We start from the raw sequence: 56797 nt of genomic DNA on the forward strand, positions 1-56797 counted from the left end.
TTTACGGTCAAGCGCCCGCAGCAGCGCCGGGCGCTCGGCCTGTGCCACATTGGCTTCTTCCAGCAGAGCCGGAATAAAGGAGGGCATGGTAAGGTCGAAAGACACGCCTTTAACACCAAGGCGCGAGAGCGCTTCCGCTCCAATGGACATAACCTCGGCATCGGCTTCGGGGGAATCGGGGCCGATCAGTTCGATCCCCGCCTGCATGATCTGGCGCCCGCTTTCTTCAGCCGCGATAGGCGCCACCACCACACATTCGCCCGCGTAAGACACTCGCAGCGGACGCGGCACACCGCTCAGGCGTGTACCCGCCATGCGGGCCACCTGCGGAGTAATATCAGGCCGCAGCACCATCATGCGCCGGGTATCGGGGTCCATGACGCGGAAACCCTGCTCCGCCAGAGCCGCCCCGGCCCCCGCCAGATACGTGTCCTCAAACTCCATAAGCGGAGGCCGCACGGGGTCATACCCATGCGAGGTGAACACATCCATAAGGGCTGCGACACCCTGCGCCTGTGTCCGGGCGTCAGGCGTCAGCAGATCGACAAAGCCAGCGGGCAGCAGGGCCGGGCTAAAGGGCGGGTTTTCCGTCATGTCTCGGCCTATAGCACTCCCTGCCCCACCCGTCATGCCCGCAAATGACACGCATAACACGCTGGTGCGTTCACCCTTCCGCAACGCCCGGCAGGGTTTCCCAGCCTGCGCCAATAAACGCCAGCACCCGCCGCCCCGCACCCGCAGGCCGCAGAACAATCAGGTTACGGTCTTCCAGCCAGCCCAGCAGACGGCGTGCCCGCCCGGTGGACACGGTGCCATAGACACGGGCGATTTCGCTATCCTGCGGGCAGGGCTGCTGCTCAATGGCCGCGCGCGCCAGAAACAGGAACACGCCCTGCAGGTCTTCGGGCAGTTCGGCTGCCATGGATTCGGCCTGCCGCCAGTCCTCCGAGGCTGAAATATCCTCGCTGACACCACTGCGCGCCACCGCCAGCAGGCGGTTGAAACGCCGCATGTCCAGCGCATTGCGGCCAAGCCCCGCAATACGACAGCGCACCAGAAAGTCCTGATACAGAACGGGAGCAGGACGAAAGGCCGCGTCGTCATCTTCCAGCATATCACGCAGGATGGCGGTCATGCGGGACTCGCGCTCGGCATCGGTTTCAGGCGTGGGAGGGGCGGATTCGGGCTCCTGCTCGGCCTGCGCCTGCCCGTGGGCGGCAAGCTGGCTGAGCAGGTCTGGCACGGGGGCGGGCGGCGCACGGCGCACGCGGGCGGGCATGTCCATAACCGGCACAGGGGCCAGAATCAGCTCATGCACCGGCGCTGAAGGCGGCTCGAACGGGGCCAGAACCGGCCCGGCCGAACGGCTCTGGGTTTCCACCGTGCCAATGCGCACCATGGCAGGGCGGCGGCACAGCGCCGGGCCGAGGGCGAGAAAAGTCCCCCGATCCAGATCACGGAACGATTCGGCCTGCCGTCGCTCCATACCCAGCAGGTCGGCCGCACGAGCCATGTCGATATCCAGAAACGTGCGGCCCATCAGAAAGTTGGAGGCTTCCGCCGCTACGTTCTTGGCCAGCTTGGCCAGACGTTGGGTGGCAATAACCCCGGCCAGCCCCCGCTTGCGGCCACGGCACATCAGGTTGGTCATGGCGCCAAGAGAAACCCGGCGCGCCTCGTCCGATACATCACCCGCAGCGGCAGGGGCGAAAAGCTGGGCTTCGTCCACCACCACCAGCACAGGGTACCAGAACGTGCGCGGCACCTCGAACATACCGCCCAGAAAAGCCGCGGCCCAGCGCATCTGCTGATCCGCATCCAGCCCTTCGAGGTTAAGCACCACGGACGCCCGATGCTCACGCATGCGCTCACCCGCCGCGTGCATGGCCATTTCGGAATGATCCGCCGCTTCGATCACCAGATGGCCAAACCGATCCGCCAGACTGACAAAGTCCCCCTCCGGGTCGATAATCGCCTGCTGCACCATACGGGCGGACTGTTCTAGAAGCCGCCGCAGCAGATGCGACTTACCAGAGCCTGAATTGCCCTGAACAAGCAGGCGTGTCGCCAGCAGTTCGCCCAGATCCATGCGCGCCGGGCCACCCCCCGGCACTTCACCCATCGTAATCATGTTATTCATAACGAAACGGGATACCGCTCCCCACCCTGCTTTCGCAACCAGTCCAGCGCCCCATTGGCAGCGGCCCGACCGGTAGCAAGACACGCATGCAGCAGGTAGCCGCCTGTCGGGGCCTCCCAGTCCAGCATTTCTCCCGCGACAAACACGCCCGGTAGTGCCCTCAGCATGAACTGCTCCGTGCAGGCAGCCCATGGCACACCCCCGGCCGTTGAAATGGCACGCGCCAGCGGCTGCGGGGCATCAAGCCGGATAGGCACAGCCTTTATCCGCTCCGCAAGTCCTCCGGGAGTCGTGGGTACGGCCCCGCTTTCGCGCAGCAGGCCAATAGCCGCCGCAGATAAATTCAACCCCTTACGCAAACGGTTGGACAGGCTCTCGCGCGCACGCACGCGGGCCAGCCGGGCTGTGACATCCGCAAGGCTCATATCCGGCCGCAGGTCGCACAGAACCGTTGCATGCCCCTGCGCCAGCACCCGCTCACGCAAGGCAGAGGCCAACGCGTAAACCGCGCCGCCTTCAAGCCCGCTGGCGGTCAGCACGACCTCACCGCGCACGGCACGGCCTTCAAAACTCAGGGCCACCGGTTTGAGGGGCGCTCCGGCGAAACGCTGCGCAAACAGCTCAGACCATGCAACGCAAAAACCGCAATTGGCAGGCTGGAAAGGGGCCAGCGCCACACCGCGTGCGGCCAGAATGTCCGCCCAGTGCCCGTTACTGCCCAGCCGGGGCCAGCTTGCCCCGCCCAGTGCCAGCACCAGAGCATCGGTTTTTTCCGCCTCCGGGGCCGCAGTCTCCGGGCCAGCCAGCAGCAGGTTGCCCTGTGCATCCCACCCCTGCCAGCACGTGCGGGGGCGCAGGCTCACACCCTGTGCACGTAAACGCGCCAGCCAGTTCCTGAGCAGGGGCGAAGCTTTCATGGCTTTGGGGAACACCCGCCCTGATGAACCCACAAAACTGTCCTGATCCAGACCGCTCATCCAGTCGCGGATATTCTGCGTTGTCCAGTTAGCCAGAGCTGCATGCAGGCAGGGCGCTGCGGCCCCATAACGGCTTTCAAGCGCCTCATGCGGTTCGGAATGCGTGATGTTAAGCCCACCCCGCCCGGCCATGAGAAACTTGCGCCCCAAGCTGGGCATGGCGTCCAGCACCTGCACCACGCAACCCGCCGCAGACAGAACCTCTGCCGCAGCAAGCCCCGCCGGGCCGCCCCCCACAACCGTAACGCGAAACGGCTCTGTCATGTCGTGCGCCAGAACCGGTTCATGCTCATGCCGTCTGACGGCCCGCGGCCCGCACCGCCGTTGCCAACGCGCCAATCTGCTCCAGTACGCTGGGGAGAGTCCGGTCGGTTGCGCGGCCCTGCTCATCCAGCGTTCCGGCCAGTGTCTGCAACAGGGCCGAGGCCACTACGGCGCCATCGGCTATGCTGGCGGCCTGCGCCGCCTGTTCGGGCGTGCGCACACCAAAACCAACGGCGACCGGCAGCGTGGTAGCAGCCCGCACGCGCGGAATAGCCGCCCGCAAATCGCCCGCGCTGGCGGTGCGTGTGCCCGTTATCCCGGCAATACTGACATAATAAACAAAGCCCGAAGCATGCGAGAGCACATAGCTCAGTCGCTCCACCGTGCTGGTGGGGGCGACAAGGCGGATGATATCAAGACCGGCGGCCTGAGCCGGAGCCTCCATCACATCAGCTTCCTCGGGCGGTAGATCCACCAGAATGACGCCATCCACACCGGCGGCGACGGCATCGGCGCAGAAGCGCTCATACCCGTAGGATTCAACGGGATTGACATACCCCATCAGAATAACCGGTGTCTGGGTGTCGCCCTCGCGGAAGGCCTGCACCATACCCAGCACGCCAGCAAGGGTAGCGCCCGCCTTCAGCCCGCGCAGGGCTGCTGCCTGAATAACCGGGCCATCGGCCGACGGATCGGAAAACGGCATGCCGATTTCAATCAGGTCGGCACCGGCGGCAGGCATGGCGCGCAGCAGGGCCAGCGAGGTTTCGCGGTCGGGATCATACGCTTCCAGATAGGGAATGAGCGCACCGCGCCCCTGTGCTGCAAGGTCGCTGAAACGTTTGGCGATACGGCTCACAGTTCCACCCCCAGATGCTCGGCCACAGTAAAGATATCCTTGTCGCCCCGGCCTGAAAGATTGACCACCATCAGGCTGTCGGCAGGCAGGGTCGGGGCGAGTTTCATGGCGTATGCCACCGCATGCGCCGATTCCAGTGCCGGAATGATCCCTTCCAGCCCGGTGCAGAACTGGAAAGCCTCCAGCGCCTCGGTATCGGTCGCTCCGACATATTCGGCGCGGCCAATATCATTCAGCCAGGCATGCTCGGGGCCTACACCGGGGTAATCCAGCCCGGCACTGATGGAATGCGCTTCCTCAATCTGGCCATCGGCGTTCTGCAGCAGATAGGTGCGGTTGCCATGCAGTACACCCGGACGCCCACGCTCGATGGAGGCGGCTGTCTTACCACTATCCAGCCCGTGGCCTGCCGCTTCCACGCCAATCAGGCGCACGCTCGTATCATCAAGAAACGGATGGAAAATACCCATTGCGTTGGAGCCACCACCAATGGCAGCCACCACCACATCGGGCAGACGGCCTTCGGCTTCGTGCATCTGGGCCTTGACCTCGGTGCCGATCACGCTCTGGAAATCACGCACCATGGCCGGATAGGGCGATGGCCCTGCCACCGTGCCAATAAGCATGTAGGTATCGGCCACATTGGCCACCCAGTCCCGCATGGCCTCGTTCATGGCGTCCTTGAGGGTACCGGCACCGGCTGTCACAGGCACGACTTCGGCCCCCAGCAGGCGCATGCGAAACACGTTGGGTTTCTGGCGCTCCACATCGGTCGCACCCATGTAAACCACGCATTTCAGGCCGAACAGAGCACAGACCGTGGCGGTCGCAACCCCGTGCTGACCTGCGCCCGTTTCGGCCACAATGCGTGTGCGCCCCATGCGGCGGGCCAGCAGGATCTGCCCCATAACGTTGTTGAGCTTGTGCGAACCCGTGTGGTTGAGTTCTTCACGCTTGAGGTAGATTTTCGCGCCCCCAAGCTTTTCGGTCATGCGGCGGGCAAGCCAGAGCGGACTGGGACGGCCTACGTAATCCTTCAGGTAGTAATCCAGTTCCCGCTGGAAAGCTGGATCGGCCTTGGCCTGTGCGTAAGCGGTTTCCAGTTCAAGAATCAGCGGCATCAGGGTTTCCGCCACGAAGCGGCCACCATACCGACCACCGAAATGACCCCGGCCATCCGGTTCATGCCGGAGAGAGCTGTTTGTCAGCGCTGCTTTTTGCTGTTCCATCGGGTTTGCCATTGCCAGTTCCACCACTCCTCTGCCGCCCATGCGCCAGAGCCGCGCATGGAGCGCAGCCCTTCCGCATAGCCGTTGTGCGCTTCCGCTTACCAGATACCGCACCGAATTGCACAGTCCCGCGCCGCAATCTTGCCAGCCGCAGGAGGCTGCCCCATAGTCCGGCCAGCCACATGACCCCCACCCCATAACCGGCCACCCCCATCCGGCCAGCCCGCAACCGGCCTGCGAACCGGCGCGGCACCTTACCCACCAGACGGACAGGCAGGGAGATTCGCATGTTTCTGGCGCACAGACCCGGCGTTGCCACAAAAGCCATTGAAACCCCCGAAGATGCGCAGGGCGCGGCATGGCTGGATCTGCTCGACCCGACAGAGCAGGAACTCGAACTGGCCGGAAACCTGTGTGGACAGAAGCTGCCCACACTTGATGACCTGAACGCCATTGAAAGCTCATCACGCATCAGTGTCCGCAAGGGGGTGGCGTTCCTGTCCTCCCCCCTGCTCAAGCGCAATGGCAGCGAGTTCCTGAGCACTCCGGTAGGATTCGTGCTGACAGACGAGCGCCTGTTTACCATCCGCTTTCAGCCCTATCAGGCGTTTGAAACCGTAGCCCAGCTTGTCTCCGACCACCCGGCCGCACCGCCTGCCGTGGTGGCGGCAACGGCCCCACCGGCCAGCGTGCCTTCTCATACCGTCCTGCATGCCGGTGAAATTCTGGTCGCGCTGATTGAAACCATTGTGGACCGACTGGCCGATGTGCTCGAAGCCATGGGCAACCTACTGGATACGCTCTCGCAGGATATTTTCCGCCCTTCGCAAAAAGGCCCACAGATACGCACCATGGCCTCGCGCCAGCGCGATCTGCTGCAAAGGGTGGGCAGTGCGGGCAGTTTCTGCTCACGCATGCGCGACACGCTTTTGGGTATGGAGCGGATTACCCTGTTTTTGAGCGAGAGCCGCAAGACTGCCGCCGCAGCCCCGGCACCGGGTTTTTCGCTGAGCAGCCGCCAGATCAGCAGCACTCCGCAACAACCACTGACCGAAGCCGATGCACGCGCCGCCACCTACACCCTGTCGGGCGCGCAACGCACGCGGATCACTACCGTCAGCCGCGACCTGTCCTCGCTCGACGCCTATGTTTCGCAGGCACAGGACAAGGTTGAATTCCTGCTCGACGCCACGCTGGGCTTTATCAACATAGACCAGAACGGTGTCATGAAAGTGCTGACGGTGGTCAGCTTCATCGGGGTAGCCCCTACTCTGATCGCCGGTATTTACGGCATGAACTTCAAGGACATGCCGGAACTGAACTGGTCGTTCGGCTACTGGTACGCCCTGAGCCTGATGGCCGCCACCATCGTGCTGCCGCTGGTCTGGTTCTGGCGGAAAGGCTGGCTGGGCGGCATCAAATAGGCGCATATAGCTTGACGGCACACCACACGCCCCCTATCCTGCGCGCACAAGACGCTGGCTGACTTCACCTGCCCAGCACCTCCCCTTCAATGTCAGGACTTCAACCGCTTTCTGGTTCCTTTCACGCACGGGCCTATGCTGCCCGCACGCCAAAGGCACGGAAATGAATACGGACAGTCCAGACCTTCGTTCCATTCGCGAACTTTCTTGCCAGTCAGGGCATTTTTCCATGCATCTTGCGGAACTCAAGGCCAAGTCTCCTGCCGACCTTCTGGCCTGCGCTGAAGACCTGAATATCGAAAACGCCTCATCCCTGCGCAAGCAGGACATGATGTTTGCCATATTGAAGACACTGGCCGACAACGATCAGGCTATCTATGGCGAGGGCACCCTCGAGATCATGCATGACGGATTCGGCTACCTGCGGGCGCCCGAATCCAACTACCTGCCCGGCCCGGACGACATCTACATCTCTCCCACACAGGTGCGCCGCTTCGGCCTGCGCACGGGTGATACGGTAGAAGGCCAGATTCGCGCCCCGCGCGACGGCGAGCGTTACTTTTCAATGCTCAAGATCAACACGATCAACTTTGAATCGCCCGATGCCGTCCGCCACCGCATCAACTTCGATAACCTGACGCCCCTCTACCCCGAGCGGCGTCTGCAGATGGAAGTCGAAAGTCAGGCCACCGCCCCCGAACCCAAAAGCGAAAAGGGCAAGAAAGGCTCGCAGAAAGACTTTACCCCGCGGGTGATCGACCTTGTCTCGCCCATCGGTATGGGCCAGCGCGCCCTGATTGTGGCGCCGCCGCGTTCGGGCAAGACGGTCATGCTCCAGAGCATTGCCTCCTCCATCAGCGCCAACCACCCTGAAGTGTTCCTGATCGTTCTGCTGATCGATGAACGCCCTGAAGAAGTGACCGACATGGCGCGCTCCGTCAGGGGCGAGGTGATTTCCTCCACCTTTGACGAACCGGCTCACCGCCACGTGCAGGTGACGGAAATGGTGCTGGAAAAAGCCAAGCGTCTGGTCGAACACAAGCGCGATGTCGTAATCCTGCTGGATTCCATCACCCGTCTGGCCCGCGCCTACAACACCGTTGTGCCTTCATCGGGCAAAGTGCTGACCGGTGGTGTGGACGCCAACGCCCTGCAGCGCCCCAAGCGCTTCTTTGGTGCTGCGCGTAACATCGAAGAAGGTGGTTCGCTCACCATCATCGCAACGGCGCTGATCGATACCGGCAGCCGTATGGATGAAGTGATTTTCGAAGAGTTCAAGGGAACCGGCAACTCCGAACTGGTGCTCGACCGCAAGCTGGCGGACAAGCGCACCTTCCCCGCCATCGACATCACCAAGAGCGGTACCCGCAAGGAAGAACTGCTGGTGGATCGCGCAACCCTGTCCAAGATGTGGGTGCTGCGCCGTATCCTTGCCCCCATGGGCACGATGGATGCGATGGACTTCCTGCTGGACAAGCTGAAATACAGCAAAACCAACAACGACTTCTTCGAAGCCATGAACAACTAGGCTCGCGGCGGATGAACACAAAAAACCGGCCAGAGCCCCCAAAAGGGCGTTCAGCCGGTTTTTTTGCGGATAATCAGAACCATGCTGCCATCAGCATGAGCGACCTCGGAAACGATCGCATGCCCCAGCGCACGCACAGAACGCCCGACATTACGATGCGGCTCCTCGCCCTTCAGACGCACGACCAGCACGCCCCCGTGGGCCATGCCGTCCAGCGCAAGGCGGGTTCGCACGAACGTCAGGGGGCATGTATCCGCGGTAATATCCAGTTCAACGATCACAGGGGTACACGCCCCTTGGTCGGTCACGGCCGCCATTTTACATTTCTCCCCTCTTTGCAGGCGTATTATACCTACCTTAATGGGCATCCGGTATAACGCACATCCGTGTAAAATTGGACAAGCACCTTACCTTTCGGCTACCTGAAAGACAGACGCAAGCATGACAGTACAGGCAGGTTTGGGATCGTGAAGGCACAAGCGGCAGAATCACGTATCGAGCAATTATGTGTTGAACATGGCCTGAAGATGACAGGCCAACGACGGGTGATCGCGCGCGTGCTTTCCGAAGCCGACGATCATCCCGACGTGGAAGAGCTTTACCGCCGTGCGCTCAGCCTTGATTCCCGCATTTCAGTGGCGACCGTTTACCGTACGGTGCGCCTGCTGGAAGAAAAGGGAATTCTGGAACGCCGTGATTTCGGCGGCGGACGCGCCCGGTATGAAGCCACCGAACACGGGCACCATCATTACCACCTCATTGACGTGGATAATGGCCGGGTGATCGAGTTCGAAGACCCCGAAGCAGAAGAACTGATGCGCAGAATGGCCGATCGTCTCGGTTTCGAGTTCGTTTCCCTGCGCCTTGAGCTGTTCGGCAAAAAGAAGAAGCAGTCCGCGAGTGCCGCCACGCCGCACCGCAAGGGAGAGACGACATGAGTTCCGCACGCGCCAGTGGCGGTGGCCTGTCCACACTGGATCTGGACCGTAGCAGCTTTCCCGAACTGCATGGCGGTAGCCTGAGTGTCCGTATTGCCGAAACCGATGCCGAGCGTGAAGCCGCTCAGGCTCTACGGTATCGGGTGTTCTACGAGGAAATGGGAGCGCATCCCGATGCGCAGACCCTGAGCCTCAAGCGCGATATCGACGAGTTCGACATCGTTGCCGACCACTTGCTGGTGATCGACAACGCCATTGCCTCGGACGAGCGTGGCGTTGTGGGTACCTACCGCCTTGTGCAGAGTGACGCCGCCAAAAAAATCGGTCGTTTTTACTCCGCCAGCGAATACGACATCACGCCCTTGCAGGAATTTCCCGGCAGGCTGCTTGAGGTCGGCCGTTCCTGCGTGGACAAGAACTATCGTGGCCGCGCAGCCATGCAGCTTTTGTGGCGGGGCATTGCCTCCTATATCTTCCTGCATCGTATCGACCTGCTGTTTGGCTGCGCCAGCCTGCCCGGCACCGACCCCGATCGCATTGCGGATGAGCTGACCTATCTCTACCACAACCATCTGGCCCCCCCGGCCCTGCGCGTCAGAGCGCTGGAAGACCGCCGGGTGGAAATGCTGCGCACCGACCCGCACGCCCTGAATGTGCGCAAATGCCTTGTCGGGCTGCCGCCCCTTATCAAAGGGTATCTGCGCCTGGGTGGTTATATTGGCGATGGCGCGGTGATTGACCGCCAGTTCAACACCACCGATGTGGCCATTCTGGTCAAGAGCGAATTGCTGGCGGATAAATATTACCGCCACTATGAACGCCGCCTGCGCGACGCACTGGACTGACACGTTCGGGGGCGGGGTAATGTGCAGCCACCGCCCCCCGGACGGCCTCTCTTTTTCGCACGGCCCTTTCACCAACAGGCAATTTCATCGTCATGCGTGTGCCGAGGTTCTTCCTCCCGCCGCCCGTAAGGGCATGCCTTACCCGCGTCAACCTGCGGTTTGCAGGACGCATGCTGGGCTTGGGCGCACTCACGGCGCTGGCTCTGCCCCCCGTTCATTTTCTGCCTGTTCTGCTACTCAGCTTCGGCCTGCTGGGCCAAACCCTGAACACCACCACGCAGTGGAAACGCGCAGCATGGGCGGGCGGCCTGTTTGGCTTTGGCTTTTACGCCGCAGGTTTATACTGGCTTATTAACGCGGTGCTGATCCGGGCTGATGAGTTCTGGTGGTTTGTGCCCTTCCCTTCGCTGGGCTGCGCTCTGATTCTGGCGCCAACAGCCGCCGTTCCGGCTGCACTCAGCCTGCTTGCCGCCCCGGGTGTGCGGCGGCTTGGGGCTTTTGCCGCGCTGTGGACGCTGGCGGATATGAGCCGCACCTTCCTGTTTAGTGGTTTCACATGGAACGCTCTGGGCAGTTGTCTGGCCATTCCCGGTGTGGTGGGCGATATCCTGATCCAGCCCGCCGCATGGATGGGCGAAGACGGGCTAACCCTGTGCCTTGTCCTGCTCAGCACGCTGGCAGGTGCAGCCTGCCTGCGCGGTAGCACGCTCTCCCCACGCACACGCTCCATTATTCTGGGCGGAGGCATCAGCGCCATTCTTGTATGGGCTGCTCTGGGCGCTGTACGTTTTTATACCGCCACACCTGCGGGAGAAGAGGGGCCAATCGCTGTCATTGCACAGGGCAATGTACCAGAAACCGAAAAAGTCGGCCGCCTGAACCCACGTGATATTTTCCTGCGCTATCTGCGCCTGACCCATGATGGCGTGCAGCAGGCTCTGGCTCTTGAACACCGCGCCCCCCCGCCGACAGACCCGACAGAATCAGACGCTGTTTCTGAAGACACCGGCAGACCCATTGTTTTTCTGTGGCCCGAAACCTCTTTCCCCGGATACGATCTGCTACAGGATAGCCCGCAGGCCCGCGCAATCATCATGCGCTGGGGTGGTGGAGCCGCAGCGGGTCTGATTGGCGCCCTGCGGATGGATGAACAGGGCCGCTACCGCAATGCCATGCTGGCACTCGCCCCCGATGGCGCAGTGGAAGATGTTTACGACAAGGCGCGGCTTGTTCCCTTTGGCGAGTATCAGCCCCCGTTCATTCCCTTACAGATTGTGCCGCAAGGCGGCATGGCCGCTGGTCCCGGCCCCAGAACCCTGCACCTGCGTGGCCTCCCCCCGGTCGGGCCACTGATCTGCTACGAAGTCATTTTTTCAGGGGATGTAACAGACCGCCACGACCGCCCCCGCTGGCTAGCCAACGTGACCAACGATGCTTGGTTTGGAAACAGTGCCGGGCCAAGGCAACATCTGGCCTCTGTGCGCCTACGCGCGGTTGAGGAAGGACTGCCAATCGCCCGTGCCGCCAATACCGGTATTTCCGCCGCGTATGATGGGCGCGGCCACCTGTTGCAGAGTCTGGGCTGGAACCGCACCGCTGCTTTTGCTGTGCCCCTACCCGCTCCTTTGCCCGCAACGCCTTTTGCCCTGTACGGCCAGAGCATTCCGCTGAGCGCGTGCATTATACTGCTCGTGGCGTGTATCAGTCGCACCAGAAAGCACAAAAAAAACGCCTGATGAATAAGCCTCTCTAGAATTTCTTTTATGCCAATGACGTTATTACCAATCCTTCATCTTCCTTACTGCAACTTACTCTAGCGGTGGTCACATTTTCATCTATAAACAGCTTATCGTGAAAACTGTGACCTTCCCTTCGTCACCTGTTCCTCAGAGGGAAAAGTTTCCATCGTGACCGCAGCGGACAAAATTACGGCACGCAGTGTCACAACCACGTTACATTCAGGCAAGATTGATCTTCATGTCGGTAGCCGCATCCGGCTGCGCCGAACCCAGCTTGGCCTGTCTCAGGAAAAACTGGGAGAAGCGCTCGGCATTACCTTCCAGCAGATCCAGAAATACGAGCGCGGGGCCAACCGTGTCGGCGCATCGCGGCTGTACCATATCGCCAGTATTCTTGATGTGCCGATCAGCTTCTTTTTTGATGATATGGGGAACGGCAAGCAGGCCTTCAGCCACACGCCATCCCCTATGGGCGAAGTGGCGGAGCAGCGGCCACCATTCAATAAAAGCCAGAACCCACCGACCTGCACCGGCTCGGAAGATCAGGCTCTGCTCTCACGCAAGGAAACGCTGGAGCTGGTGCGGGCTTATTACCGCATCCCCCAGCCCGCGCTGCGCAAGAAAATCCTCGATCTCATCACCTCCATGACAGATGACACGACAGCAGACTAAAAGTCCCGCGCAGGCATAAAAAAACGCGGGAAGGTTGCCCCGCCCGCGCCGCATAAAACTGTATGCCTGATCCGTTCAGAAGCTCTGATCGTCTCCGCCCCAGTCGCCACCAGAATCGCCCCAGCTATCTCCACCAGCGCTGAAACCCTGATCAGCCGTAGTACCCGCCCCACCAAAGGGGTCGGAATTATCGCCATAGTTGTTGATGATGGTCTCACCACCCGGTGCCATACCGCCGCCCATGCCCGAGGCGTCCGCATCATGATGGCCGCTGAACAGGCCTGTCAGCGCATTGGCCGCCAGCATACCACCCGCAACACCGGTTGCGGTTGTCAGCGCACTCCCCAGAAAGCCTGAACCGCCCTGAAACATGCTGGGCCGCGCACCATACGGCATGGGCTGCGCCTGCATCTGCGGGGGCATCTGCTGGGCGGAACCACCCCAGCCCGGCGGAGGAGCCGCCTGCGGCTGGACAGACTGCCCACCACCGAACAGGCCACCAAGGAAACCACCAGAGCGTTGCTGTGTCGCACCCTGCTGCTGGGCTGCCTGCAAAGCCTGCTGGGCCTGCTGCAACTGGGCCTGAAGCTGCTGGATACGATTCTGGGCCTGCACTAGCGCCACTTCCTGCACTACCGCCATCTGGGTTACGCGGTAACGGGCTTCAGGATATTTCTGAAATTCCTGCCCGATCAGCTGATCGGCCTGCGGGTCCACGGCAGGCAGGCTGGGCTGCGTGCCCGGCACACTGGCAAAACCACCCTGCGGCGCGCCACCCACACGGGCAAAAAATTTCTCGATAAGATCGCGTTCCTCGTTGGTCATTCCATCCCCTCCTGCCCTTGCGGGCGTGTCCGATCCCGGCCCTGTGGCATAAGGCTTTGCATGATGCAGGCCCATGTCAGGACATTTTATAGCGGGTCACTCTGGCCAAGATGTGGCAAGGACACAAGCCCGTTACAAGAGCCACATACCGCCCAACGCTACGGGTTCTCTTCCGGTTCCGGCGCTGGGCCTGTATGGTGGCCGCTACACAGCCCCCAATACCTGACCCGCCCGACGGGAACGGCTCTGGGGAATGATGACCCAGTCACCCTTGCGGAGTTTCATCCTGACCATGGTTCCGGCGCCTCCCCGCCCTTCAGAGCGACCTCTCTCCTTCCAGGACCTGATCCTGACCCTGCACCAGTTCTGGGCCGCGCAAGGGTGCGCCATTCTCCAGCCGTATGATACCGAGGTGGGTGCGGGTACACTGGCCCCCCACACCACCCTGCGCGCTCTGGGTGACAAGCCGTGGCGTGCGGCCTATGTGCAGCCCTGCCGCCGCCCTTCCGATGGGCGTTACGGCGAAAACCCCAACCGCCTTCAGCATTATTACCAGTATCAGGTACTGCTCAAACCAACCCCTGAAGAAAGCCAGAAGCTGCTGCTCGACAGCTACCGCGCCATCGGCATCGACCCCGACCGGCACGATATCCGCTTTGTCGAAGATGACTGGGAAAACCCCACCATCGGCGCATGGGGTCTCGGCTGGGAAGTCTGGTGCGATGGCATGGAAGTAACCCAGTTTACCTACTTCCAGCAGGTTGGCGGGATTCCCGTCAGCGTTCCCTCCACAGAACTCACATACGGGCTGGAACGTCTGGCCATGTATGTGCAGGGCGTGGAAAACGTCTATGACCTCGACTTCAACGGTGCGGGTCTGACCTACGGCGATGTTTTCCTGCGGGCCGAAAAAGATTACTCGCGCCATAATTTTGAACTGGCCGATACGGCCCTGCTGTTCCGCCACTTCGCGGATGCGGAAAAGGAAAGTGTGGCACTGGCCGAAGCCGGTGTGGCCCAGCCCGCCTATGACCAGTGCCTGAAAGCCAGCCACCTGTTCAACCTGCTCGATGCCCGCGGCGTCATCAGCGTAAGCGAGCGCGCTTCCTATATCGGGCGCGTGCGAACACTGGCGAAACTGTGCTGCGAAACTTGGCTGGCTGGCGAGGACAAATAACACCATGCCCGAATTGCTGATTGAACTGTTTTCAGAAGAAATTCCCGCGCGCATGCAGCAGCAGGCCGGTGAAACCCTGCTGAATGCTCTGGCCGATGCTCTGGCTCCGCTCTCCCCATCAGACCTGCGCGCCTATACCGGCCCGCGCCGCATTGCCGCCACGCTGACTGTTGCCGCGCAGGTGCCCGGCCGCCTTGTTAGCGAACGTGGCCCGCGTGAGGGCGCACCCGACAAGGCGTTGGAAGGTTTTACACGCAAATATGGCGTCACGCGGGATGCGCTGGTACTGCGCGATGGCTTCTGGCTGTTAGAGCGGGATGAACCCGCCATAGACGCCGCAACGCAGATCGCCACCGTGCTGCCCGACCTGCTGCGCCGTTTCCCCTGGCCCAAATCCATGCGTTGGGGACAGGGCAGCAGCTTTACCTGGGTGCGCCCGCTGCGCCGTATCCTGTGCCTGCTTGATGGCGTGGTTGTGCCGTTCTCGCTCGCTCAGGGGCAGGATAACGGGCACGGGCTGCAAAGTGCGGGCCTGACTGAAGGCCACCGCTTTATGGCGCCTGACACCATTACGGTCAGCAGCGCCACTCAGTGGAAAGACAGCCTGCACCAGCAGCGTGTCATGGTGGAGGCACAGGATCGCCGCGAAACCATTGCCACCGGGCTTGCCCAACTCGCCTCAGCCGAAGGCCTGCACATCGTACCCGATACCGGACTGGTGGATGAAGTCGCCGGGCTGGTGGAATGGCCCGTGCCGATGCTGGGACGGATTGACGAGCAGTTCATGGAACTGCCATCCGAAGTCATGCAGGTGTCGATGCGCGTCAATCAGCGCTATTTCGCCCTGCGGAATGCCGATGGCTCGGCGGCTCCCCGCTTTGCCTTTGTGGCCAACATCATTCCTGCTGATGACGGTGCGCTGATTGTCGCTGGCAACGAGCGTGTGCTGCGTGCGCGCTTTGCCGATGCCCGCCACTTCTGGGATCTGGATCGCAAGCATAGTCTCGCCTCGCGTCTGCCCGCGCTGGATAATGTCACCTTCCATGCCAAGCTCGGATCGCTGGGTGATCGTGCGCGCCGCATCGCCCGTCTGGCGGGCCTGCTGGCTGGCATGACTGGCGCCCCGGCTGAAGCCTGCGAACGCGCGGCCCTGTTAAGCAAAACCGACCTGACCACCGGCATGGTGGGCGAGTTCCCCGAACTACAGGGCGTTATGGGCGGCTATTATGCCCGCCACGATGGCGAGGCAGACAGTGTGGCGCAGGCCATCAGCGAACATTACACGCCCAAAGGGCCGGGAGATACCGTGCCGACCGCACCTGTTTCCGTAGTGGTCGGGCTGGCGGACCGCATCGACATGCTGTGCGCATTTTTCGCCGCAGGTGAAAAACCCTCAGGCTCCGGCGACCCCTTCGGGCTGCGCCGCGCGGCTCTGGGCATTATCCGCCTGATCCGCGAGAACACGCTGCGGCTTGATCTTGTCCGCCTGTTTACCTTCGCGGCCGAAGCCCTGCCGGAATCCCTGCGCGATTCATCCGACCTTGACCTGCTGCCGCAGTTCATTGCCGAACGCCTGCGCGTGCAGTTGCGCTCCGAAGGGGCGCGGCATGATTGTCTGGCAGCTATTTCCGTTGATAATACAGACACGGATATTGTCCGCCTGCTGGCCCGCGCCGGTGCACTGCAAACCATGCTGGAAACGGAAGACGGCCAGAACCTGCTGACCGCTACCCGCCGCGCCGCCAATATCCTGCGGATAGAAGACAAAAAAGACGGCCCGCATGAAGGCACGCCCGATGCTGCCCTGTTTGAACAGCCAGAAGAACAGGCTCTGTTCAGCGCACTGGAAAAAGTAGAACCGGCTGTGGAAGCCGCCTTTACAGGAGAACTGTTTACGGATGCCATGCGTGAGGCCGCGAGCCTGCGCCAGCCTCTGGACAGTTTTTTCGAGAAGGTAACGGTCAACGCACCGGAGCCTGCCCTGCGCCTGAACCGGTTGAAACTGCTCTCGCGCCTTGTGCGCATGATGCGGCTGATTGCTGATTTCAGCCAGATCGAAAGCTGAAAGACCTCAATGACCAGCCCGGCTTCATGCCGGGCTGGTTGTTTGTGCCTTCAGTTTCGCCCGAAAAAGAGGCTGATGATCAGCAGCACAACAAAAACAAACAGTAAAACCCGAACAACTTCCGAAAAACCTGCCGCAGCGCCATGAAAGCCGAATAGAGAGGCAATCAGCGCGCAAATCAGAAAAATCAGAATCCAGCGTACCAGAACCATGGCCTGTCTCCGCGCTTTTCCCTGCCGTACTAACGGCTGGAAACCCGTTTAACTGCCTGTTTTAACGCTGGAAGGCGGCCTTTGGTTCAATGGCCGCCCGTGTTTAATCACTGCACCTGCGCGAGGTGGTGCATTATTCGTGCGCGTCAGAACCGGGGATAATATCGTATGCGGCACTCCCCGCCGCTGGCCCGGGCGGCGGAGGCTGATTAACAGCAACCGGCGTCAGCGCCTCAAGCGAGGGGCCTATTTCGCGCACATCTACCGCAACACCCAGACCGCCGTTGCTCCCGCTGCCAACGGCATACACCGTCTGGCCCGGCTTGAGCAGATCGGCAAAGCGTGTGGCCTCAGCAGGCGTCAGGTACAGGACAGAATGGTCCTGCAACACAGCACCAACCAGCTTGCCGTTCATGCTGTAAAGCGGCATCGACACCGGGCCATGCAGCACCAGATCAGGCCCGGCCAGCATTTCTGTTGAGTGATTGGGCATGGCAATCACGCTGTCTTCGATGCTGCGACCGCGCGGACTGGTAATCAGAAACGCCCGCAAAATCGGCAGGGTCTGGCCTTTCAGCCCTCTGATATCAACCGTATCACCGGGCTTAATCAGCCCGGCAAAGGCATGCCCCTGCTCTGACGAAACAAGAACCTGCGTACCATCTTCAAGAATGAAGCCATTGATACCACCATGCGTGGAGGGCAGGAACTGCGCCACCTTGCCGGTAAACACCGGCAGCACTGACAGGTCGTAAACCGTGCCAACCTTATTGCCCGATGCAGGGGCCGCAGCCGGCGCAGGTGCCGGAGCGGGCTTTGCAGCGGCAGCAGCGTGGTGATGCGTGGCCTTGCCCTCATGGGCGTGAGCAAAGGCAAGCGGGGCAAAAAGGGCAGAACACGCCAGCACACAGGCGGGCAGCAAAAACACAGGGCGCATTATTCAACCAGTCGAAAACCACCCCGCGAACAGGGCGGGGGGCAATGGTACGGGATTCGCCCCCCAGTTTCCGCCATGAAGCACCCTCACCGCAAGAGCGGTGCAAGCGTGTCAGTGACGGAAATGGCGCATACCGGTCATAACCATGGCAATGCCTGCGGCATCGGCAGCGGCAATCACCTCGTCATCACGGATCGAACCACCCGGCTGAATAACAGCGGTTGCACCGGCTGCCACAATGGCTTCCAGCCCATCTGCGAACGGGAAGAAGGCATCAGACGCGGCAACAGAGCCCTGTGTCAGCGGGGTGTCCTGCCCGGCTGCACGAGCGGCCTCACCACTCTTGAATGCGGCAATCCGCGCGGAATCCACACGGCTCATCTGCCCGGCCCCAACGCCGACTGTCGCACCATCGCGGGCATAGACAATCGCGTTGGACTTGACGTGTTTGGCAACACGGAAGGCAAACACCAGATCCTGCATTTCCTGAGCCGTGGGGGCGCGCTTTGTCACCACCTTGAGTTCAGACGGCACAATGCGTCCGGCATCGCGGGTCTGAGCCAGAAAGCCACCAGCAACGGAGCGCACGACAATACCCGCGGCTGCCGGGTCAGGCAGGCCGCCCGTCAGCAGCAGACGCAGGTTTTTCTTGCGCGCCAGCAGTGCCTGCGCGGCTTCGTCCGCCTCGGGGGCAACAATGACTTCGGTAAAGATCGAAGAAATCTTTTCCGCCGTTTCCGCATCCAGCGGACGGTTCAGGGCGACAATGCCACCAAAGGCCGAAACCGGATCGCATTTGAGCGCCTGATCCCATGCGGCAGACAGGCTGGAGCCAACGGCAACACCACAGGGGTTTGCATGTTTGACAATCACCACCGCGGGGGCATCGAACTCGGCCACAGCCTCGAAAGCGGCATCGGTATCGTTGATGTTGTTGTAGGACAGCGCCTTGCCCTGCACCTGCACAGCCGTAGCCACGCCGGGGCGCTGGCTGCCATCGCGGTAGAATGCCGCCTGCTGGTGGGGGTTTTCGCCATAACGCAGCACTTCAGCGCGCTGCCCGGTCACGGCAAAACGCTCGGCCAGCGGCTCACCGGCCTGCTGGGCAAACCATGCGGCAATCGCGGCATCATAAGCCGCAGTGCGGGCATAGGCCGCACCCGCATAAGCCGTACGCATGGCCAGCGTGGTGCCGCCATCGCCCAGCGCATCAATCAGCCCGGCATACTGGGCCGGGTCAGTCAGCACCACGACATGGGCATGGTTCTTGGCTGCGGCACGGATCAGGGCCGGGCCGCCGATATCAATGTTTTCGATGCAGGTTTCGCTATCCGCGCCAGACGCTACGGTCTTTTCGAACGGATAGAGATTGACCGCCACGAGGTCGATTTCGCCAATCCCATGTTCGCGCATCTGAGCCTGATGAGATGGCAGGTCGCGCCGCCCCAGAATACCGCCATGGATCATGGGCACCAGCGTCTTAACCCGGCCATCCAGAATCTCGGGAAAACCCGTGTAATCCGACACATCCCGCACAGGCACGCCCGCATCGCGCAGAGTCTTGGCAGACCCGCCGGTGGACAGGATTTCAGCTCCCTGCGCCGCCAGTGCGCGCGCCAGATCGAGCAGGCCTGTCTTGTCGGAAACGGAAATAAGGGCACGCCGGATTGGCAGTGTCGTCTGGCTCATGGGGGGACCTTTCGCACGGCAGGAAAGACGGAACGGCTGATCAGCCGCGAAACCGAGCGCGTGCAATCAGCCTGTGAGAAAAAACAAACCCGCCGTTACCGACGGGTGAATGTCCAGTACAACGGCTGGCGACCTGCCGCGATGGCCTTGGCCTCGTACCGTGTCGGGAACCAGCCTTCAGGCCGCTCTGTGGCCGGTGCTGGCGCATCGAACCAGTCCTGCTGGCCCATAACCTCATTGACCCATGCCTGATAGGTCGGGTCGTCACTGGCGACACGCCACACGGCACCGGGCTTGAGCGCACGGGCAACCAGCGCCACGTTCTGCGGGTGCACAAAGCGCCGCTTGGCATGACGGGCCTTGGGCCAGGGATCAGGGAACATCAGGAAAAGACGATCCAGACTGGCCTCAGGCAGAGCCTTGAGCACCAGCCGTGCATCATCATCCCACAACCGCAGCCTGTCCGGCACGGGGGCGGTTGCCTCCTGCCCGACGGGAACCAGCTTGGTCAGCAGAGAGCACAGACCGTTGTGGAAAACTTCGGAAGCAATATAGCCGACCTGTGGGTGGGCCTGCGTCTGGGCCAGCACATGCTCGCCCCCACCAAACCCAACCTCGAGCCAGATCTGCTCTGGCTGCTGGCCAAACACTGCGGCTGGGTCTGCCGCTTTTTCAAGCGGAAAACGCAGGCGCGGCAATGTTTCGTCCAGCAGGCGTTCCTGACGGGGCCGCAGGGGGTGTCCGCGCTGGCGACCATAAAGCCTTTCGGGCGGTGGTTTAACATCCGCCGTTTCCGGCTGGCCACCCACGGCCTGACCTTTGACCTCCGTCATAAACTAACGCGCTCTTTCAGCTTAGCGGTTGAGCGCGCTGCGCAGCGCATCGACCAGATCCGTGCGCTCCCACGTAAAGTCGTCACGCGCATCATCGGGGGTGCGGCCAAAGTGACCGTAAGCCGATGTCTGGGAATAGATCGGACGGTTCAGACGCAGGTGCTTGCGGATACCGCGCGGCGTCAGGTCCATGACCTCACGCAGCACGTTGCCCAGACGCACTTCGTCCACATCGTTGCCGCTTTCGTCCAGATCGACATAAACAGACAGCGGGTGCGACACGCCGATAGCGTAGGAAAGCTGAATGGTGCAACGGTCAGCCAGACCAGCCGCCACAACGTTCTTCGCCAGATAGCGGCAGGCATAGGCTGCGGAACGATCAACCTTGGTGGGGTCCTTGCCGGAGAACGCGCCGCCGCCATGCGGGGCCGCACCGCCGTAGGTATCCACAATGATCTTGCGCCCGGTCAGGCCGCAGTCGCCATCGGGGCCACCAATCACGAACACGCCGGTGGGGTTGGCGTAGAATTCGTTTTCAGGCGGCATCCAGCCTTCGGGCAGCACATCGCGCGTCAGGCCCAGCAGGCGCTGGCGCAGATCTGCCTGATCGACACCTTCATCATGCTGGGTGGAAATGACAACCGACGTGGCACCCACGGGGCGACCGTTGACATAGCGCAGGGTCACCTGGCTTTTGGCATCGGGCTGCAGGCCTGCAACACGGGCATCGCCAGCACGGCGCAGGTCGCGCATGGTGTGCAGGATACGATGCGCGTAATACAGCGGCGCAGGCATGAGGGTGTCGGTCTCGTTGGACGCATACCCGAACATGATGCCCTGATCGCCAGCGCCTTCGTCCTTGTTGTCCGTGCTGTCCACGCCTACGGCGATGTCAGCGGACTGGGCGTGCAGGTAGTTGGCTGCATCCGCGCGGCGCCAGGAGAAACCCTCCTGATCATAGCCGATGTCGCGCACGGCTTCGCGTGCCAGCTCAACCAGCTTTTCCGACGTAACGGAAGCCGGGCCACGCACTTCACCTGCCAGAACGATCCGGTTGGTCGTCACCAATGTTTCACAGGCAACGCGGGCCTCAGGATCCGCCGCCAGATACGCGTCGAGAACGGTATCACTGATCCGGTCAGCAACCTTGTCGGGATGACCTTCGGAAACGGATTCCGAAGTAAACAGAAAATCGCCGTCTTTACGCATAATGGTGCCGTTGCCCCACGTGAGTGAAAAGGAAACAGAGGATGTCCCTTGCATGAAAGGGACGGGACGATATGACGGGATAGACGGCGCGGGTCAAGGACATTTACCAATCAGCCACGCAGTGCGGCCCTGCACCAGCCCGCTGCCAGCCAGCTTAAAGCGGCGGCAGACCCAGCACATCCTCCATGCCGTACAGGCCGGGTGTGCACCCAAACAGCCAGCCAGCCGCGCGTACTGCACCCGTGGCGAAAATACGCCTGTCAAACGCCCGGTGCGTCAGGGTTATCTGCTCATCCGCCGAGGTAAACAGCACCTCGTGCTCGCCCACAATCTGCCCGCCACGCAGGGCGGCAAACCCGATTGCCCCAGTTTTACGCGGGCCGGTATGGCCATCACGCCCGCTTTCGCGCACATCCTCAAGAGCGACACCCCGCCCCAGAGCGACAGAGCGCCCGATGGCCAGCGCCGTGCCCGAGGGGGCATCCACCTTCTGGCGATGATGCATTTCCACAATTTCAGCATCATAACTCTGGGCTGGCAAAGCCTGCCCCATCATCTGGGCCAAACGCTGTACCAGCGTAACACCGGGCGAAAAATTGGCGGCATGCACCACCCCGATCCGCTCGGCTGCAGCTTCGACAGCGGCCATCTGCGCTGCGGACAGGCCGGTCGTACCCAGTATCCAGCCCACGCCTGCATCGGCCAGTATGCGGGCATTGTCACACACCGTATCGGCATGGGTGAAGTCGATCACCACATCGCATAATGCGGCTAGTTCAGCCAGATTCGTAAACAGAGGATACGGCGCCACCACATCATGCACCCTGCGCGTAGTGCCCCCTGCGAGGGTCATGTCTGCCGCGCGCACCTCTTCCACCAGCAAACGCCCTACGCGCCCGCCAATACCGGCGATACCAACCCGCATGGTGTTATTCCCCGCCTTCAAAGAAGTCGCGCACCCGACGGAAAAAACCCGTATGCTCGGGGCTGTGCTTGATGTCCTCGCCCGCTTCTTTTTCGAACTCCTCAAGCAGTTCGCGCTGGCGTTTTGTCAGGTGCTGGGGCGTTTCCACCGTCACCTGAATATACATATCCCCCCGCGCTGAAGAACGCAGAACCGAGAAGCCCTTGCCGCGCAGCCTGAAATGAGCACCACCCTGCGTGCCTGCGGGAATTTTGACATTGGCGCGGCTGCCATCAATCACCGGCACCTCGATTTCGGTACCCAAAGCCGCCTGCCCCATACGTAGCGGCACACGGCAGTAGACATTCGCGCCATCACGCTGGAACAGCTCATGCTCCAGCACAGATACATGCACATACAGATCGCCCGGCGGCACCCCGTTGGCCCCGGCCTCGCCACTGCCCGTCATGCGGATACGGGTGCCATCTTCCACACCGGCAGGCACCTGCACTTCCACCACGCGTTCGCGCTCGACCGTGCCTTCGCCATGGCAGGCCTTGCAGGGGTCTTTGACCGAGCGCCCCGTGCCATGACAGGTCGGGCAAGGCCGTTCCACAATAAAAAAGCCCTGCTGCGCGCGCACCTTGCCCGCACCGTGACAGCTTGGGCAGGTCTGCACCCCCGAAGCTCCGCTTTCGGAACCGCTACCATGACAGCTTTCACAGGCCACACGGGTGATGACCCGCACATCCTTTTTCACGCCGGAAAAAGCTTCTTCCAGCGTGATTTCAACATGGGTCTGGATATCGTTGCCACTACGGGCCTGACCGCCACCCCGGCGGCCCATCATATCTCCGAACATCTGCTCGAAAATATCACCCAGCCCGCCACCGCCACCAAAGCCGCTGAAATCGAACCCGCCCGGCCCAGCCCCGCCACCTTCAAACGCGGCGTGGCCAAAACGGTCATAGGCGGAGCGTTTCTGCTCATCCTTGAGAATATCGTATGCGTGGCTGATTTCCTTGAACCGCGCTTCCGCATCCGCATCGCCCTGATTACGATCAGGGTGATATTGCATGGCCAGCCTGCGATAGGATTTCTTGATTTCCTCCGCCGAAGCTGTCCGGGAAACCTCAAGAACTTCGTAATAATCAAGCTGCGTGGCCATGAGTGATCCTTGTGGCGCCGCCCCACGCCGGGCGCGGCCTTACTGTCCTGAATGTAAAAAGGCGCCCGGCTTCATAAAGAGCGGGCGCCGGACGCGCAAGACAGGCGGCCATACAAGATGGCCGCCTTCTGGAACCTGCGCCGTTTACGACTTTTTGTTGTTGTCGTGAACGTCTTCGAAGTCGGCATCGACGATTTCGGGCTCGTCGGCCTTAGGAGCTGCGGAAGCCGCACCACCTTCTTCCTGAGCGGCCTTGTAAGCGGCTTCACCCACTTTCATGGCAGCCTGCGTCAGATGTTCGGTCGCACTCTTGAGTGCTTCCGCATCCGTGCCTTCCAGAGCAGCCTTGACGGCGGCAATAGCGCTTTCAGCCTCAGCCTTTTCCGCAGCCGGAACCTTGTCGCCCGCATCAGCCAGAGATTTTTCGGTCTGATGCACGAGCGCTTCGGCGTTGTTGCGGGCTTCCACCAGTTCGCGCTTGACCTTGTCGGCCTCGGCGTTGGCTTCGGCATCCTTGACCATCTGATCGATGTCGGAATCGGACAGACCGCCAGAAGCCTGGATCTTGATCTGCTGTTCCTTACCCGTAGCCTTGTCCTTGGCGGATACGGACACGATGCCGTTGGCGTCAATATCAAACGTGACTTCAATCTGCGGGGTGCCGCGCGGTGCGTTAGGGATACCGGTCAGATCGAAGTTGCCCAGCAGCTTGTTGTCAGCCGCCATTTCGCGCTCACCCTGGAACACCTTGATGGTGACCGCACCCTGATTATCTTCCGCCGTGGAGAACACCTGGCTCTTCTTGGTCGGAATGGTGGTGTTGCGGTCGATCAGGCGGGTAAACACGCCACCCAGTGTTTCAATACCGAGCGAAAGCGGCGTTACGTCAAGAAGCAGAACGTCCTTCACATCGCCCTTGAGCACCGCGCCCTGAATGGCGGCACCAATGGCCACGACTTCATCGGGGTTGACGTTGCGGGCCGGGTCTTTGCCGAAGAAGGACTTAACCGTGTCGATCACCTTGGGCATGCGGGTCATACCGCCAACCAGAATGACTTCATCAATCTGCGAAGCAGACAGACCGGCATCCTTCAGCGCTGCCTTGCACGGCTCAAGCGTACGCTGCACCAGATCGTCCACCAGACTTTCCAGCTTTGCGCGGCTCAGCTTCAGCACGAGGTGCTTGGGGCCGGACGCATCAGCGGTGATGAACGGCAGGTTGATTTCCGTCTCCTTGGAGGAAGACAGCTCAATCTTGGCCTTTTCGGCGGCTTCCTTCAGGCGCTGGAGAGCCAGCTTGTCGGAGCGCAGGTCAATACCCTGCTCGCGCTTGAACTCGTCAGCCAGGAACGCGATGATGCGGTTGTCGAAATCTTCACCACCGAGGAAGGTATCGCCGTTGGTGGATTTGACTTCAATCACGCCATCGGAAATTTCGAGCACGGACACGTCGAAGGTGCCGCCACCCAGATCGTATACCGCAACCGTGCCACCGCTCTTCTTTTCCAGACCATAGGCCAGAGCAGCCGCTGTCGGCTCGTTGATGATACGCAGGACTTCAAGCCCAGCGATCCTGCCCGCGTCCTTGGTGGCCTGACGCTGGGCGTCATTGAAGTACGCCGGAACGGTAATAACCGCCTGCGTGACCTTTTCGCCCAGATACGCTTCGGCCGTTTCCTTCATCTTGCCCAGAACAAAGGCAGAAATCTGAGACGGCGCGTATTTGGTGCCACGGGCTTCAACCCATGCATCGCCATTGTCGCCCTTGACGATGGAATAGGGCACCAGGCCCTTGTCCTTCTGGACGGTCGCATCATCAAAGCGGCGGCCAATCAGGCGCTTTACGGCATAAAGCGTGTTGGTCGGGTTGGTAACAGCCTGACGCTTCGCAGCCTGCCCTACCAGCATTTCACCACCTTCGGTGAAAGCAACCATGGACGGCGTGGTACGCGCGCCCTCGGAGTTCTCGATAACCTTCGTCTCGTTGCCTTCGCGCACGGCAACGCAGGAGTTGGTGGTGCCGAGATCGATACCGATAACCTTGCTCATGTGTTCTCCCTTCAGCGATTCCCTCTGGCCCGAAGCACCTGAAGGAACCCTTCTTGCATCTTTATTTCGGTCAGCCCCCACATCCCCGCCTTATGCCAAGGGAGCGATGCTAACCGACTGACCTGATGTATGGCGGCGTTTTGCCTTTTTCAAGGCGCGCCGCCCGACATCAGGCGGTTTTTTAACCGGCCTGCCCGCCCTCATGCGCCTTGGCCACAACGACCATGGCAGGCTTGAGCAGACGGCCATGCAGCGTCCATGTGGGGGTCCATGCCTGCATGACCGTGCCGGGCGTGTGCTCAGCACTGGGCTGTTCAGCCATAGCCTGATGATGGTTGGCGTCAAACGGCTTGCCCGCCGGGTCTTCGCAATGAATGCCGTGGCGTTCGAGAATGGAAATAAAGGAGCGTTCCGTGCTTTCGATGCCTTCACGCATCTTGGTCAGCACGCTGTCCTCGTCTTCCTGCGCGGGGGGCAGGCTGGACAGGGCGCGGCGCAGATTTTCTGCGACCTCAACCACGTCACGGGCGAATTTCTGCACCGCGTACTGGCGCGCATCTTCCACATCGCGCTTCGCGCGGGCCAGAAGATTCTGGTTTTCCGCCTCGGCGCGCAGCCATTTTTCCTTGAACTCCGTTACGGACTGTTCAAGCTCTGCAATACGGGCGTCCGATCCCGGCGCGGCGTCATCCTGCCGGGGGGTGGACTGTTCGGCCTGGCCCGGCTCGACCGGTGCCTCGACCTGTGAGGGGTCTGTATCGTGCGTCATATCCAAAGAAGTAGGCAACGCCGCCGCCGCCGACAAGACCTCTCGCGCATGAAACTCCCCTGAACCGGCGCACCGGCCCCGTGCTGGGGCAAAAAAGCGTGTCATTCCGCCACGCCCCCTTGGCATGCCACCCCTGCAAAGCCTAATCTGGCGTGCTTGCGCCGTTGCCGGGAAGGAAAACAAGACCAATGACAGAGCGCACCAAGCAGACAATTGCTCTGGTTGATGACGACCGCAACATCCTGACCTCGGTTCAGATGACCCTTGAGGCTGAAGGATTCAATGTCCGCACCTACACGGATGGCGAGGCCGCCCTGCAAGGGCTGACCGCCTATCCGGTGGATCTGGCCGTGCTCGACATCAAGATGCCCCGCATGGACGGCATGGAGCTTTTACAGCGCCTGCGTACCCGTTCGAATCTGCCGGTTATCTTCCTGTCCTCGAAAAACGAGGAGGTAGATCAGCTCATGGGCCTGCGCCTCGGGGCGGATGACTACATTACCAAGCCTTTCTCACAGCGGCTTCTGCTTGAGCGTATCCGTGCCCTGCTGCGGCGTAACGAGGCCAGCAAGGCCGAAGCCAGCGGTGCGCCCGCAGGCGGCGCGCTGAGCCGGGGCGATCTGTCGCTTGATGAACTGCGCCACAAATGCACCTGGCGCGGGCAGGATGTACCGCTGACGGTTACCGAGTTCCTGCTGGTCAAAACACTGGCGCTGCGTCCGGGGCTGGTCAAATCGCGCGATCAGCTCATTGATGCGGCCTATGGCGATACCGTTTATGTGGATGACCGCACCATCGACAGCCACATCAAGCGCGTGCGCAAGAAATTCCGGCAGGTCGATGATGATTTCAACCAGATCGAAACCCTGTACGGTATCGGCTACCGCTACCGCGAGGACTGACCCACACTCATGACAGACCGGCCCCCCTTTCTGGCGCCGCTGTCCCGCCGCGTGGATTCGCTGCGCCACCTGCGCGTGCCCGGCCGACGCCCCCAAAAGGGGGTGGAGGCTACCGCTGCCTATCAGGCTTCGCGCACACGGCTGGTCTCTCCGCTCATGCGGCGTATTCTGCTGGTCAATATGCTGCCACTCGCGCTGCTGGGCGTGACCGTGCTGTTTTTAGGCCAGTTCCGTAACAGCCTGCTGGCCTCCGAGGTATCCGGGCTGCGTGAGCAGGCCCGTATTTACGCGGGTGCGCTGGGGCAGAGTGCCGTACGCGCCACCCGCCCCCGCATAAGCGGCGGCACGCAGGACAAAAACTACGCGCTGGAAACCGCACTGGCCCGCCCGCTGCTGCAACGCCTGACAGAACCCAGCCCCGCCGCCCATGCGCGCCTGTTCGGGCCAGACGGGCGGCTTGTGGCGGACAATCTGATTGATATTTCAGATTCGCCTGATATTCCGCTCACCTTTTCGCCCTCCACGCACCATGCGCGGGCCATCAACATGCCTGCCCCCACAGCGTATGAGCGTTTCCTGTCATGGCTGTGGGCCAGCCATAATCCGCGTATCGTCACGCTGGATACGGATGAGGAAGACACGCCCGACCACCCGCCCGGCCCGCCAGAAGATAACGGCGACCCCACAACCCCCTCCACCAACAGGCCCACACCCGAAACACCACCCTATATCCGCCGCACGGCACAGGGCCGCCTGCTGATTACCGTGGCGGAGCCGGTCATTCATGATGGCGGGACGGTCGGCGTTGTGCAGCTTACGCGCATGGCGTGGCAGGTGGACCGCTCACTCTTTACCATCCGCTCCACCATTCTCTCGCTGTTCCTGATGGCTCTGGTGCTGACGGTGCTGCTGTCGTGGTATCTCTCGCTGACCATCGCCCGCCCGCTACTACGCCTTGCGGCCTCAGCACAGGTCATGCGCGATACAACAGGACGCACCGGCACCGTGCCCGCCCGCCTGCTGGCCCGCCGCGACGAAATCGGTGATCTGGCGCGCGCCCTGCAAGCCAGCGCACAGGCTCTATGGAAGCGCATGGATGCGATCGAACGTTTTGCGGCTGATGTCAGCCACGAAATCAAAAACCCGCTCTCCTCCATCCGTTCTGCTATTGAAACCCTGCTCCGCATTGAAGATCTGAACCAGCAGCGCCGCCTTCTGACGATCATCAATGCTGACGTACGCCGCCTTGACCGGCTGATTACCGATATTTCGGACGCCAGCCGTCTGGATGCGGAAATGTCCCGCGCCAAGGCCACCCCGGTTGAAATCGCCCCCCTGCTGGGCGTGTTGGCGGAAATTCATCAGGCCACCCGTCAGGAGGGCCAGCCCATCATCGTCACCAACATCACCGAGGATGCCCCCGACCACCCGCTGTGCGTACTGGCGGTGGAAGACCGGCTTGTGCAGGTTCTGCGTAACCTGATCGGCAACGCCATCTCGTTCTCTCCCCCCAATGGCCGCATTGTTCTGAGTGCGATGGAAACCGGCAAAATGGTTAGCCTGTCCGTTGCGGATGAAGGGCCGGGCATTCCGCAGGCCAAACTCGATTCCATTTTCGACCGTTTTTACTCCGAGCGCCCCAAAGACGAGAATTTCGGGCAGCACTCCGGGCTTGGCCTGTCCATTAGCCGTCAGATCATCGAGGCTCTGCATGGCACGATCAGCGTAGAAAATCTGCTCGACCGGCAAGGAGCCGTTACGGGCGCGTGCTTCACGATCCGCCTGCCACGCGCCACACCGCTGCCGCGTCAGGGCAAGGGGGCCGCGCCACGCCGTGACTGAGGCCACCGCCAAAAGTCCAAAGCCTGAACAGGCGTCCGCCATCCCCCCCGATGTGGAGCGCGCCCGTCACGCAGTTGAAGCCCTCGTAAGCCAGAACCGTTTAGACGACGCCATAGCCTGCTACCGTGGCGTGCTGGCCCGGCACCCCCGGCTCAGTGGCGTGCATGCTGCCATCGGAGCCCTTTTGCGCAGGCAGGGCCACCATGAGCAGGCTTTGCAGGCTCTGGAAACCGCCTACAGCCTGCAACCGAACGATCCCTCGCTGCACACCTGTCTGGCCGTGGTGTTGCAAGAAATGGGCAGGATTGACGAAGCCGCCGCCCAGTTCCGCCACGCAATCGCGCTGGCCCCGGATGAGCCCGCTCATTACCTCGGCCTTGTGCGCCTGCAAGCCCTCAAGGCGGAAGACCCCGCACTGGCCGCCCTGCACCGGCTTGCCGCACAGGAATCCAGCCTCACCCCTTCCCGCCGGGCCAGCCTGCATTTTGCACTCGGCAAGGCCATGACCGACACCGGCGCCCCGCAAGCCGGGTTCAGCCACATTCTGCGCGCCAACGCCCTGCGCCGGGCCAGCCTGTCGTATGATGAACAAACCGTTCTGGGGGCCATGCGGCAGGTTGGCACGCATTATACAGCCGCCATGATGGCCTTGCCCCAAACAGGCCACTCTTCAGCCCAGCCGGTTTTTATTGTGGGTATGCCACGTTCGGGATCAACGCTGGTCGAGCAGATTCTGGCCAGCCACCCGGAGGCCTATGGTGCTGGAGAGGTCAGTACGCTGGTCGATACCATCAAGGAGGCTGCCAGACGCAACCCCGCATGGAAAAGCCCCATGCCTTTCAGCACGTTAAGCGAGACAGACTGTCTGGCCACCGCCGAGGATTATCTCGCCCGGATGAACCGTCTGGCCGTAGACTGGACAGGCACAGCACCGCCCCGGCTGATCGTGAACAAGATGCTGGATAATTTCGTTCATATCGGGCTGATCCTCCGGCTCTGGCCCAAGGCGCGGATCATCCACACCCTGCGTGATCCGATCGACACCTGCCTGTCGTGCTTTTCGATCCCGTTCGATCATCTGGATTTCACGTTCGATCTGGGAGAACTGGGCCGCTATTACCGGCAGTACCGCGCCCTAATGGCGCATTGGGAGCAGATACTCCCCGCCGGCACGATCCTGAACGTACAGTACGAAGATCTGGTGCAAAACCTGCCGCACCATGCCCAGCGGATTACGACCTATTGTGGCCTGCTCTGGAATCCGGCCTGCCTGCGTTTTCATGAAAACCGGCGGATCGTGCGTACATCCAGTCTGGCGCAGGTACGCACGCCCCTTTACCGCTCGGCCCTGCACCGCTGGCGCCCGGATGATGAAAGCCTGCGCCCGCTACTGGACGGACTGGGCCGGACGCCCTGACAGCTACGGGCTGAACGCTCTGTTAAACACCTGTGCCCGGCTACGCGCTCAGGCGAACGCGTTTTCCATTTCATCCGCCTGCTGCACACTCAGCGAGCAGGTAATGGCAGGCCCACGGTTGCGACCTGTATCCTTGAGCCACATAAAACTCATGGACGGTGACGTCGTGGGGAAAAACTGCCTGAAAACCGGCAGGCAGGACATCAACCCATCCGGGTCAGCAATCGTGCAGGCGAAATGGGTGACATCGCGCATGGCCAGCCCTTCTTCCGCCAACAGTTCAGCACCCTGTTCCAGAGCAAGGCGGCACTGTTCCACCACATCCTGCCCCTGACAATCCGTTGCCCTCAGGCCGCTGCATGTCAGCCCATCCTGAGTATGCTGGACACGGGGCCTATACGCACCCTTTGTCCCACCCTGCGTGTTCTTGCTATTTTTCATCACGGGCTGAGGATGTAAGCCAGCCTTGACCCAACGGCAAATTTTTCTTTTTTTAAGGACTTGGATAGAGTTCCGACCGAGCAACAGATGTGATCAGGTGATAGCTGACCTGAACATAATTTTCTCTCAAAACAGGCGAAACCACGGTAACATGATGAAAGCGGTTTCCTGACGATGTGGAACGAAACACGCCTGTACCCCTTTGTTGTGTATCAGGTCATAATTCAAAGGAATACCAACCGATGAATACGGCGGACGACACATCAGCCCCGCGCCGTATCCTGCTGGTTTCCGGCCTTTCCGGCGCAGGAAAATCATCCATTTTACGGATTCTCGAAGACCTCGACCACGAGGTGATCGACAATCCGCCCCTAGGCATGCTCGATGAGATCGTGGCCCGTGCCGAGCGCCCGGTCGCAATCGGCGTGGATTCGCGCACTCGTGGGTTTGATGCCCATGCCGTGCTGGATGCCATGGCCCGGCTGCGGCTCAACCCGCAGCTACGCGTGGAGCTGATTTACGCCACAGCAGAAGAAAACGTGCTGCTGCGCCGCTACACCGCCACACGCAGGCGGCACCCACTGGCCCCGCATGGGAGCATTTCCGAGGGAATCGAGGCGGAAATAGCCCTGACTGCCCCCCTACGGGCCGCAGCTGATCTGGTGATCGACACCACGGACATGCCTCCCCCCGAACTGCGCCGGTTTGTGGAAAGCCGTTTCAGTCCGTGGGAAGGTGAAGGCGATGAGGGTCTGACCGTTTCACTGATGTCGTTCGCCTACCCGGCTGGCCTGCCGCGCGAGGCCGATATTGTGCTCGACGCGCGCTTTCTGCGTAACCCGCATTATGTTTCCGAGCTGGCCCCCAAAACCGGACTGGATGCCGACGTGGCCGACTACGTGGCCGCAGACCCCGACTACCTGCCCTTTTTGCAGCAGATCCACGCCATGCTTCAACTGGTACTGCCGCGCTTTGTGCAGGAAGGCAAAAAATACGCCACCATCGCCATTGGCTGCTCTGGTGGGCGGCACCGCTCCGTAACCATTGTTGAAGCACTGGCGCTGCGGCTGGCGGCCCCCGATGGCATGGGTGCTTATGAAGGATCAGGCCACTGGCCAATCATGATCATGCACCGCGAACTGGCCCGTCTGGGCCTGAACACGTGGCGCTGGGCCAGAAAGCCAGTGGAAACCTTCAAGGCCGATACCGCGAGCCTGTCGGTCTGATACGGCCTCAGCCGGTCGTACTCTGATCAAACAGGCCGCCAGTGGCAAAATGCGCTTTCTGGGCTGCGGCCCATCCACCAAGGCTGGCGATATCAAACAACGGAACATCGGTAAAACGTGTCCGGTTGGCAGCAAGGCAGGCGGGATCGACCGGGCGAAAATAATGCTGTGCGCCAATGGCCTGCCCTGCGGGGGTAAACAGGTAGCGCAGATAGGCCTCAGCCACAGCCCGCGTGCCGTGACGCTCCACATTCCGGTCCACCACCGCCACAGGCGGTTCAGCAAGAATGCTGATGGAGGGGACGATAATTTCGAAATGCCCCGGTGCAAGCTGCTGGCTGGCCAGAAGGGCTTCGTTTTCCCATGCCAGCAGCACATCGCCAAAGCCACGCTGCACAAATGTATTGGTAGCCCCACGCGCACCGGTATCCAGCACAGGCACATGGCGGAACAGAGCGCGCATATAGGCACGCGCCGCAGCTTCAGACCCACCAGAGCGCCGCAGGGCTGCCCCCCAGGCTGCCATGTAGTTCCAGCGCGCCCCACCCGATGTTTTGGGGTTGGGGGTTACAACCCGCACGCCCGGCCGCACAAGGTCTGGCCAGTCATGAATCCCCAGCGGATTACCGCGCCGCACCAGAAAAACGATCGTGCTGGTATAGGGTACCGCTCCGTGCGGCAACCGGGTGCGCCAGTCCGCGCCAATCAGGCCATACTGCGCCAGCAGGTCTATATCGCGCGACAGACCAAGACTGACGATATCGGCTGGCACACCTTCCAGCACGGAGCGCGCCTGCGCCCCCGACCCGCCATTGGACGTACGCACCACAAGATCACTGCCCGAGGGAGCGGTTTTCTGCCAGTCTGCCACAAAGGCCCGACTGATATCGGCATACAGGCCACGCGTGGGGTCGTAGGAAACATTGAGCAGGGCATGCGCCTGCTCCGCCGCATCTGGTCTCGCGTGTGAAACGCCACCCGCACCAGCCAGCGCCACCGAAGACAAGGCAATGCCCGAAGCCGCCCCTGCCCCTGACACAGCCGTACGCCACAAAAACCCGCGCCGTGATAGGGTGACAGACACGCTCAACTCTCCTTCCCGCCCGCAACTGACCAGCCACAGGCGTGGCACAAAACTTCAAAAAAACTATTCAGCCAAGCTATTCAGGCATGCCCTGTCTGCGCACTCAGGCGGGCGGGGTCTATGCGAATGGACGCCAGAGCCCGCCGCCATTTGGCGGTCTGATCCGTTCCAAACACCAGATCGCGCGTAGCAGGCACAACCAGCCACGCATCATGATGCAGGATTTCCTGCTCAAGCTGCCCAGCCCCCCAGCCTGCATGGCCCATAGCCAGCAGGGCATCTTTTGGCCCCTGCCCTGCCGCGATTTCGCGCAGAACATCCATGCTGGCAGTCAGGGTGACATTGCCGGTTACCGTCATGCTTTCCTCGCCACTCCAATCGGAGGAATGCAGCACAAGGCCATGCCCTTCATCCAGCGGGCCACCCGCACACAGGCCAATGCGCCGTCTGGGCGGCACGGGGCCAATCTGAAGCTGCTCAAGCAGTTCATCCAGATCAGGGCGCGGCAGGCGGCGGTTGACCACAAGCCCCATCGCGCCCCCCTCTGTACTATGGGCGCACACATAGATGACTGCTTGCGCGAACGGGGTATCACCCAGCATGGGCGTCGCGACAAGCAGGGTTCCGCTGAGGGACACGCCCTCTTCCAGCGCAAGGCCGGAACTCAGGATGGAAGGCAGGGAGACCATGAAGGGAATATGAGGTGTTCCACGCTTTTGACAAGACCATCATCGCGGCCCACAACAGATTGAGTGCCGAACCAGACACGGTACGGCCCCTCCGACCCCCAGAGGCACCCTTGCATGAGCAATCCGCTGAACAACCTGAACCGCTTTCTCAAAACACTGGACAGCTACCAGGTTACGGATGGCAAGACGTTCGATCTCGACCATTTCAGCCCCGATGATGACGGCGGGCTAGGGCTGGACAAAGAACACGGCAAGGCTCTGCTGGCTGCCGTAAAAACACGCCTGCAGGAATTGCAGGAACTGCTTTACGCCAACCAGACACGCTCACTGCTGATTGTCCTGCAGGGCATGGACACCGCAGGCAAGGATGGCACCATCAAACATGTCATGTCGGGGGTAAATCCGCAGGGGGTAAGCGTGACCTCCTTCAAGCAGCCCGGCCCATCCGAACTGCTGCACGGCTTTTTGTGGCGCATCCATCTGGCCGCTCCACAGGCGGGCCGGATTGTGGTGTTCAACCGCAGTCATTATGAAGATGTGCTGGTCACCCGCGTTCATCCCGAACTGCTGAACAACGAACACCTGCCGGGCGAAACCAACACCCCGGAATTCTGGCAGGGACGCTATAGCGACATCCGCCATCTGGAGCATTACCTGAGCCGACAGGGTACGGTGGTGCTGAAATTCTTCCTGCACATCTCGCGCGAGGAACAGCGTAAACGCCTGCTCGCCCGGTTGGATATTCCGGCAAAACGCTGGAAATTTTCGACCGCTGACCTGCGTGAGCGCGAGTTCTGGAACGAATACAAGACTGCCTATCAGGACGCCATTACCGCCACAGCCCGTGAGCACGCCCCATGGACTGTCGTACCCGCCAACCAGAAATGGTATGCACGTCTGGTCGTGATCGGCACCATTATCCGTGCCCTGCACAATCTTAACCAGACAATGCCGTCTCCCTCGCCGGAAATTACCCGTCAGCTCGATAACTATCGTGACAGCCTGCTGAACGAGGAACCGCCCGCAAAACACAAGAAGAAATCCTGATTACCCAATGCCGGACATTTCCATGACACCCACCACCACGCCATCTGCCATGCGCCCTGCCCTGCTTGCGGGCCTTGCCCTGTGCCTGTCCGTTATGGCTGTGCCGCAGGCACAGGCGCGGGAGGGGTGGTACAGCCACCAGCAGGATCGCGCGGCCCCTCCCACACAGGTATCCGCCACCTGCGATAATGCGGGCTTTCTGTCAGCACAGAAAAATTTTGAACAAGGCGGCCCCAAAGGCGATGTTCCCGTGCATATCTGCGGCACGGTGCTAACCTTGGCCCCGCATGCAAAAAACACCCGCAGCGGCCTGCATGGTTATTTTTATGTCGCCGTAACCCCCACCATTTCCATCCGTATCGTCACCAATCTGGACGAAATGCACACCCCGGCCTGGCCCTGGGTGGCCAAGGGTGACCATGTGGACGTTGTCGGGCGGTATTATTACGATTCCTACAAGCGGCAGGGGATCGACTGGACACACCGGGGCACCGGGCGTTCATGGGGGGTGCCGGGTTCTGTCACGGTCAATGGCACCCATTACGACTAACATCTGCGCATAAAAAAAACGGCTGACCGGTTTTTACACCCGCCAGCCGCTTTTGCCTTGAAAGAGCAACCGGTTTTAGCCGGTTGCTTCTTCCTCACGTTCGCTGCCACGCTCATCCTCGCCCCCGCTGGGTGAGGCAACGCTGCTTTCCACAATATCGAACACCAGTTCGCCATTGCGCAGGCCGATCTTGACGGCCCCGCCCTTGGTAAGGCGGCCGAACAACAGCTCTTCCGCCAGCGGCTTCTTGATCGACTCCTGAATGACCCGGCCCATGGGGCGCGCGCCATACAGGCGGTCGTATCCCCGCTCGACCAGCCATTCCTTGGCGGCGGAGGACAGTTCAATCGTCACGTTACGGTCTGCAAGCTGGGCTTCAAGCTGCAGCACGAACTTTTCGACCACCTGCCCCACGATTTCCGGCGTCAGATGCGCGAAGGGAATGATCGCATCCAGACGGTTACGGAACTCAGGAGTGAACAGGCGCTTGATCGCCTCTTCATCCTCGCCCTCACGCACGGTGCGGCCAAAACCAACCGCCTCCTTGCTGAGGTCGGACGCCCCGGCATTGGTCGTCATGATCAGGATGACATTACGGAAATCGACCGTCTTGCCATTATGATCGGTCAGCTTGCCGTTATCCATCACCTGCAGCAGCACGTTGTACAGATCGGGATGGGCCTTTTCGATTTCATCGAGCAGCAAGACCGCATGCGGGTGCTGGTCGATGGCGTCGGTCAGCAGTCCCCCCTGATCAAACCCGACATAACCGGGAGGCGCACCCAGCAGGCGCGAGATCGAATGCCGCTCCATGTATTCGGACATATCGAAGCGGATCAGCTCGATCCCCAGTGCTGTGGCGAGTTGGCGGGCCACCTCTGTCTTGCCGACACCTGTCGGGCCGGAGAAGAGATAGTTACCAATCGGCTTTTCAGGCTCCCGCAGCCCTGCCCGCGCCAGTTTGATGGCAGCGGACAGCGCATCAATCGCCTTGTCCTGACCGAACACCATGCCCTTGAGATCACGCTCAAGGCTACGCAGCACTTCCTTGTCATCCGCCGAGATGCTCTTGGGCGGAATGCGGGCAATGCGGGCGATGATGTCTTCCACGTCCTTCAGGTTCACCGTCTTACGGCGGCGGCCTTCAGGCTGAAGCATGCGCGAAGCCCCGACCTCGTCAATCACGTCAATGGCTTTGTCGGGCAGCTTGCGGTCATGAATATACTTGGCCGAAAGCTCGACAGCCCCGCGAATAGCCTCGTCAGTATAACGCACCTTATGGTGCTTTTCGTAACTTCCCTTGAGGCCACGCAGGATTTTTACCGCGTCATCAATGGTCGGTTCGGGCACGTCAATCTTCTGGAAGCGCCGCACCAGCGCACGATCCTTCTCGAAGTGCTGACGGAACTCCTTATAGGTTGTCGAACCAATGCAGCGCAGCGTACCAGCCGCAAGGGCAGGCTTGAGCAGGTTGGAGGCATCCATAGCCCCGCCCGATGTCGCGCCCGCACCGATAACCGTGTGGATTTCGTCAATAAACAGGATCGCATGCGGATCCTGATCCAGTTCCGTTACGACTGCTTTCAGGCGTTCTTCAAAATCGCCCCGATAGCGCGTGCCAGCCAGCAGTGCGCCCATGTCCAGCGAATAGATGGTGGACTGGAGCAGCACCTCAGGCACATTGCCTTCCACAATGCGGCGGGCCAGCCCTTCGGCAATAGCCGTTTTGCCCACACCCGGATCACCCACATAAAGCGGATTGTTCTTGGTGCGGCGGCACAGGATCTGAATCGTGCGTTCAATTTCCGTATCGCGCCCGATCAGCGGATCGACCTTGCCTGCCAGCGCCTTGTCATTGAGGTTGACGCAGTAGGTGGACAGCGCATCCTGACTTTTCTGGCTCTTGCTTTCGCTGCGCTCGGGTTCCTCCGCCTTGTCCGCTCCCGGCCCCGTGCCGCTGATCGGCCTGCGGGTGGAACGGTCAGGCGCCTTGGCAATCCCGTGAGAAAGGAAGTTGACCGCATCCAGCCGGGTCATGTCCTGCAGTTGCAGGAAATACACCGCGTGGCTTTCGCGTTCGGCAAACAGCGCCACCAGTACATTAGCGCCGGTTACTTCGTCCCGCCCGGTGGACTGGACATGAATGGCCGCGCGCTGGATAACCCGCTGGAAAGCCGCCGTGGGCTTTGGCTCCGTAGGACGATCAGCCGCCAGACCTGCCAGATCCTTGTCGAGAAAACCCGTCAGATCGGTTCTCAAGCGCTCGAGATCAACGCCACAGGCCCGGAACACCGTAACGGCATCCGAATCGTCCACCAGGGCCAGAAGCAGATGCTCGAGCGTTGCATATTCATGATGCCGGTCACCGGCCAGAATAAGCGCCCGATGCAACGTCTGCTCAAGATTGCGTGACAACATGACGAGACGCTCCTTTCGAAGATCTTCTGCGTGTGGCCCATGCAGAAACCGCCACAGGCGCAGAAGCCCTTCCTCCATATTTGGCTGCTTCAGCCAGAAATGCGAGTCATAAGCGCATAAAAATTGTCACAACTGTTTTTTTATCGTGGATTTTTACCACCCGCCGGCATAACGGCGGCCCCGCATACGGGGTTCCAAAGGCCTGTACCGCCCTGTGCGGCTCAGTCTTTTTCGATCGTGCACTGCAAGGGGTGCTGGTTCTGGCGCGCCAGATCCATGACCTGCGAAACCTTGGTCTCGGCCACCTCATACGTGAACACGCCACACACACCCACGCCACGCCGGTGGACATTGAGCATGATGTCTGTCGCCTCTTCCCGGTTTTTCTGGAAAAACCGCTCAAGCACATACACCACGAATTCCATCGGGGTGTAGTCGTCGTTGAGCATCAGCACCTTGTACATGGCGGGTTTGCGGGTTTTGGGCTTGGCCCGCACCACCACGCCTACATCCGCGTCGTTTCCGTCCGACTCCAGCCCACCATCGCGCCGGGATGGTCCGTTGCCCGTATGCAGGACAGGATAACACGACGACAGCATGGCGAAGACACTCCGAAACCCGGTTGCACGAATGGGGCCTGTTTTTCCGCATCAGGCCGGAAAAAACAAGGTTACTCCCCCGTTACCGCCGGATTCGGCGGCTCCTTCCCTACAGTCAGCAGTCAGGTGTGGCTCTGCTTGTGCCACACGGGGTATGGCCCTGTCATGATGAAACTACCCCCCATGCGCATCTCCACCGCATGGCAGGTCTCTGGATTGTCGTGGTTTTTAATAAGTGCGCTCTTGCGATTCCCTGCGTCAGGCGGAATACTGAACACCGCAAAAGCGGCGGGGGTAGTGTTGGCACAGAAACGGATGTCCAGACGGGCAAAGCAGCGGCAGGCCGCACTTCCTGCGGCCCCTGCCGCCACAAACCTTGCAGTGGGGCGTAAGGCACGGCGCGGCACGTGGTTAGCCGGTCTCACGGCCCTTGTTCTGGGTGGTGTCACGGGTGCTGGCACAGCCCACGCACAGTATGCCCACCAGATCAGCTCTATCGTGGTGGATGCCCGCACGGGCGATGTCCTGTCCCAGAACAATCCTGACCTGCGTCGCTATCCCGCCAGCCTGACCAAGCTGATGACGCTTTACATGACTTTCAGCGCCCTGCGCGCAGGCGTTATCACACCCAACCAGGAAGTCCCGGTCTCAATCCATGCCTCCACCATGGAGCCGTCCAAGCTCGGTCTGGTGCCCGGCTCACGCCTGACGGTGGAAGAAGCCATTCTTGCCCTTGTCACCAAATCCGCCAATGACGCCGCCTGTGCGCTGGGCGAATTGATCGGGAGCGGCAGCGAGCCGCAGTTCGCCGCCATGATGACCCGTCAGGCTCAGGCGCTGGGCATGAACGATACGACATTCCGCAACGCATCCGGCCTGCCCAATACCGAGCAGCTCACCACCGCGCGGGATCTGGCAACACTCGGGCGCAAGCTCATTGCCGATTTCCCCGAATATTATCACTACTTCGCCACGCCCAGCTTCCGCTTTCACCAGCGGGTTATTCCCAACCATAACCCCATGCTTAAGGTCTATGCGGGCGCTGAAGGCATGAAAACCGGCTACACGCAGGAAGCCGGGCATAACCTTGTTACCTCCGCCATGCGCGACAATGTGCGCCTTGTCGGGGTTGTTCTTGGTTCTGCCAGCAACACGCAGCGCACCCAGCTTATGGCCAGCCAGCTCGATCGTGGTTTCGACGCCGAAGGGGTTGCCCCTGTCGAGCGGCCACTGCTGCTTGCCCGCGCGACCACACACCGCTCGGCCACGCGGGAGCACCGCGTGATCGCCATGGCAGGCGCCACCCATCACAGAGCGCTTGAAGTGGCTGAAGCCTCCACGCATGTCCGCCGGGGCCGTCCTACCACAGCGCATGATCACCGCGTGCGGCTGATCGGCGCGAAAGTGCATGCCATTTCCGCACACCCGCTCCACCATACCGCGCATTCACGCAGCCGTAGCCGCACCTGAAACCGGTGCACGGCGCTTTCTATCGCGCCACCCGCTGATAACTACGACACGCCCTGCAACGACCTTTGCAGGGCGTGGTTTGACCCCATATCCCGCCACCACAACAGCCGCCCTGCGATCATGGCTGCCTGATAGCAGGCGAAAGCGGGTTGCCATTACCGGTCAGTATCTTCATCTTTGCCGCCTTGTATCGACCCGCATCATGGCGGACACAGCAAAGAGGCAGACATGGCAGGCAGAGCCGGAATCATTATCCATACGGAAGAAGACTTTATCGGGCTGCGCGCGGCGGGTCGCCTTGCCGCCGAAACACTGGATATGATCACCGATTATGTCAGGCCCGGCGTTACCACCGGAGAGCTGGACCGGATCATTCACGAATACACACTCGCACATGGAGCCGTACCGGGGCCGCTGAACTACCGTGGCTATCCCAAGTCGTGCTGTATTTCGGTCAACCATGTTGTCTGCCACGGTATTCCGGGCGAACGCCCCCTGCAGGAAGGCGATATCGTCAATATCGACGTTACCCCCAAGCTGAATGGCTGGTTTGGCGATACCAGCCGCATGTACGCGGTGGGTAAGGTCTCCATCAAGGCCAGCAAACTGGTCGACACCACCTATGAATGCCTGATGCGCGGGATTGAGGTTGTCAAACCCGGCGCGACACTGGGCGACATTGGCCATGCGATCCAGAGCCACGCGGAAAAGAACCGCTACTCTATCGTGACTGATTTCTGCGGCCATGGCATTGGCCGCACCTTCCATGCCGAGCCCAACGTGCTGCATTACGGCAAGCCCGGAACGGGGCTAAAGCTGAAGGCTGGCATGGTGTTCACCATCGAGCCCATGCTCAATATCGGCAAGCCTGATGTCAAAATTCTGGAAGACGAGTGGACAGCCGTCACGCGTGACCGTTCCCTGTCCGCCCAGTTCGAGCATATGCTGGCGGTCACAGAAACCGGCTACGAGATTTTCACCCTCTCACCCGCCGGTTACACGCACCCGCCCTACACCCCGAAAGGATAAGCATGACTATGCCCGCGCCCGGCCCCGCTCCTACGGGGCCAGCCCCTCTGGCCCCTGCCCGCAAGGGGGCTGGCCGCGGGTGTTTGCTTCGTACCTGTGCCGCCGTATTCATGCTGGCGGCCTCATGGCCTGCAACAGCGCCGCTTGTCAGCGCGCAGGCTCTGGCGCAGGCCGTTACGCCTTCCGCCACACCGCTCGCCAGCACTGATCCGCTGGCCTATGCCGGTGGCCAACCCGACCGCCTGCCAGCGCTCGCCCCCACATGGGGTGCGCATGGCATGGTGGTTTCAGCCCAGAAACTGGCCTCCGAGGCCGGAGCGCGGGTTCTGGCACAAGGCGGAAACGCAGCCGATGCCGCCGTAGCCATGGGGTATGCGCTGGCTGTCGTGTATCCGGCTGCGGGTAATCTGGGGGGCGGCGGTTTCATGCTGCTGCGTCCTCCGGGCCAGAAAACCGTTTTTCTTGATTTCCGTGAAAAAGCGCCACTGGCCGCAAAAGCCAACATGTATCTGGACAGCAAGGGAGATGTCATTCCCGATCTGTCCGTACTGGGCTGGAAAGCCGTTGCCGTGCCGGGCACGGTGGCGGGGCTGGAAATGGTGCGCCAGCGCTGGGGCCACCTGTCGCGTCAGGCGGATATGGAACCCGCTATCGAACTCGCCCGCAACGGCTTTGTGCTGGAAACGGGCGATGTGGAACTGCTCCACACCGCAACCGCAGGCTTTGCCCAAGACCCGTATGCCCGCGCGATTTTCCTGCGGCCTGACGGCACCGCCCTACAGGCAGGCGACCGGCTGGTGCAGACCCATCTGGCGCACACGCTTGAACAGATTGCCCACGGAGGTAGCGAAGCGTTCTACCATGGCCCCATTGCACAGGAACTGGTGCGCGTTTCCCGCCTGAATGGGGGCATTCTGCAAAACGAGGATTTTGCCCGCTATACCCCGCGCGAACTGCCACCGCTGAGCTGCACCTATCGTGGTTTTCTGGTGGAAACCGCCCCGCCGCCCAGTGCTGGTGGCGTTGCCCTGTGCGAAATGCTTGAAATCCTGTCCGGTTACGACATGCACGCGCTGGGCCTGCACACCGCCCCAGCCCTGCAGCGCGAAATCGAAGCCATGCGCCACGCCTATTCAGACAGGCGCAATCTGGGCGACCCTGCTTTTGTCCACAATCCGATCAGCCACCTGCTGAACCCGGCCTATATCAACGCTGTCCGGGCCTCCATTCCCACCGACCATGCCGTTCCCTCCGCCGAGCTTCAGGCTGGAGAAGCCGCACCGGAAAAACCGCAGACAACGCATTACTCCGTCATTGACCGCAATGGTTTTGCCGTTTCCACCACCTATACGCTCAACGGCTGGTTCGGAGCGAAAGTCGTGGGGGGCACAACCGGCATTGTCATGAATGACGAGATGGATGACTTCTCCATCAAACCGGGTACGCCCAATATGTTTGGCATTCCCGGTAGCCGGGCCAACGCCATCGCGCCGGGCAAGACCCCGCTTTCCTCCATGTCGCCCACCATTCTCTCGCGCAATGGTGCGCCGGTCATGGTCATTGGCAGCCCCGGTGGTTCACGCATTCCCACCATTATTCTGTCAGTGGTTCTGGGCGTGGTGGATTACGGGCTGGATATTCAAAAAGCCATAGACCTGCCACGCCTGCATGAGCAGTGGATACCCGAAGCGGTAGAGGTGGAATCGGGTGCGCTCAGCCCTGATGTCGCCAACACGCTGGAACATGAGGGCTACCAGTTTGCCCCGCATGCGCCGTGGGGTATTCCAGAAGGGATACTGGTGGGCGCTCCCGCTCTGGGCGTGAGCGATGCAAAAGCCGGTTACTACGGTGGGTATGACCGCCGCCACCCCGGTGGCGCGGCTATTGGCGTGCCGTAAAGGCCGCAGCCCCCTTACCCGTGCCCTACAGGCGCGCCAGTGTGTGGGCGCGGCCTGAAGGGTCACGCACCTGCTCGGCCCCATCGACATAATCAGGGCCAAGCGGCACCTTGCCATACCCGCCGGGAATATCGAGCACGTAAAGCGGCCAGGCCAATCCTGTTACCCGACCGCGCAAACCTGCCAGCAGGCGCCGCCCCTCGTGTGCAGGCACATGAAAACGGGCCGTGCCGGGTGCGGGGTCTAGCTGGTGGAGGTAATAGGGGCGCATGCGGTTTTCCACCATACCGCGAAACAGCGCCTCCAGCGCGTGCTCGCTATCATTTACACCACGCAGCAGAACCGACTGTCCGAGCAGTGGAATACCCCGGCGTACAATCCGCCGCAGGCTGGCGCGTGCTGGCTCGGACAACTCGCGTGCGTGGTTGACATGCACCGCCATCCACATGGCTTTGTCGGTTTCCAGCGCCTCCAGCATGGCATCCGTTACACGCTCGGGTGCCGCAACCGGCACGCGCGTATGAACCCGAATGGTTGTAACATGCGCAATCGCGGAAAGAGCCGCCACAATCTCTCCCAGCCGCCGGGGGGAGAGCATAAGCGGGTCCCCCCCTGTCAGAATTACTTCGCGAATCTGCGGGTGCGTACGCAACCAGTCCAGCGCTCCGGCCAGCGCGGCTTCGTCCAGAACGCCGCCATCCGGCCCTACATGCTCACGCCTGAAACAGAAACGGCAGTAAAGCGGGCAGACCAGCAGCGGCTTGAGCAGCGCCCTGTCCGCATAGCGGTGGACAATACCCGGCACGGGAGAAAGGGCTTCATCACCAATCGGGTCGGACCGCTCGGCCGGAGCAACTACCAGTTCCTCGGGCGAGGGAATGACCTGCAGGCCAATGGGGTCATCCGGCTGTTCGATCAGCGCGGCAAAGGCTGGAGGAATGGCGGTGGCATACTGCCCAGCCACGGCCAGCAGCTCTGCCCGTGCCGAGGCAGGCGTAAGCCCTGCGGCAATCAGGTCATCAGGCGTGCGGAGCGTGCGTGCGGCCACAGGGCCAGACACGGATGAGGGCTTGACCAAAGAAGACATGCTGCGGCTCTACTCTTCTCATGTCTGTCTTAGCAACCACTGATATGCACACGCCCGACCCACTCCGCCTGCGCGACCGCCTGCCCTACCTTGCCCGGCGCGGGCTGATCATGCGCTCTGTCCGCGCTTTTCTGGAAGCACGCGGCTGTATGGAAGTGGAAACACCCTGCGCCGTACCCGTACCCGGCGAGGAGGTGCATCTGCTACCTTTCTGCACCGAGCAGGAAACGCCGCACGGCGAAAAACAGCCCCTGTTCCTGCATACCAGCCCAGAATTTGCGATGAAACGGATTGTCGCGGCCACCGGGCTTTCGGTGTTCCAGTTCGCCCGTGTGTGGCGCAATGGCGAGGGCAGCGCCCTGCACGCCCCTGAATTTACCATGCTCGAATGGTATCGCCCTCACCTGCCCCTGAGCGGGCTGATGGATGAAACCGAAGCCCTACTGAAAGCCGCCCTGCCCCCCAGCCTCACCTACGCGGACACCACGCTGGACCTCAGCGCTCCGTTCGAACGCCTGAGCATGCAGGAGGCCTTTGCCCGCCATGCGGGGGTAGACCTGCTCCCCACCGAAGGGGATGCGCAGGCACTGGCCCGCGCCGCCTCCTGCCCCCTGCGTGCGGATGAAAGCTGGGAAGACCTGTTTTTCCGTCTGCTGCTGGAACGTGTGGAACCCGCCATAGGCCGCGAACGCCCCACATTCCTGACCCACTGGCCCGCCAGTCAGGCCGCACTGGCCCGCACTGACCCACACGACCCGCGCGTGGCTCTGCGCTTTGAACTTTACGCCGCAGGCATGGAACTGGCCAACGCCTTCGAGGAACTGACGGACGCCACCGAACAGCGCACCCGTTTCGAGCATGATCGTGCCCGACGGAATACCCTTTACCCCACCCGCAAAGACTGGCCGGTGGATGAAAACCTGCTCGCCGCCCTCCCGCATATGCCCCCCTGTTCGGGTATTGCTCTGGGCTTTGACCGTCTGGTTATGCTGGGCTGTGGGGCACGGCGTATACAGGATGTCTTGTGGATGGGTAACTAGTCTGCAACATTTGTACCATCGCGGCGTTGTCGTTCACATGGCCAGCCTCTGGCCATCACCTTTCAGGATCCTTCGTTCATGACCCATGCCAGAACACCAAAACGGGTGGGAAAAACACTGCTGCTCACCCTGCTCGCCCTGAGTGCGTGCGAAGTGCCCACCAAAAAGGAACGCATGCTGCTGGATTCCATGATCGGGCATCCGGCAACGGATGTGGTGCGGAGCTTTGGCGTGCCCACCCGGCAGTTCACGACGGATAACCACCTGTTTCTCGCCTATATTACGCAGCAGACAGACTACACCATGCCTATGGGCGGATGGGGCTGGGGTGGCGGATGGGGCCCGGGATGGGGCGGTGGCTGGGGAAATGGGTGGGGCGGCGGCTGGGGGCCGGGTTGGGGCCCGGGATGGGGTGGCGGTATCAGCACCGCGTACACCTATACCTGCCAGACCACGTTTGAACTCGTGAATGGTGTTGTTACCGCATGGACAATGCGTGGCGATGGCTGCTGAAAGCAGCCATCGCTTTCCCGCGGGTAAGCGTTCAGGAGCCGGAGCCTACAGGTTCCAGCCCTGCGGGCTATCCCACCAGCCCTGACCGGGCATGATGAAATCGGCCCCTGCCGCAGCCAAAGGTGCGACCTCGGCTGCGGTCATGGCCTGTGCCACAACGGGCAGTTCCATCATCACCGCCCACCAGCGGGTGAGTTCCAGCGCGCCAGCAACCGATTCGGGCGTTGCCTGAGCCGACTCATCACCGGGGGTGAAGCAGATATAATCTGCCCCTTCCTCGCCTGCACGCATGGCGTGATCGCGGCTGAGACCAACATCCACCCCAAGCTGCATCGCCTCGCCCACCATGCGGCGGACGCTGGCGGTATCCAGTGCGGCATCACCACACAGATGCACGCCATCACAGGCCTGCGCCACGGCTAGCGCCGCCCTGTTCTGCACCATCAGGGCGATACCCATCGGCTGCACACAGGCTGCCACAGCCGCCACAAGGGGGGCTGCGGCATGATCGGACATCTGAGCTACCGGCGGCAGGCGCAACAGCAGGGCGGCGGGCTGGCACGCAGCCAGCCGCTTTTGCAGGTCAGACAGAAAAGGCTCTGCCTGCTCAAGAACCGGCGTGGCCAGATACAGTTCGGACACGCGCTGGCTCTCCCCTGTTGTGCTGAGCGTCAAGGCTGGATCAGTTCTTCAGAATGTCGATGATCTGATCCAGCAGGCCAAGCGCTTCAGCCTTGGGACGCTGAAACACGTTGCGGCCAATGATGGAGCCAAAGCCGCCGCCTTCATTGATACCGCGGATGGTGTTCAGCAGGTTGTCGGTGCCGGTGTGCTCACCACCCGAGAAAATCACGATCCGGCGGCCACCAAAGCTGGACTGCACGATATGGCGCACGCGCGAAGCCAGCGTGGACACATCAACCGGGTGCTTTTCATAGGTGGACTTGGCGGCATCCAGTGCAACCACGTCGGTCGGCGGCTTAACCTTGATGATATGAGCACCACACAGCGCAGCCATATGGGCTGCATATGCACAGATATCGAGCGCCGTTTCAGCCTTCTTGTCCAGCATCGGGCCACGCGGATAGCTCCACACGATCACGGCCAGACCAACAGACTTGGCTTCGGCTGCGAGTTCGCGCAGTTCTTCCATCTGATCGAAGCAGTATTCGGAACCGGGATAGATGGTAAAGCCAATGCCCGAGCAGCCCAGACGCAGCGCATCCGCCACGGTGCCGGTCACAGCCTGATCTTTCTCGGTAGCGAGGCTGTTGGAGCTGTTGCATTTCAGGATCAGCGGAATTTCGCCAGCATAGGTGGCCGCACCGCATTCCAGCATGCCCAGCGGAGCCGCGTAGCCGCTCAGCCCGGCTTCGATCGCCAGTTCAAAATGATAGTGCGGATCATACGCCGCCGGGTTGGCGGCGAAGGAACGTGCCGGACCATGTTCGAACCCCTGATCGACAGGAAGAATCACCATCTTGCCGGTGCCTCCCAGACGCCCTGCGTTCAGCAGGCGGGCAAGGTTCATCTTGGTGCCAGGATTATCGCTCTCGTACTGGTTGAGAATGGCCTTGACCTGGGGAGTAAGCGTCATGACTGAACGGTCCTTCTTTCATACCTTGGCGTCCGGCACTTTATCCTGCCGACAATGTTCTTGGGAATAACCGTGAGGGAAATGCCCGACAAGAGACGATATTGCTGCACTGAAAGATCAGTAAGGTGAAATAATGGCGGGACGGTGCACCAACACCACACCTGCGGCCTGCTGGTAGAGCGTACGCGCGGCTTCTGCCTGCCTGTCCTGAGCCTCCAGCACCACAGCCCGCTGCCCCTGCCGCAGCGCCATGACGGCATGCACAGCACTGATTCCGCAATCCAGAACATGTATGAAAGGCAATCCATCCCCCCCACGCACACCCGCAGAAAACAGCCGGTTTTCCATATCCAGTTCCGCCGCAAGGCCCGCCATGAGCGCATGCCACCACACCACACCCAGATAAACCCCCGCCCCCTGAGGCGAGAGCAGAACCGGCATAACCCCACCCCCATCGGCGGCAGGCTCCGCCAAAGCCACACACTGCAACGCGCGCAGCCCGCTCGCGTGGTCATGCACACAAAGAAAACGACAGGAGTGGCCCAAAAGTAGCCTGTTTTCCATGCTCATGCTTGACGCCATCGCATTTGCGGGTGATTCCTCAAAAACAGAAAGGGATAAAGCATGCAGGATCAAGCGGCGGAGCCATACCCGTTCTCCATCAACAGTGGCGCAGCCAGCACTGAAGCCGGAACAGAACCGACCGCACGGATATTCCCTCCGCAGGAAGATCCGATTGCACGGCTGGATCGGGCCTTGCAACGCATTTCCTTTGCGCTCTCCAAAAGACCTGCTCCGCAGGAAAACGCCCTGATCGAACGTCAGGAAACAGAGCGTCAGGAACTACTGGCCAATGTTGATGCCCTTATCCTGCGCGTGCGTGACGCGCTAGAACAATCCGCCCCCCTGCCGGAACGGAAAGACTGATCTCATGGCCCTTGTTTCGGTTCTTATCAACGGCCACAGCTATACAGTGGGCTGTGAAAACGGTCAGGAACGCCACGTTCAGGCCATGGCCCATCAGGTTGAGCACAGGGTGCAGCGTGTGCGCTCTCTCGGCTTTTCGGGCGATGCGCGCGTGCTGGTGCTGGCCGCCCTTCTCATGGCTGATGAAATTCAGGATCTGTCCAACAGCCGCATTCCAGAAACCACGGCACAGGCTGTACAGGATGTGGAACGCCTGCGGGCCGAACTCGCCATGCAGAACAGCCGCCTGCTTGATCTGGCCGAACGCGCGGAAGCTCTTGCAGCCGAGCTTGAGCACGCCTACATAGAAGAGGCGGGGCTGCCCGGCACGTGAGGCATGTCATACCCCTGGGCCGATAAGCACTTCCTTGGGAGCTGGCTCTGTTGTGGCCCTGGTCACATTATCTGGTGCCCACCTGCACTCGCAGGTCCTGGAGGTTGAAAAGACCCACGGTCATGGCGGCTCCGCACTCCACACCCCTGTTGGGGGATCCTCCTGAAATCGCTCACCGCAAAGCACTGGCGCGACAGCATTGCGTGCAAAGCCTGCGTACGCGTGACTCCGGTGTGGATGCAGGGATTATCACGCATCTCAAAACGCTGCTGACGCCCTGCGCCCAGCGTGCCATTGCCTGCGTGTGGCCCCTGCCGAACGAGGTTGACCTGCGCCCGCTCTGCCACTGGCTGCACGAAAACGATGCACAGGTTCTCCTGCCCGAAACCACACCACGCGGCACGCCGCTGATTTTCCGCCACTGGCACCCGGCCTGCGCCATGCAGGCAGGCCGCTTTGGCACCCATGCCCCCGATGGCCCGGCCCTTACCCCCGATATCGTACTGGTGCCGCTTCTGGGCTTTGACCGCACAGGCAACCGCCTTGGTTATGGCGGGGGCTATTACGACCGCACACTGGCAGGCCTGCCCGCAGCGCAGGCCATAGGCTATGCCCCCTCCACACAGGAAGTAGCCGCCCTGCCCTCTGGCCCGCATGACCAGAAACTCCCCTGTATCGTGACTGAAAGAGAGATCCTGCGTTTTGACCCGCCTTCCGCCTGACACCAGCCTGCCCTCCGCCCTGCCCTTCGTTGCGGTACCCCGTTCGTGAGACTGCTTTTTCTGGGCGATATCGTTGGCCGGAGCGGGCGCGACGCCGTTCTGTCGCGCCTGCCTGATCTGCGCACCCAGCTCGCACTCGATCTGGTTGTGGTCAATGCCGAAAACGCCAGCCACGGCTTTGGCCTGTCCCCCGCCATCGCCACATCCCTGCTCCAGAACGGAGTGGATGTGCTGACACTGGGCAACCACGCATGGGACAGGCGTGACCTGATCGGCCATATTGACGGTGAGCCACGCATTATCCGCCCGCTCAACTACCCGCCCGGCACACCGGGGCAGGGCAGCGTGGTGGCGGAACTGGCAGACGGGCGCAAAGCGCTGGTGGTCAATGTCATGGGCCGGCTGTTCATGGACCCGCTGGATGACCCCTTCCGCTGCATGAACGAACTGCTGACCAAGCACCGGCTGGGCGTTACCGTGCAGGCCGTGGTGGTGGATGTACATGCTGAAGCCACGAGCGAAAAATGGGCCTTGGCTCATATGCTGGATGGCCGGGCCTCGCTGGTGGTAGGCACCCACACCCACACCCCAACCGCCGACCACCGTATTCTGGCAGCCGGTACGGCTTTCCAGACCGATGCGGGCATGTGTGGTGACTATGACAGCGTGATTGGCATGGGCAAGGAAGCCGCGATTACCCGCTTCGTGCGCAAACTGCCGGGCGAACGACTCCAGCCTGCGGAGGGCGAAGCCACGATCTGCGGTATTATGGTGGAAACCGATGACCGCACAGGCCTTGCCCGGCGTGTCGCCCCCCTACGCCAAGGGGGCTTGCTGGCCCAGACCCTGCCTGATTTCTGAACCCGTCTGCCCAGCCGGAGCGGATACCGACAAAAACCACCACCCGGCTTGATCGCTCAGGCGCGATCAGGCCATCTCCTGCGCCCGGAAAGCCTCCACGGCCAGTTCGGTCGCACGGGTCAGAGGAGATGGCAGCGCATCAAGCGCATACCAGCCAAGGGCAGCATGTTTATGCGGCTCCATCAGCCGGGCCTGCTGCCCTTCAGGAGCCTGCGCCTGATAGACTGGCGCAACCCAGTGTTCACCTGCTGCGGGGTCGATCTGATCCACAACGCAGAGCAACCGGGATGGCGCAACATCCAGCCCGGTTTCCTCCTGAATTTCACGCCTTACAGCATCAGGCACTGCCTCAAACGGCTCCACCTTGCCACCGGGTAGACCCCAACAGCCCGCTTCAGGCGCACGCAGGCGCTGGATCAGTAATAACTGGCCATTGCGCAGGATAAACGCGCCACAGCCTACTGCGGGCAAGCGACCCTGCGGCATGGCCCTTACCACACCAGCCGGGGGAGTGCGGCAACCGGCCACAGGCCTGCCCCTCTGGCTTCGTCCGTGGCCAAAGCGGCATCATTGCCGATCATTTCCTGATGGATTCCACCCAGAATCCAGGCACTGTCCACGCCCACACCCGCAGCGCCCCGGATGTCGGTTTCCAGCGCATCGCCAATCGCCAGAATCCGCTCACGCGCAACGCCCAGCATGCTGAAAACCGGCTCGTAAACCGAAGCATAGGGCTTGCCTATCCAGCAGACATCACCACCCTGTTCTTCATAGAAAGCCGCCAGAGCGCCCGCGCAGAGCTGCCGCCGCCCGCCCTTGATCACCACCCTGTCGGGGTTGGCGCAGATCATTGGCAGGCCATGCTTCAGACCTGCTTCCAGTTCGGGCAGATACGGATCAAGCGACTCCACACCCCGCTCAATATCCGGCCCCGCATTCATGATAAAGCGGGCCTGTGCAGGGTCGCGCACCTGTTCAATATCCAGCGCGTCATACAGGCCCAGATCGTTGACCCCGCCCATATGCAGCACCGTACGGCCCAGCCGGGCAAACCACGGGTCGGCACGATCACGCAGGCGGGTATAGGCCTCCTGCCCGCTAGTCATGACACCATCATGCAGGTCGGGGGTGACACCAAAGCCTTTAAGCTGCTCCGTTACCACATGGGCCGGACGCGGCGCATTGGACAGCATAACCACCCGCTTGCCCGCACGACGCAGGGCGTGCAGGCATTCCAGTGCGCCGTCATACGGGCGGATACCATCATGCACCGTTCCCCACAGGTCGATAATGTAGCCATCGTACTGATCTGCAATGGCGCTCAACCCGGCGGGCATGGCCAGAACCCGGTTACTCACAGGCTTTTTCCCCTGATTGCTGTGCCACGGATGTCATCAAGGCTTTCGATCCCATCGCGCCGCATGGCGTCAAGCAGTTCGCGCTTGAGGCGCGACACCAGAGCCGGGCCTTCATAGGCAAAGGCGGTATAGACCTGCACCAGATCAGCTCCCATGCGAATCCGTTCAAGAATATCCAGCCCGGTTTCGATCCCGCCGCAGGCCACCAGCGCCAGACGCCCCGCCGCCACTTCAGCCACGATAGACAGCATGGCCCGTGCACGCGGCGCCAGCGGCCGCCCGGAAAGCCCGCCTGCCTCGTCGCGGTAAGGGCTGCGCAGGCTGGGCAGGCGCTCAAGCGTAGTGTTGCTGATAATCAGCCCCTGTGCGCCGCCTTCCACCACGGCTTCGACAATCGGAGCAATGGCATCGTTTTCCAGATCGGGGGCAAGCTTGACCAGAATCGGCGGACGATCAGGATGCCTGTCCGCAATGGCACCCAGAATACCGCGCAGGCGGGCGGCGTCCTGCAAGCCACGCAGGCCGGGAGTGTTGGGGGAGGAAACATTCAGTACAATATACTGCACATAAGGCTTAACCCGGGCCACCAGTGCGGGATAATCGCGCTCGGGGTCTGCACCGGTCTTGTTAATGCCGATATTAGCCCCTACCGGCACACCAGCACCACCACCCCGGCCCGAAGGCAGCGGGCGCGACAGACGGGCCAGCCTGACAGCAAAGCGGTCTATTCCCTGATTATTGAAGCCCATGCGGTTGATCACCGCCCTGTCTTCCTCCAACCGGAACAGCCGGGGTTGCGGATTACCCGGTTGTGGGCGCGGCGTAACCGTTCCGGCCTCCACAAACCCGAAACCGATACGGGCAAGCGGGCGCAGGACACGGGCATTTTTATCAAAACCCGCGGCAATACCGATCGGATTTGAAAACCGCATACCCAGAACACGGGTTGCCAGCGCCGGATTATCCTCCGGGCGGGTGAGCGGTACAGACAGGCCCAGTGTCAGGGCGTCGATGGCGAGGTCGTGCGCCTTCTCGGCATTGAGGGAGCGCAGGAACGGCAGGGTGAGGGATGTGAGCACGGACATGCTTCGAGTACTGCCCCAACTGTCTCGGCAAGGAAAGAGGAAAAGCCACCGGGCAGCCGGGCGCGTATCCCATGCGGTTTTTTGTTGATAATGAGAATTATTATCATTTATAAGGGGTCATCATCTTCACTTCAGAGGCCGCGGGTCAGCTACCCACGGAACGCACAATGTCAACAATGCCTGTTTATCTGACGGATCTTCCCTCTAGCGAACGGCTGACCCTGTGGACTATCCGTCGCCTTGCCGCACCGCAAACCACGCGCTCTGAACGTGCCCAGACCGGCGGTGTAGCGCTACCATGCTTCCTGCCCTGTTTCCGCCGCGAGTTTATGGCTGTTACCAAAGCTTTCCATGAAGCTCTGGCCGACCTGTCCTTCAGGGGCAATGAACCACCCACCCGCAGCCCGGCTCCGGCGACACTCGATATTCGCACGGGCGGCACACTCGCCGTGACCGAAACCGAATACACCCTGCTGCTTGCAACAGAAGCCGCACAAAACGAGCGCGAAGCCGACATGCACACCCTGCTACGCCCGCTGCTGCCACTGGCACGGCTACGCCTGCGCATGATGACAGCCCTGACAACACTGGGCGCCTGCCTGGCGGGTGCGGGATACTGGCTTTCGCCTCATGCGGCGCGGAATCTGTCCCCCTGCCTGTTTTCCAGCGCAGCACCGGTGCCGCCCGTGCAGGCCATGCGCCCCCAGCGTATGGCACTGGCCAGATCCCTGTCCTATCGGCACCAGTAACGCGCCCGACGGGAGTTCTGTTTTTGTTCCATTTGTCCGGGCACTGTGCTATGTCACGGCTCCATGACACAGCCTGTGCGCCGGATCATCCATATCGACATGGACGCGTTCTACGCCTCGGTCGAACAGCGCGACAATCCGGCCCTGCGGGGGCGGCCTGTCGCGGTGGGCCGCAGTCAGGAACGCGGGGTCGTTGCCGCCGCCAGCTACGAGGCCCGGCCCTTTGGCGTACGCTCGGCCATGCCCTCGCTACTGGCACAAAGACGCTGCCCGCAGCTTGTCTTTGTCCCGCCCCGATTTGAAGTCTATCGGGCGGTTTCTGCACAGATACACGCCATTTTCGCGCGCTATACACCGCTTATCCAGCCTCTCTCGCTTGATGAAGCCTATCTGGACATTACCCAGCCCCTGATCCGCCGGGCATCGGCCACGGCCATCGCACAGGAAATCCGCGCCGCCATTCTGGCTGAAACCGGGCTGACAGCCTCAGCCGGGGTTTCATACAACAAGTTTCTGGCCAAGCTGGCCTCGGATCATAACAAACCTAACGGGCAGTTTGTGATCCCTCCCGGCGCGGGACAGGATTTTGTCGCCTCCCTGCCTGTCAGCGCCTTTCATGGTGTTGGCCCGGCCACCGCCCGGCGCATGAACGCGCTGGGTATCCAGACCGGCGCTGACCTGCGCGGTTTTTCGCTTGAAACCCTGCGCCAGCATTTTGGCAAAGCCGCCGCCTTCTATCATGGCATCGCCCGTGGCGAAGACACGCGCCCGGTAGAACCCGATCGCCCCCGTAAATCACTGGGCAAGGAAACCACCTTCGATCAGGATCTCAGATACGATCAGGATTTATGCGAAGCCTTGCACACACTGGCCGACAGGGTCTGGGCCGGTTGTGAAAAACGGGGGCTTTTAGGGCGCACCATCACCCTAAAACTACGCCATGCGGATTTCAGCCAGCTTACCCGCTCGCTTTCACGCCAGACACCCGTACGCAATCAGGCTGATCTTTTACACGCGGGGCTGCATCTGCTGCGCCCGCTGCTTCCTCTGCAAAAACCGGTGCGCCTGCTGGGCATTACCGTTTCCAGCCTGTGCAGCCCTCATGCCGAGGGCGAGGCGGAGCAGCTTTCGCTCCTCCCCTCCGCCTGAACAGGCAGGAGCACTCTGTACCCCTGCCCACAGCCCTTACCAGTTCGCGGCTGGGCCTTTGACAATAGTGGACAGATCATCCGGGCGTATCCACTGCTTGAACGCCGCCTGAATATCGGCCCCGGTAGCGTTGTAATACGCCTGTGCCGCACGGTCGGCATTATCAAGCGGCAGATCCAGATTGGCCAGATTCAGATACAGCGATGCAATACGGTCAAGACTTGCCCGCTGGAGCGGAATACGCCGCAGCAGCGATGCCTTGGCCAGAGACAGTTCCGCATCCGTGGGGGGGGCTGACACCATCGCCCCGACATCATGCAACACCGCCGCACGTGCCTTGCCCACCTTATCCGGGTCTGCTCCGTAATTGACCATATAGGTGCCGCGTGTGCGCCCCCACTCAAAATCGCTGCCAACGTTATAGACGTAACCAGTCTTCACACGCAGGTCGCGGTACAGACGCGATGAGAACAGCCCGCCGCCCAGAACCTCATTGCCAAGCTGGAGCGTGAAGTGAGCCGGGTTGGAGGCGGTCAGGCCCAGTGTCTCGGCCAGCACCACCTCATCCTGCACGCTGCTTTTATCTGGCACATGCGCGCGCGATGCCTTGCTGAGCGGCACAGCGGGCAGATCCAGTTCAGGTTTTGGCCCTTCTGCACGCCAGCCGCCAAAAGCCTGCTCCACGACCGCCCGCGCCTTCTCGGGCGTGACATCGCCCGTCACCACAATGGTGGTCAGGTCTGGCCGCCAAGCGTGGGCGTAATAGTGCAGCACATCATCATGTGTAACATGCGTGATGCTCTGCGGCGTTGCTTCACGCAGGGTCGGGTCTTTGGGCGGCAGAATGGCAGCCTTGATCGCCTGCGTGAACAGATGCCCCGGAGAGGCCAGCTCACCCGCCTGTGCCTGTGCTGTCTGCGCCCTGACAATTTCGAAATCACTGACAGGGAAAGCCGGATGCAGTTCGTTTTCTGCCAGCAGGACCATGCCCTTTTCAAAATCAGGCGTCAGAACCCGCAGGCTGAACCCGCTTCCCGCACTTTCCCATGCGGGAATATCATCCAGTGCTTTCTGGAAAGCCAGACGGTCATGCCGGGTGGTGCCGTAAGCAAAGAGCGCTTCGGTTACGTCGCTCACCCCTTCCTGCCCCTGCGGCTCTTCCAGTGCCGGGGTCTGGCGTACCTGCCCGGTCAACTGAATGGTGTGGCTGACATGCGAGGGCCAGACAATCAGCCGCAGGCCGTTGGGCAGGGTGCTGACCGTAGGCTGGGCCGTTGGTTCGGGCTTATCCAGACGGGCCAGATCCTTTTCTGCCCATTCGGGCAGGGGAACGGGCTTGTCCGGCGTGGCGCCAAACGATTCCGCTCCGCCAAACCCTTTGCCCGCCACAGGCTGGCCCGAGCTTTCAGGGGTTAGCACGGCAGAAACCGCATGGGCCGGGTCAAGCAGGGTTGTGGCCAGTGCATTGACAGCTTCAGGCGTTACAGCCTGATAGGCCGCCACCATATCTCCGGGGGATTCCAGCTTCTGGAGCGCCAGCGCGTTCGACCACAGCTCGGCCAGCCCGCTGACCGAATTGGCCGCAAACTGCAACTGCGCAATCTCGCGCCGCTTGGCGGCCTCGACCAGATCGGCCGGGACACCCTCACGGCGGATTTTTTCCAGCACGGCACGCATGTCATCCATGGTCTTTTTGGCATCGCCCCCCTTGGGGAAAGCCGCCAGCGCCAGACCGAAGCCCGCCAGTTGCTTGGGCGCATATTCAAACCCTGCAAACAGCGCACGCCCCTGCGGCACAAGCTGATACAGCGCCCCACGCTGGCTGGACAGCACATCGGACAGAATATCCGCCACCGCGAAATCCCGCTCGGAAGAACCCGGCATGGGGAAAGCCAGCGTTGCAAACCCGACCGGATAATCCGTGGAGAAAGACAGGGTTTTGGCCGGCGGCGGCACGGGGGCAACCGGTGCGCGCGCAGGCAGCTTGCGGCTGGGAATATCACCGAAAGTCTTTTCAACCAGCTCAAGCGTGGTAACCGGGTTTACATCACCCGCGATCACCAGCACCGCGTTGTTGGGCGCATACCATTTGCGATAGAAGGCGCGCAGATCAGCCGCTTTCGTGCGTTCAAAAGAGGGGCGCGTACCGAGCGCATCATGTTCATACGGCGTGCCTGCGAACAGGATAGCCTGCAACTGCGCCAGATACAGATAGGCCGGGCTGGACAGGTCGCGCGAGACTTCCTGTTCGATCGCACCGCGCTCCTTCTGC

Annotated in this window: 54 protein-coding genes, 1 other RNA gene and 1 pseudogene (2 of these 56 only partly in view); 26 read left to right on the forward strand and 30 right to left on the reverse strand. The window is 61.3% G+C overall.

Annotation, left to right across the window (positions count from 1 at the left end; genetic code table 11):
* The 5 genes in view from J2D75_RS05950 to trpB are tightly spaced (at most 34 nt apart) and all read right to left on the reverse strand, a layout consistent with a single transcriptional unit that may run on beyond the window.
* Positions 1-630, reverse strand: partial view of an ATP phosphoribosyltransferase regulatory subunit gene (locus tag J2D75_RS05950; RefSeq protein WP_207853950.1) — the 5' portion only. Its footprint begins 555 nt before the window's first position; 630 of the gene's 1185 nt are visible here — the first part of the coding sequence; its start codon is at positions 628-630; the stop codon falls past the left edge of the window.
* A gap of 34 nt (positions 631-664) precedes the next feature.
* Entirely contained in the window at positions 665-2140 is a 1476-nt protein-coding gene (locus J2D75_RS05955) for an ATP-binding protein (protein WP_207853859.1), read from the reverse strand.
* Complete coding sequence (locus tag J2D75_RS05960; protein ID WP_207853860.1) at positions 2137-3381, reverse strand: TIGR03862 family flavoprotein; 1245 nt, start codon at positions 3379-3381, stop codon at positions 2137-2139. The genes J2D75_RS05955 and J2D75_RS05960 overlap by 4 nt, the downstream gene beginning before the upstream one ends.
* Before the next feature lie 25 nt (positions 3382-3406).
* A complete protein-coding gene (gene trpA, locus J2D75_RS05965; RefSeq protein ID WP_207853861.1) occupies positions 3407-4240 on the reverse strand; it encodes a tryptophan synthase subunit alpha in 834 nt (277 codons plus the stop codon).
* Positions 4237-5481: a tryptophan synthase subunit beta gene (gene trpB, locus J2D75_RS05970; RefSeq protein ID WP_207853951.1), complete on the reverse strand. Its 1245-nt coding sequence runs from the start codon at positions 5479-5481 to the stop codon at positions 4237-4239. Before trpB ends, trpA begins: the two co-directional genes overlap by 4 nt.
* Before the next feature lie 275 nt (positions 5482-5756).
* Here trpB and J2D75_RS05975 point away from each other — a divergent pair, with 275 nt between their 5' ends.
* Positions 5757-6893 carry a CorA family divalent cation transporter gene (locus tag J2D75_RS05975; RefSeq protein ID WP_207853862.1) on the forward strand — a complete coding sequence of 379 codons (1137 nt, stop codon included), beginning with the start codon at positions 5757-5759 and terminating at the stop codon, positions 6891-6893.
* A 229-nt stretch (positions 6894-7122) separates the two neighbouring features.
* Entirely contained in the window at positions 7123-8421 is a 1299-nt protein-coding gene (rho, locus tag J2D75_RS05980; protein WP_207853863.1) for a transcription termination factor Rho, read from the forward strand.
* Positions 8422-8471: 50 nt separating this feature from the next.
* Here rho and J2D75_RS05985 read toward each other — a convergent pair whose 3' ends face one another.
* Positions 8472-8738 carry a sulfurtransferase TusA family protein gene (locus tag J2D75_RS05985; RefSeq protein WP_207853864.1) on the reverse strand — a complete coding sequence of 89 codons (267 nt, stop codon included), beginning with the start codon at positions 8736-8738 and terminating at the stop codon, positions 8472-8474.
* Between the two features lie 210 nt (positions 8739-8948).
* On the opposite strand from J2D75_RS05985, the gene J2D75_RS05990 reads away from it, so the two are divergent.
* The 4 genes from J2D75_RS05990 (at position 8949) to J2D75_RS06005 (ending at position 12615) form a co-directional block, all read left to right on the forward strand.
* The gene (locus tag J2D75_RS05990) at positions 8949-9359 is read left to right on the forward strand and encodes a Fur family transcriptional regulator (protein WP_243428548.1); all 411 of its coding nucleotides are present in this window, start codon (positions 8949-8951) and stop codon (positions 9357-9359) included.
* Positions 9356-10204 carry a GNAT family N-acetyltransferase gene (locus J2D75_RS05995; protein ID WP_207853865.1) on the forward strand — a complete coding sequence of 283 codons (849 nt, stop codon included), beginning with the start codon at positions 9356-9358 and terminating at the stop codon, positions 10202-10204. The genes J2D75_RS05990 and J2D75_RS05995 overlap by 4 nt, the downstream gene beginning before the upstream one ends.
* Positions 10205-10296: 92 nt before the next feature.
* Complete coding sequence (lnt, locus tag J2D75_RS06000; RefSeq protein WP_207853866.1) at positions 10297-11940, forward strand: apolipoprotein N-acyltransferase; 1644 nt, start codon at positions 10297-10299, stop codon at positions 11938-11940.
* Between the two features lie 171 nt (positions 11941-12111).
* Positions 12112-12615, forward strand: a complete 504-nt coding sequence (locus tag J2D75_RS06005) for a helix-turn-helix domain-containing protein (RefSeq protein ID WP_265782931.1) — start codon at positions 12112-12114, stop codon at positions 12613-12615.
* Between the two features lie 75 nt (positions 12616-12690).
* Here the strand turns inward: J2D75_RS06005 and J2D75_RS06010 are convergent, their stop codons facing one another.
* Complete coding sequence (locus J2D75_RS06010) at positions 12691-13440, reverse strand: DUF2076 domain-containing protein (protein WP_207853867.1); 750 nt, start codon at positions 13438-13440, stop codon at positions 12691-12693.
* Positions 13441-13732: 292 nt separating this feature from the next.
* On the opposite strand from J2D75_RS06010, the gene J2D75_RS06015 reads away from it, so the two are divergent.
* Together J2D75_RS06015 and glyS are read left to right on the forward strand one after the other, a co-directional pair.
* The gene (locus J2D75_RS06015) at positions 13733-14617 is read left to right on the forward strand and encodes a glycine--tRNA ligase subunit alpha (RefSeq protein WP_207853954.1); all 885 of its coding nucleotides are present in this window, start codon (positions 13733-13735) and stop codon (positions 14615-14617) included.
* Positions 14618-14621: 4 nt separating this feature from the next.
* Positions 14622-16682: a glycine--tRNA ligase subunit beta gene (gene glyS / locus J2D75_RS06020; protein ID WP_207853868.1), complete on the forward strand. Its 2061-nt coding sequence runs from the start codon at positions 14622-14624 to the stop codon at positions 16680-16682.
* 50 nt (positions 16683-16732) lie between these two features.
* Here glyS and J2D75_RS06025 read toward each other — a convergent pair whose 3' ends face one another.
* From J2D75_RS06025 to J2D75_RS06065, 9 genes are all read right to left on the reverse strand, one after another.
* Positions 16733-16894 (reverse strand): DUF1328 family protein, encoded by a 162-nt coding sequence (locus J2D75_RS06025; RefSeq protein ID WP_207853869.1) that lies wholly within the window; start codon positions 16892-16894, stop codon positions 16733-16735.
* 133 nt (positions 16895-17027) lie between these two features.
* The gene (locus J2D75_RS06030) at positions 17028-17831 is read right to left on the reverse strand and encodes a hypothetical protein (protein WP_207853870.1); all 804 of its coding nucleotides are present in this window, start codon (positions 17829-17831) and stop codon (positions 17028-17030) included.
* A 111-nt stretch (positions 17832-17942) separates the two neighbouring features.
* A complete protein-coding gene (gene purH / locus J2D75_RS06035; protein WP_207853871.1) occupies positions 17943-19520 on the reverse strand; it encodes a bifunctional phosphoribosylaminoimidazolecarboxamide formyltransferase/IMP cyclohydrolase in 1578 nt (525 codons plus the stop codon).
* A gap of 95 nt (positions 19521-19615) precedes the next feature.
* Positions 19616-20353 (reverse strand): tRNA (guanine(46)-N(7))-methyltransferase TrmB, encoded by a 738-nt coding sequence (trmB, locus tag J2D75_RS06040; protein ID WP_207853872.1) that lies wholly within the window; start codon positions 20351-20353, stop codon positions 19616-19618.
* A gap of 21 nt (positions 20354-20374) precedes the next feature.
* Positions 20375-21562 (reverse strand): methionine adenosyltransferase, encoded by a 1188-nt coding sequence (metK, locus tag J2D75_RS06045; protein ID WP_207853873.1) that lies wholly within the window; start codon positions 21560-21562, stop codon positions 20375-20377.
* A gap of 154 nt (positions 21563-21716) precedes the next feature.
* Positions 21717-22487 carry a 4-hydroxy-tetrahydrodipicolinate reductase gene (dapB, locus tag J2D75_RS06050; RefSeq protein ID WP_207853874.1) on the reverse strand — a complete coding sequence of 257 codons (771 nt, stop codon included), beginning with the start codon at positions 22485-22487 and terminating at the stop codon, positions 21717-21719.
* Between the two features lie 4 nt (positions 22488-22491).
* On the reverse strand, positions 22492-23634 hold the full coding sequence (dnaJ, locus tag J2D75_RS06055) for a molecular chaperone DnaJ (protein WP_207853875.1): 1143 nt from the start codon (positions 23632-23634) through the stop codon (positions 22492-22494).
* A 144-nt stretch (positions 23635-23778) separates the two neighbouring features.
* Positions 23779-25683, reverse strand: coding sequence for a molecular chaperone DnaK (gene dnaK / locus J2D75_RS06060; RefSeq protein WP_207853876.1), 1905 nt, complete (start codon positions 25681-25683; stop codon positions 23779-23781).
* 181 nt (positions 25684-25864) lie between these two features.
* Positions 25865-26452, reverse strand: coding sequence for a nucleotide exchange factor GrpE (locus J2D75_RS06065; protein ID WP_207853955.1), 588 nt, complete (start codon positions 26450-26452; stop codon positions 25865-25867).
* A gap of 188 nt (positions 26453-26640) precedes the next feature.
* Here J2D75_RS06065 and J2D75_RS06070 point away from each other — a divergent pair, with 188 nt between their 5' ends.
* From J2D75_RS06070 to J2D75_RS14640, 3 genes are read left to right on the forward strand one after another with little or no spacing between them, the layout of a single operon-like run.
* Entirely contained in the window at positions 26641-27354 is a 714-nt protein-coding gene (locus tag J2D75_RS06070) for a response regulator transcription factor (protein ID WP_207853877.1), read from the forward strand.
* A 9-nt stretch (positions 27355-27363) separates the two neighbouring features.
* Positions 27364-29196, forward strand: coding sequence for an ATP-binding protein (locus J2D75_RS06075; RefSeq protein WP_207853878.1), 1833 nt, complete (start codon positions 27364-27366; stop codon positions 29194-29196).
* Positions 29189-30613, forward strand: a complete 1425-nt coding sequence (locus J2D75_RS14640) for a sulfotransferase (protein ID WP_207853879.1) — start codon at positions 29189-29191, stop codon at positions 30611-30613. The genes J2D75_RS06075 and J2D75_RS14640 overlap by 8 nt, the downstream gene beginning before the upstream one ends.
* 48 nt (positions 30614-30661) lie before the next feature.
* Here J2D75_RS14640 and J2D75_RS06085 read toward each other — a convergent pair whose 3' ends face one another.
* Positions 30662-30934 carry a RidA family protein gene (locus J2D75_RS06085; protein ID WP_207853880.1) on the reverse strand — a complete coding sequence of 91 codons (273 nt, stop codon included), beginning with the start codon at positions 30932-30934 and terminating at the stop codon, positions 30662-30664.
* 362 nt (positions 30935-31296) lie between these two features.
* Between J2D75_RS06085 and rapZ the strand changes: the two genes are divergently transcribed.
* Entirely contained in the window at positions 31297-32280 is a 984-nt protein-coding gene (rapZ, locus tag J2D75_RS06090; protein WP_207853881.1) for an RNase adapter RapZ, read from the forward strand.
* A 7-nt stretch (positions 32281-32287) separates the two neighbouring features.
* Here the strand turns inward: rapZ and J2D75_RS06095 are convergent, their stop codons facing one another.
* Positions 32288-33364, reverse strand: coding sequence for a sulfate ABC transporter substrate-binding protein (locus J2D75_RS06095; protein ID WP_408736745.1), 1077 nt, complete (start codon positions 33362-33364; stop codon positions 32288-32290).
* An 80-nt stretch (positions 33365-33444) separates the two neighbouring features.
* Positions 33445-34053 (reverse strand): YqgE/AlgH family protein, encoded by a 609-nt coding sequence (locus tag J2D75_RS06100; protein WP_207853882.1) that lies wholly within the window; start codon positions 34051-34053, stop codon positions 33445-33447.
* A 126-nt stretch (positions 34054-34179) separates the two neighbouring features.
* Here J2D75_RS06100 and J2D75_RS06105 point away from each other — a divergent pair, with 126 nt between their 5' ends.
* Together J2D75_RS06105 and J2D75_RS06110 are read left to right on the forward strand one after the other, a co-directional pair.
* Positions 34180-35100: a polyphosphate kinase 2 family protein gene (locus J2D75_RS06105; RefSeq protein WP_207853957.1), complete on the forward strand. Its 921-nt coding sequence runs from the start codon at positions 34180-34182 to the stop codon at positions 35098-35100.
* A 22-nt stretch (positions 35101-35122) separates the two neighbouring features.
* Complete coding sequence (locus J2D75_RS06110) at positions 35123-35650, forward strand: DUF3465 domain-containing protein (RefSeq protein WP_207853883.1); 528 nt, start codon at positions 35123-35125, stop codon at positions 35648-35650.
* Positions 35651-35725: 75 nt separating this feature from the next.
* Here the strand turns inward: J2D75_RS06110 and clpA are convergent, their stop codons facing one another.
* Together clpA and clpS are read right to left on the reverse strand one after the other, a co-directional pair.
* Positions 35726-38068, reverse strand: coding sequence for an ATP-dependent Clp protease ATP-binding subunit ClpA (gene clpA / locus J2D75_RS06115; RefSeq protein ID WP_207853884.1), 2343 nt, complete (start codon positions 38066-38068; stop codon positions 35726-35728).
* 221 nt (positions 38069-38289) lie between these two features.
* Complete coding sequence (clpS, locus tag J2D75_RS06120) at positions 38290-38667, reverse strand: ATP-dependent Clp protease adapter ClpS (RefSeq protein ID WP_207853885.1); 378 nt, start codon at positions 38665-38667, stop codon at positions 38290-38292.
* Between the two features lie 315 nt (positions 38668-38982).
* Here clpS and J2D75_RS06125 point away from each other — a divergent pair, with 315 nt between their 5' ends.
* On the forward strand, positions 38983-40137 hold the full coding sequence (locus tag J2D75_RS06125) for a D-alanyl-D-alanine carboxypeptidase family protein (RefSeq protein WP_207853886.1): 1155 nt from the start codon (positions 38983-38985) through the stop codon (positions 40135-40137).
* On the opposite strand, the gene J2D75_RS06130 is transcribed toward J2D75_RS06125, so the two are convergent.
* Positions 40114-40293, reverse strand: a complete 180-nt coding sequence (locus tag J2D75_RS06130; protein WP_207853887.1) for a hypothetical protein — start codon at positions 40291-40293, stop codon at positions 40114-40116. The genes J2D75_RS06125 and J2D75_RS06130 overlap by 24 nt on opposite strands.
* Before the next feature lie 72 nt (positions 40294-40365).
* Here J2D75_RS06130 and map point away from each other — a divergent pair, with 72 nt between their 5' ends.
* Together map and ggt are read left to right on the forward strand one after the other, a co-directional pair.
* The gene (map, locus tag J2D75_RS06135) at positions 40366-41166 is read left to right on the forward strand and encodes a type I methionyl aminopeptidase (RefSeq protein WP_207853888.1); all 801 of its coding nucleotides are present in this window, start codon (positions 40366-40368) and stop codon (positions 41164-41166) included.
* A 110-nt stretch (positions 41167-41276) separates the two neighbouring features.
* Positions 41277-43064, forward strand: a complete 1788-nt coding sequence (gene ggt, locus J2D75_RS06140; protein ID WP_207853958.1) for a gamma-glutamyltransferase — start codon at positions 41277-41279, stop codon at positions 43062-43064.
* A 25-nt stretch (positions 43065-43089) separates the two neighbouring features.
* Here the strand turns inward: ggt and J2D75_RS06145 are convergent, their stop codons facing one another.
* The gene (locus J2D75_RS06145) at positions 43090-44151 is read right to left on the reverse strand and encodes a lysine-2,3-aminomutase-like protein (protein ID WP_207853889.1); all 1062 of its coding nucleotides are present in this window, start codon (positions 44149-44151) and stop codon (positions 43090-43092) included.
* Positions 44152-44171: 20 nt separating this feature from the next.
* Here J2D75_RS06145 and epmA point away from each other — a divergent pair, with 20 nt between their 5' ends.
* Positions 44172-45191: an EF-P lysine aminoacylase EpmA gene (epmA, locus tag J2D75_RS06150; protein ID WP_207853890.1), complete on the forward strand. Its 1020-nt coding sequence runs from the start codon at positions 44172-44174 to the stop codon at positions 45189-45191.
* A 78-nt stretch (positions 45192-45269) separates the two neighbouring features.
* A complete protein-coding gene (locus J2D75_RS06155) occupies positions 45270-45704 on the forward strand; it encodes a hypothetical protein (RefSeq protein WP_207853891.1) in 435 nt (144 codons plus the stop codon).
* 45 nt (positions 45705-45749) lie between these two features.
* Here the strand turns inward: J2D75_RS06155 and J2D75_RS06160 are convergent, their stop codons facing one another.
* The 3 genes from J2D75_RS06160 to J2D75_RS06170 form a co-directional block, all read right to left on the reverse strand.
* On the reverse strand, positions 45750-46379 hold the full coding sequence (locus tag J2D75_RS06160; protein WP_243428550.1) for a thiamine phosphate synthase: 630 nt from the start codon (positions 46377-46379) through the stop codon (positions 45750-45752).
* Positions 46380-46386: 7 nt separating this feature from the next.
* The gene (locus J2D75_RS06165; protein ID WP_207853892.1) at positions 46387-47301 is read right to left on the reverse strand and encodes a class I fructose-bisphosphate aldolase; all 915 of its coding nucleotides are present in this window, start codon (positions 47299-47301) and stop codon (positions 46387-46389) included.
* A gap of 117 nt (positions 47302-47418) precedes the next feature.
* The gene (locus tag J2D75_RS06170; RefSeq protein ID WP_207853893.1) at positions 47419-47871 is read right to left on the reverse strand and encodes a hypothetical protein; all 453 of its coding nucleotides are present in this window, start codon (positions 47869-47871) and stop codon (positions 47419-47421) included.
* Between the two features lie 54 nt (positions 47872-47925).
* Here J2D75_RS06170 and J2D75_RS06175 point away from each other — a divergent pair, with 54 nt between their 5' ends.
* From J2D75_RS06175 to J2D75_RS06195, 5 genes and pseudogenes are all read left to right on the forward strand, one after another.
* Positions 47926-48228: a hypothetical protein gene (locus J2D75_RS06175; RefSeq protein ID WP_243428551.1), complete on the forward strand. Its 303-nt coding sequence runs from the start codon at positions 47926-47928 to the stop codon at positions 48226-48228.
* A gap of 4 nt (positions 48229-48232) precedes the next feature.
* Positions 48233-48592: pseudogene (locus tag J2D75_RS06180) on the forward strand (cell division protein ZapA); the annotation flags it as partial.
* Positions 48581-48737: non-coding RNA, 6S RNA (ssrS, locus tag J2D75_RS06185), on the forward strand. The pseudogene J2D75_RS06180 and the gene ssrS, both read left to right, overlap by 12 nt.
* Complete coding sequence (locus tag J2D75_RS06190) at positions 48724-49323, forward strand: 5-formyltetrahydrofolate cyclo-ligase (protein WP_207853894.1); 600 nt, start codon at positions 48724-48726, stop codon at positions 49321-49323. The genes ssrS and J2D75_RS06190 overlap by 14 nt, the downstream gene beginning before the upstream one ends.
* Positions 49324-49368: 45 nt before the next feature.
* Positions 49369-50184, forward strand: a complete 816-nt coding sequence (locus J2D75_RS06195; RefSeq protein WP_207853895.1) for a YmdB family metallophosphoesterase — start codon at positions 49369-49371, stop codon at positions 50182-50184.
* A gap of 66 nt (positions 50185-50250) precedes the next feature.
* On the opposite strand, the gene J2D75_RS06200 is transcribed toward J2D75_RS06195, so the two are convergent.
* From J2D75_RS06200 to J2D75_RS06210, 3 genes are read right to left on the reverse strand one after another with little or no spacing between them, the layout of a single operon-like run.
* Positions 50251-50670: an NUDIX hydrolase gene (locus J2D75_RS06200; RefSeq protein WP_207853896.1), complete on the reverse strand. Its 420-nt coding sequence runs from the start codon at positions 50668-50670 to the stop codon at positions 50251-50253.
* 5 nt (positions 50671-50675) lie between these two features.
* Positions 50676-51521 carry a TIGR01459 family HAD-type hydrolase gene (locus J2D75_RS06205; RefSeq protein WP_207853961.1) on the reverse strand — a complete coding sequence of 282 codons (846 nt, stop codon included), beginning with the start codon at positions 51519-51521 and terminating at the stop codon, positions 50676-50678.
* A gap of 17 nt (positions 51522-51538) precedes the next feature.
* Positions 51539-52627, reverse strand: a complete 1089-nt coding sequence (locus J2D75_RS06210) for a quinone-dependent dihydroorotate dehydrogenase (protein ID WP_207853897.1) — start codon at positions 52625-52627, stop codon at positions 51539-51541.
* A gap of 167 nt (positions 52628-52794) precedes the next feature.
* On the opposite strand from J2D75_RS06210, the gene J2D75_RS06215 reads away from it, so the two are divergent.
* A complete protein-coding gene (locus J2D75_RS06215) occupies positions 52795-53376 on the forward strand; it encodes a hypothetical protein (RefSeq protein WP_207853898.1) in 582 nt (193 codons plus the stop codon).
* Between the two features lie 63 nt (positions 53377-53439).
* On the forward strand, positions 53440-54525 hold the full coding sequence (gene dinB, locus J2D75_RS06220; RefSeq protein WP_207853899.1) for a DNA polymerase IV: 1086 nt from the start codon (positions 53440-53442) through the stop codon (positions 54523-54525).
* A gap of 36 nt (positions 54526-54561) precedes the next feature.
* Here the strand turns inward: dinB and J2D75_RS06225 are convergent, their stop codons facing one another.
* Positions 54562-56797, reverse strand: the 3' portion of a protein-coding gene (locus J2D75_RS06225) for a M16 family metallopeptidase (protein WP_408736746.1). The gene runs 557 nt beyond the window's last position; the window shows 2236 of its 2793 coding nt (coding positions 558-2793); the start codon falls outside the window, past its right edge; the stop codon is at positions 54562-54564.

This window comes from Acetobacter suratthaniensis, assembly GCF_017377745.1.
GTDB classification, from domain to species: domain Bacteria; phylum Pseudomonadota; class Alphaproteobacteria; order Acetobacterales; family Acetobacteraceae; genus Acetobacter; species Acetobacter suratthaniensis.

What these genes read in the sequence shown, in the direction of transcription:
- J2D75_RS06125 (WP_207853886.1), top strand. Translation starts at nt 38,983, where the DNA reads ATGTCCAGACGGGCAAAGCAGCGGCAGGCCGCACTTCCTGCGGCCCCT.
- J2D75_RS05990 (WP_243428548.1), top strand. Translation starts at nt 8,949, where the DNA reads ATGACAGGCCAACGACGGGTGATCGCGCGCGTGCTTTCCGAAGCCGAC.
- J2D75_RS06130 (WP_207853887.1), bottom strand. Translation starts at nt 40,293, where the DNA reads ATGGCAACCCGCTTTCGCCTGCTATCAGGCAGCCATGATCGCAGGGCG.
- J2D75_RS06075 (WP_207853878.1), top strand. Translation starts at nt 27,364, where the DNA reads ATGACAGACCGGCCCCCCTTTCTGGCGCCGCTGTCCCGCCGCGTGGAT.
- J2D75_RS06110 (WP_207853883.1), top strand. Translation starts at nt 35,123, where the DNA reads ATGACACCCACCACCACGCCATCTGCCATGCGCCCTGCCCTGCTTGCG.
- epmA (WP_207853890.1), top strand. Translation starts at nt 44,172, where the DNA reads ATGTCTGTCTTAGCAACCACTGATATGCACACGCCCGACCCACTCCGC.
- metK (WP_207853873.1), bottom strand. Translation starts at nt 21,562, where the DNA reads ATGCGTAAAGACGGCGATTTTCTGTTTACTTCGGAATCCGTTTCCGAA.
- dinB (WP_207853899.1), top strand. Translation starts at nt 53,440, where the DNA reads ATGACACAGCCTGTGCGCCGGATCATCCATATCGACATGGACGCGTTC.
- J2D75_RS06170 (WP_207853893.1), bottom strand. Translation starts at nt 47,871, where the DNA reads ATGAGCATGGAAAACAGGCTACTTTTGGGCCACTCCTGTCGTTTTCTT.
- rapZ (WP_207853881.1), top strand. Translation starts at nt 31,297, where the DNA reads ATGAATACGGCGGACGACACATCAGCCCCGCGCCGTATCCTGCTGGTT.
- lnt (WP_207853866.1), top strand. Translation starts at nt 10,297, where the DNA reads ATGCGTGTGCCGAGGTTCTTCCTCCCGCCGCCCGTAAGGGCATGCCTT.
- clpS (WP_207853885.1), bottom strand. Translation starts at nt 38,667, where the DNA reads ATGCTGTCGTCGTGTTATCCTGTCCTGCATACGGGCAACGGACCATCC.
- rho (WP_207853863.1), top strand. Translation starts at nt 7,123, where the DNA reads ATGCATCTTGCGGAACTCAAGGCCAAGTCTCCTGCCGACCTTCTGGCC.
- J2D75_RS06175 (WP_243428551.1), top strand. Translation starts at nt 47,926, where the DNA reads ATGCAGGATCAAGCGGCGGAGCCATACCCGTTCTCCATCAACAGTGGC.
- J2D75_RS06155 (WP_207853891.1), top strand. Translation starts at nt 45,270, where the DNA reads ATGACCCATGCCAGAACACCAAAACGGGTGGGAAAAACACTGCTGCTC.
- J2D75_RS06210 (WP_207853897.1), bottom strand. Translation starts at nt 52,627, where the DNA reads ATGTCCGTGCTCACATCCCTCACCCTGCCGTTCCTGCGCTCCCTCAAT.
- ggt (WP_207853958.1), top strand. Translation starts at nt 41,277, where the DNA reads ATGCTGGCGGCCTCATGGCCTGCAACAGCGCCGCTTGTCAGCGCGCAG.
- J2D75_RS06205 (WP_207853961.1), bottom strand. Translation starts at nt 51,521, where the DNA reads ATGCCCGCCGGGTTGAGCGCCATTGCAGATCAGTACGATGGCTACATT.
- J2D75_RS05975 (WP_207853862.1), top strand. Translation starts at nt 5,757, where the DNA reads ATGTTTCTGGCGCACAGACCCGGCGTTGCCACAAAAGCCATTGAAACC.
- purH (WP_207853871.1), bottom strand. Translation starts at nt 19,520, where the DNA reads ATGAGCCAGACGACACTGCCAATCCGGCGTGCCCTTATTTCCGTTTCC.
- dapB (WP_207853874.1), bottom strand. Translation starts at nt 22,487, where the DNA reads ATGCGGGTTGGTATCGCCGGTATTGGCGGGCGCGTAGGGCGTTTGCTG.
- J2D75_RS05955 (WP_207853859.1), bottom strand. Translation starts at nt 2,140, where the DNA reads ATGAATAACATGATTACGATGGGTGAAGTGCCGGGGGGTGGCCCGGCG.
- J2D75_RS06190 (WP_207853894.1), top strand. Translation starts at nt 48,724, where the DNA reads ATGGCGGCTCCGCACTCCACACCCCTGTTGGGGGATCCTCCTGAAATC.
- dnaJ (WP_207853875.1), bottom strand. Translation starts at nt 23,634, where the DNA reads ATGGCCACGCAGCTTGATTATTACGAAGTTCTTGAGGTTTCCCGGACA.
- trpB (WP_207853951.1), bottom strand. Translation starts at nt 5,481, where the DNA reads ATGGCAAACCCGATGGAACAGCAAAAAGCAGCGCTGACAAACAGCTCT.
- J2D75_RS06100 (WP_207853882.1), bottom strand. Translation starts at nt 34,053, where the DNA reads ATGGTCTCCCTGCCTTCCATCCTGAGTTCCGGCCTTGCGCTGGAAGAG.
- J2D75_RS05995 (WP_207853865.1), top strand. Translation starts at nt 9,356, where the DNA reads ATGAGTTCCGCACGCGCCAGTGGCGGTGGCCTGTCCACACTGGATCTG.
- J2D75_RS06165 (WP_207853892.1), bottom strand. Translation starts at nt 47,301, where the DNA reads ATGACGCTTACTCCCCAGGTCAAGGCCATTCTCAACCAGTACGAGAGC.
- J2D75_RS06015 (WP_207853954.1), top strand. Translation starts at nt 13,733, where the DNA reads ATGGTTCCGGCGCCTCCCCGCCCTTCAGAGCGACCTCTCTCCTTCCAG.
- J2D75_RS05985 (WP_207853864.1), bottom strand. Translation starts at nt 8,738, where the DNA reads ATGGCGGCCGTGACCGACCAAGGGGCGTGTACCCCTGTGATCGTTGAA.
- J2D75_RS06200 (WP_207853896.1), bottom strand. Translation starts at nt 50,670, where the DNA reads ATGCCGCAGGGTCGCTTGCCCGCAGTAGGCTGTGGCGCGTTTATCCTG.
- glyS (WP_207853868.1), top strand. Translation starts at nt 14,622, where the DNA reads ATGCCCGAATTGCTGATTGAACTGTTTTCAGAAGAAATTCCCGCGCGC.
- trmB (WP_207853872.1), bottom strand. Translation starts at nt 20,353, where the DNA reads ATGACGGAGGTCAAAGGTCAGGCCGTGGGTGGCCAGCCGGAAACGGCG.
- J2D75_RS05960 (WP_207853860.1), bottom strand. Translation starts at nt 3,381, where the DNA reads ATGACAGAGCCGTTTCGCGTTACGGTTGTGGGGGGCGGCCCGGCGGGG.
- J2D75_RS06025 (WP_207853869.1), bottom strand. Translation starts at nt 16,894, where the DNA reads ATGGTTCTGGTACGCTGGATTCTGATTTTTCTGATTTGCGCGCTGATT.
- J2D75_RS06030 (WP_207853870.1), bottom strand. Translation starts at nt 17,831, where the DNA reads ATGCGCCCTGTGTTTTTGCTGCCCGCCTGTGTGCTGGCGTGTTCTGCC.
- J2D75_RS06065 (WP_207853955.1), bottom strand. Translation starts at nt 26,452, where the DNA reads ATGACGCACGATACAGACCCCTCACAGGTCGAGGCACCGGTCGAGCCG.
- J2D75_RS06010 (WP_207853867.1), bottom strand. Translation starts at nt 13,440, where the DNA reads ATGACCAACGAGGAACGCGATCTTATCGAGAAATTTTTTGCCCGTGTG.
- J2D75_RS06215 (WP_207853898.1), top strand. Translation starts at nt 52,795, where the DNA reads ATGTCAACAATGCCTGTTTATCTGACGGATCTTCCCTCTAGCGAACGG.
- clpA (WP_207853884.1), bottom strand. Translation starts at nt 38,068, where the DNA reads ATGTTGTCACGCAATCTTGAGCAGACGTTGCATCGGGCGCTTATTCTG.
- J2D75_RS06145 (WP_207853889.1), bottom strand. Translation starts at nt 44,151, where the DNA reads ATGTCTTCTTTGGTCAAGCCCTCATCCGTGTCTGGCCCTGTGGCCGCA.
- dnaK (WP_207853876.1), bottom strand. Translation starts at nt 25,683, where the DNA reads ATGAGCAAGGTTATCGGTATCGATCTCGGCACCACCAACTCCTGCGTT.
- map (WP_207853888.1), top strand. Translation starts at nt 40,366, where the DNA reads ATGGCAGGCAGAGCCGGAATCATTATCCATACGGAAGAAGACTTTATC.
- J2D75_RS06070 (WP_207853877.1), top strand. Translation starts at nt 26,641, where the DNA reads ATGACAGAGCGCACCAAGCAGACAATTGCTCTGGTTGATGACGACCGC.